The organism is Ramlibacter sp. 2FC (assembly GCF_005503345.1).
In the GTDB taxonomy this organism is placed as follows: Bacteria; Pseudomonadota; Gammaproteobacteria; order Burkholderiales; family Burkholderiaceae_C; genus SCMQ01.
Window position 1 is genome coordinate 1 of the sequence record NZ_SCMM01000032.1, and the last position, 55619, is coordinate 55619.

Sequence of the window (55619 nt, forward strand, 5' to 3'; positions counted from 1 at the left end):
CCCATGACGCAAACTCCCCTCTCCTACAAAGACGCCGGCGTAGACATCGACGCCGGCGACGCGCTGGTCGAGCGCATCAAGCCGCTGGCGAAGAAAACCCTGCGCGAAGGCGTGCTGGCCGGCATCGGCGGCTTCGGCGCGCTGTTCGAGGTGCCCAAGCGGTACAAGGAGCCCGTGCTGGTCTCGGGCACCGACGGCGTGGGCACCAAGCTCAAGCTGGCCTTCGAGTGGAACATGCACGACACGGTGGGCATAGACCTGGTCGCCATGAGCGTCAACGACGTGCTGGTGCAGGGCGCCGAGCCGCTGTTCTTCCTCGACTACTTCGCCTGCGGCAAGCTGGACGTGGACACGGCCGCTGCCGTGGTCGGCGGCATCGCGCGCGGCTGCGAGCTCTCGGGCTGCGCCCTGATCGGCGGCGAGACCGCCGAGATGCCCGGCATGTACCCGGCCGGCGAATACGACCTGGCCGGCTTTGCCGTCGGCGCGGTGGAGAAGTCCAAGATCCTGACCGGCCGGGACGTCCAGCCCGGCGACGTCGTGCTGGGCCTGGCCTCGGCCGGCGTGCACTCCAACGGCTTCTCGCTGGTGCGCAAGGTGATCGAGCGCGCGGGCAGCGACCTGCCGGCCCAGCTGGACGGCCAGCCCTTGCGCCAGGCCATCATGGCCCCCACCCGGCTGTACGTGAAGCCGGTGCTCGAAGCGCTGGCCAAGCACCCGATCAAGGCCCTGGCCCACATCACCGGCGGCGGCCTGCTGGAGAACATCCCGCGCGTGCTGCCCGAGGGCCAGGCGGCGCAGCTGCGCAAGGGCAGCTGGCCGCAGACCGAGCTGTTCGCCTGGCTGCAGAAAGTGGCCGGCATCGACGACATCGAGATGAACCGCACCTTCAACAACGGCATCGGCATGGTGGTGGTGATCGCCGCCGACCAGGCCGCGGCCTGCGCAGCGACGCTGCGCGCGGCCGGCGAGCAGGTCTACGAGATCGGCGAGATCGCGCCGCGCGGCGAAGGCGCCGCCGTCATCGTCGCCTGATCGCGGTAACGATCACGGGCGCTCAGCCGCCAGTGATCTTCCTCTGCAGTTCCAGGTAGCGCGGCAGGCGTGGCCCGCCCAGGGCCACGGCCCGCGCGATGGCCTGCGCGGCCTCGTCACGCCGGCCCTGCTCGAGCAGCACCTGGGCCAGGTTGTTCCAGGCCTCGGCGAAATCTGGGTGAGCCACCGTGGCCTCGCGGTAGGCAACGACGGCCCGCTCGCGCTCGCCCAGCGCGTAGGCGCTGTTGCCCGCGCCCAGCAGCAGGGTGCGCTGGCCCGGCCAGGCCTGCAGCGCCCTGGCGTAGGCCGCCTGGGCCGCACGCGGGTTCACGCGCTCGAGCGCGGCCACGGCGCCCGCATAGCCATCGGCCTCGGCCGTGGCCGGCAGCTGCGTGGGCGCCAGCGCCACCATGGCCCAGTGGCCGCCGCGCGCCCAGGTACGCTCGAAGGTGGCCAGGCTCATCTCCAGGCGCTCGGTGCGCCCCGAATGCAGGACCAGGCGGTTGCGCTCGCGCTCGTAGCCGACCACCACCGCGTAATGCCAGATCGGGGAGACCGGCAGCGACAGGTTCTGGAACACCACCACCGGATGGCCGGCCGCCACCTCGCGCAGCAGACTCTCCAGCGCGGGCTTGAGCTGGTAAGCGGGCAGGCCCTGGCGGCGGCTGGCGGCCAGCATCTCGGGCTGCAGCGCGCCCTGGCGGCCCGGTACGTAGACCTGGGACACCAGGTCCTCGGGCCGGCGCGGCACGCCGGCCGCGCTGGCCACCATGGCCAGGGCCGCCGGCCCGCATTCATAGTCCTCCTGGGGAAAGAACGGCACGTCGGCCAGGGCCGCGCTGGCCGGCAGGTCGGCCGGCCAGCGCTCGGCCAGCCGGCCCAGCTGCGGCGGCGTGGCGCAGCCGGCGAGCAGCGCACAAACGAAAACCCCCGCCAGGGCGGGGGCTCGCAGGCCGGACAGGCGCAGTCTCATCGGATCGAGCGGGTGAACGGGAACACCTTGGTGAAGCCCAGGATGTCGGTCACCAGCAGGACGATGAAGATCGTGAGGAGGATGCCCAGCGCATCGGCGCCGCCGGCCGGCAGCTGGTCGACGCGGCCGGCCAGCTGGGCCACCTCGGCGTCGGACATGGCCTTGACGCGCTCCAGCGCCGCGGCGGCGTCGACGCCCTGGGCCTCGAGCGCCTGGCGCACGTCGTCGCGCGCCAGGAAGCCATTGACCTTGTCACGGTTGCCCGCGGCAGCCTGGACCGAGACCACCTCTTCGGTGGTCACGATGCCGGCCTGGGCCGTCAGCGGCAAGCCCGCCGCCATCATGCCGGCGATCACGAGGGAAGAAACAAGGCGCTTGAACGAATTCATGGGGGTTCCTCGGTTGTTGTGGCCAGCTTGGCCGGCACGGTTGTCGAATGCGTTTTGAATGTAACCGAGGAATTTCGGCCTCGTCAACACGGCTTACAGCCATTACACGGCGACACAAACCCGGCCCGAACCCCCGGTTTTCAGCTCCTGGCGCGGCGCAATTCGGCCACGCGGTCGGCGATCGCGTCCACGTCCAGCCCCTCCTCGGCATGGGCCAGGTAGGTCTCCAGGTCCCGCACGGCCAGCGCGGTGTGGCCCTGCTCGGCATGGGCCAGGCCGCGGTCGCGCCACTCGCCCCAGGCCTGGGGCAGCAGCACGATCAGCCGGTCCTGGACCGCGATCAGGCGCATCCAGTCCTGCTGTGTGCGGTGGATTTCCTTGAGGTTGCGCAGCATGCGCGCGATGACCTCGCGCGGCGGGCTGGCCTGCAGGTACAGGCCCAGGGGCACGTCGAAGTCGTCGTCCAGGCCGCTGCGCCGCTTGAAGGGCTCGAGCCTCTCGGTCAGGTCCTCGCGGCTGAGCGACTGGCCGGTGAACGGGTCTATCACCACCTGGCCGCGCGGCAGGTTCACCTTGATCATGAAATGACCCGGAAAACCCACACCATGGGCCTTGAGGCCCAGGCCCTCGGCCAGCTCGGTCCAGAGCAAGGCCAGCGAGATCGGGATGCCGCGCCGCGTGCGCAGCACCGCGTTCAGGTAGCTGTTGTCGGGGTCGTAGTAGTCGTTGACGTTGCCGCCGAAACCCAGGTCCTGGAAGAAGAACTGGTTGAGCACGCGCAGACGCTGCAACGGCGCGGCATCGGGGGCGATGCGGCGCTTGACGCGCAGCAGCAGCTGGTCCACGTCGCCCAGCACCTGCTGCACGTCGAGCTCGGGGTACTCGTCCTGCGCCAGGCTGACCGCCGCCTCGAACAATGGGAAATCAGCATCGCTCTCCACCAGCGCGCGGAAATACGCCAGGGGCGTGGTCGGGGTGTCGAAGCTGAAGGTCATGGGATCTCCCTGCCTTTGTAAGCGCGGCCCGCGCGCGCGTCAAGCCGCGCCGCCCATGGCCCTGACGGGCTCAGCGGCGCAGCAGCTGGCGCAGCTTCAGGCCGGCGGCCCACAGAGCCACGAAGTAGATCGCGGCCGCCCCCCCCAGCACCAGCACCATCAGGCCCACGCGCCTGGCGCTGTCCTCGCGCAGCTGCACCCAGGGCACGCTGCTCGAGGCCCACATCAGGAACACCGCCAGCAGCGCCGTCGCCGCCAGCACCTGCAGGGCGAAGAGGGCCCAGCCCGGCTTAGGCCGGTAGCTGCCGCGGCGCAGCAGGCCGGCCAGCAGCCAGCCGGCGTTCACCATGGCGCCCAGGCCGATGGCCAGCGCCAGGCCCGCATGCTGTAGCAGCGGCACCAGCAGCAGGTTGAGCAGCTGGGTGATGGCCAGCACCACGATGGCGATGCGCACCGGCGTGCGTATGTCCTGGCTGGCGTAGAAGCCCGGGGCCAGCACCTTGATGGCCACGAGGCCGACCAGGCCCGCGCCATAGCCCATCAGGGCGACCGTGGTCTGCTGCACGTCGTGGTCGCTGAAGGCGCCGTAGTGGTAGAGCACGGCGACCAGGGGCCGCGAGAAGGTCAGCAGGGCCACGGCGCAGGGCACGGCCAGCAGCAGCACCAGGCGCAGACCCCAGTCCAGCATGGCCGAATAGGCCTCGGCATCCTGCGCCGCCTTGGCCGCGGCCAGCTGCGGCATCAACACCACGCCCAGGGCCACGCCGAGCAGGGCGGTGGGAAACTCCATCAGCCGGTCGGCATAGCTGAGCCAGCTGACGCTGCCCGGTGTCAGGTGCGAGGCGATCTGGGTGTTGATCAGCAGCGAGATCTGCGCCACGCTGACCCCCAGCAGCGCCGGCAGCATCAGGCGCGCGATGTTCCGGCTGGCCGGATCGGCCCAGGCCGCGCGCAGCGCGGCCCAGCGCAGCCCCAGGCGCGGCAGCAGGCCCAGGCGCGCCAGCGCCGGCAGCTGCACCCCCAGCTGCAGCGCGCCGCCGAGCATGACGCCCGCGGCCAGCGCGTAGACCGGCTCCAGCCCCAGGCGCGCGAACCAGGGCGCGCCCCAGCCCGCCGCGGCGATCATCGCCACGTTAAGCAGCACCGGCGTGGCGGCCGGCACGGCAAAGCGCTTCCAGGTGTTGAGGATGCCGGCCGACAGCGCCACCAGCGACATGAAGGCGATGTAGGGGAACATCCAGCGCGTCATGACCACGGCCGCCTCGAAACCGCTGGCCTGCTTGAGGCCGCTGGCCATCATCCACACCAGCACCGGCGCGGCCGCCACGCCGATCACGCAGGTCAGCATCAGCGCCCAGAACAGCAGCGTGGCCACGTCGTCGATCACGCGCCGGGTCGCCGCCTCGCCATGCTGGGCCTTGGAGGCGGCCAACACCGGCACGAAGGCCTGGCTGAACGCCCCTTCCGCGAACAGGCGGCGAAACAGGTTAGGAATGCGGAAGGCGACGTTGAAGGCGTCGGTCAGCGCGCTGGCACCGAAGGCAGAGGCGATCAGCAACTCGCGCGCCAGGCCGGTGATGCGCGAGGCCAGGGTCAGCAGGGAGACGGTTGAAGCGGCTTTGAAGAGACTCACCGGCGCGAGTGTAGCCTCAGCCCGGCTGGCTTTCCCGGTGCCAGCCCCCGACTGGACACGGACTGCTACAATAGGAGGCTTTGCTGACATCATCCTCAGACACGAAGGAAACTCAAAATGGCATCTGGAAAGCCGAAGAAAAAGAACCCGCGCCTGGCGTCGGGCCGTAAACGCGTCCGTCAGGACGTCAAGATCAACGCCGCGAACACCTCGCTGCGCTCCAAATACCGCACCGCCGTGAAGAACGTCGAGAAGGCCGTTGCCACCGGCGACAAGGCCAAGGCGACCGAACTGTTCGGCAAGATGCAGGCCGTGGTCGACACCATCGCCGACAAGGGCATCTTCCACAAGAACAAGGCTGCCCGCGACAAGAGCCGCCTGTCCGCCAAGGTGAAAGCCCTGGCCGTCGCCGCCTGACGATTTCAGGCAAACAGCCCGGACCGGCCCGCCCGGTCCGCCGTTTGTAACGGGTGCGCTGTCAGCAAAGCAAAAGAGCCGCTCATGCGGCTCTTTTTGTTTGGCGCGGGAAATCAGGTATCCGCCGGCGACATGGCCCCTTGCGCCGCAGCGCCTTACTTGCGGATCGGCTCGTCGGGCAGCAGGCAGGCTTCGACCAGCTGCAGGTCGTTGTCGCGCGCGAAGTTCAGCACAAAGTCCCAGGCCATGGGCTCGTGGCCCTGCAGCTCGCGCCGCACCACCACGCACTTGACGCCCCCCAGCGTGGTCGGGATGCACCAGGGCGAGTAGCTCAGGTGGCTGCCCGGCTGCGCGCCGCCGGGGCGAAACGGGCTCATCACCCCTGCCAGCCGCTCCGCCCAGTCGCTGGGACGAAAGGTCTTGCCCTCGCGGGTGATACCCTGGATGAAGACTTCTTTGGCGGAATCGGAGACCATCGGATAGAGGCTGTGGGGTGGTCGCGACAGAGGAGGATCGCTCTCCGTCGCATCGGGAAGAATTATATCTTATATAAGACTTACGCCGTCCGCCCCGACGCATCGCAGTGATGACAAATGCGCAAAAAAAGGCCCTGCGGCTGCGCCTAAAATTGCAGGTCGACGGCCCCACTTCGTTGGGCCGCTTTGTTTTCAGGAGCCCCGCATGACCGACTTCGTCGAAGCCGCCTCGCCGCACACCATGAACACCTACGGCCGCCTGCCGATCGCGCTCTCGCACGGCCAGGGCTGCCGCGTCTGGGATGTCAACGGGCGCAGCTATCTGGACGCGCTGGGCGGCATCGCGGTCAACACCTTGGGCCACAACCACCCCCGGCTGGTGCCGGCGCTGCAGGACCAGATCGCCAGGATCATCCACAGCAGCAACTACTACCACGTGCCCAACCAGGAGAAGCTGGCCGCCAAGCTGGCCGAACTGGCGGGCATGAGCAACGTGTTCTTCTGCTCCACGGGCCTCGAGGCCAACGAGGCCGCGCTCAAGCTGGCGCGCAAGTACGGCCATGACAAGGGCATAGACCGTCCGCAGATCGTGGTCTACGAGAAGGCGTTCCACGGCCGCTCCATCGCCACGCTGAGCGCCACCGGCAACGAGAAGATCCAGAAGGGCTTCGAACCGCTGGTCGAGGGCTTCATCCGCGTGCCGCTCAACGACATCGCGGCGCTCAAGCAGGCCACCGCGGGCAACCCCAACGTGGTCGCCGTGTTCTTCGAGACCATACAGGGCGAGGGTGGCATCAACCCGATGCGCGCCGAGTACCTGCGCGAGGTGCGCGAGCTGTGCACCCAGAATGACTGGCTGATGATGATCGACGAGGTGCAGTGCGGCATGGGCCGCACCGGCAAGTGGTTCGCCCACCAGTGGGCCGGCATCGTGCCCGACGTGATGCCGCTGGCCAAGGGCCTGGGCTCGGGCGTGCCGGTCGGCGCCGTGGTGGCGGGCCCCAAGGCCGCCAGCATCTTCCAGCCCGGCAACCACGGCACCACCTTCGGCGGCAACCCGCTGGCCATGCGCGCCGGCGTCGAGACGATTCGCATCATGGAAGAGGACGGCCTGCTGGAGAACGCGGCCCGCGTCGGCGCCCACCTCAAGGGGGCGCTTGAGCAGGCGCTGATCGGCCAGCGCGGCGTCAAGGAGATCCGTGGCCAGGGCCTGATGCTGGGCGTGGAGCTGGACCGACCCTGCGGCGTGCTGACCCAGCGCGCGGCCGACGCCGGCCTGCTGATCAGCGTCACGGCCGACAGCGTGGTCCGCCTGGTGCCGCCGCTGATCATGACCGCGGCCGAGGCCGACGAGGTGGTTGCCCTGCTGGTGCCGCTGGTGCTGCAGTTCCTCGCCGAATGAGGTGCGCGCCATGGCGATCCAGCATTACCTGCAGTTCACCGACCTCGGCGCCGACGAGTACGCCTACCTGTTCGAGCGTGCCGCGCTGATCAAGAAGAAGTTCAAGGCCTACGAGAAGCACCAGCCGCTGGCCGACCGCACGCTGGCCATGATCTTCGAGAAGGCCTCCACGCGCACGCGCGTGAGCTTCGAGGCCGGCATGTACCAGCTCGGCGGCAGCGTGGTGCACCTGACCACCGGCGACAGCCAGCTCGGCCGTGCCGAGCCGATCGAGGACAGCGCCAAGGTCATCAGCCGCATGGTCGACCTGGTGATGATCCGCACCTTCGGCCAGGACAAGATAGCGCGCTTCGCCGCGCACTCGCGCGTGCCGGTCATCAACGGCCTGACCAACGAGTTCCACCCCTGCCAGATCCTGGCCGACCTGTTCACCTTCATCGAGCACCGCGGCCAGGCCGGCCAGGCCAGCCCGCTCGACTGCCTCAAGGGCCGGGTCGTGGCCTGGGTCGGCGACGGCAACAACATGGCCAACACCTGGCTGCAGGCGGCCGAGCTGCTGGGCTTCACGGTGCACCTGAGCACGCCCAGCGGCTACGAGGTCGACCAGGCGGTGGCCGGCGTGCGCGCCAACCACAGCTACAAGGTGTTCAAGGACCCGATGGACGCCTGCCACGGCGCCGACCTCGTGACCACCGACGTCTGGACCAGCATGGGCTACGAGGCCGAGAACGAGGCGCGCCGCAAGGCCTTCGCCGACTGGTGCGTGGACGCCGAGATGATGCGCGCGGCCAAGCCCGACGCCCTGTTCATGCACTGCCTGCCTGCGCACCGCGGCGAGGAGGTCGAGGCCGAGGTCATCGACGGCCCCCAGTCGGTGGTCTGGGACGAGGCAGAAAACAGAATGCATGTGCAAAAGGCACTCATGGAGTACCTTTTGCTAGGTCGTCTTGAATGACATTCAAGACGAACATGCATTCTGTTTCGGCGCAGGCTAACTTCGCGCAGCGAAGTTAAGCGCAGCGGCCGTAGCCAAAACGCAACCCGAGCACCATGAACGAATGCACCAGCTGCGGCGCCTGCTGCGCCAGCTTTCGCGTCGACTTCGCGGTCTACGAGCTCGACGAGATGGGCGGCAGCGTGCCCGCGGGCCTGGCGGTCGAAGTCAACGGCAGCACCTGCCGCATGCGCGGCACCGACCATGTGCCGATCCGCTGCGCCGCCCTGAGCGGCCGGGTCGGCGAGAAGGTCGCTTGCGGCATCTACGAATGGCGCCCCTCGCCCTGCCGCGAGTTCGCCGAGGGCGACTACGCCTGCGACAAGGCGCGCGCGCGCCACGGCCTGCCGCCCTTGTAGCGGCGTTCGGCGGCCCCGCCCCGGACCGCTTGCCGGCGCCGCAGGCCGCCTCATTTCGGGATCGGGAGGCCGCCCAGCGTGCCCTTGAATTCCTGCAGCGAAAAATAGGTCCGCACCTGCTTGACCCCCGGCAGGCGCTGCAGCTTGCGCTGCAGCAGCTCCGAGTACGCATCCAGGTCGCGCGCGATCACCACCAGCAGGAAATCCTCCGGCCCCGCGATGCCGTGGAACATCACCACCTCGGGAATCGCGCAGACGGCCTGCTCGAAGTCCAGCGAGCGGGCCTCGTTCTGGTGGTCTATGCCGATCATGACGAAAGCCATCACGCCGTAGCCCAGGGCGCGGCGGTCCAGGCGCGCGTGGTAGCCACCGATCAGCCCCGCCTCCTCCATGCGCTTGATGCGGCGCCAGCACGGCGACTGCGACAGGTGCGCCATCTGCGCGAGCTCGCCCGAGGTCAGCCGGGCATTGTCCTGCAGCGCCTGCAGCAGCTGGCGGTCGATGGCATCGATCTCTGTTGGCATAATAAATTCCAAAATTTAAGTTTTATTGGATTGATTATCCAATTTTTGCCATGTTAAGGGTTGACTATTAGACATACAAGCATACCTGTGCATATCATCACCTCAAATCAACAGGCCACACGGTGTCCGTTCGCCGCGCCAGCCACTGCGGCAGCGGCGTGGACGACGCACGCCCGGCCATCGACCTACTGAGGAAAAACAAGCCATGAGTCAATTCCAGGACATCGTGCGGCGCGAGCAGGGCCTGCAGCGCCGCCTCAACGCCAGCCAGATGGCCATGATCGCCATCGGCGGCGCCATAGGCACCGGCCTGTTTCTAGGCAGCGGCTTTGCCATCAGCTTCGCCGGCCCCAGCGTGCTGATCAGCTACGCGGTCGGCGCCCTGATCTCCCTGCTGCTGATGGGCTGCCTGGCCGAGATGACGGTGGCCCACCCGACCTCGGGCTCCTTCGGCGCCTACGCCGAGCACTACATAGGCCCCTGGGCCGGCTACCTGGTGCGCTATGCCTACTGGTCCTGCATCGTGCTCGCCGTGGGCACCGAGGTCACGGCCGTGGGCGTGTACATGAGCTACTGGTTCCCCGAGGCGCCGCGCTGGCTCTGGGTCATCCTGTTCTCGGCGGCGCTGATCGGCGTCAATGCGCTCAGCGTCAAGGCCTTCGGCGTGGTCGAGTACTGGTTCTCGACGATCAAGATCGCGGCCATCGCCGGCTTCATCCTGATCGGCGCCTACGTGGTGTTCGGCTCGCGCCCGGAGGGCATAGGCTTTGCGAACTACACGGCCCACGGCGGCTTCTTCCCCCAGGGCGGCTGGGGCACCTGGGTGGCGGTCATCATCGCCATCTTCAGCTACCTCAGCATAGAGATGATCGCGGTGGCGGCCGGCGAGGCCGAGCATCCCGAGCAGGCGATCACGCGCGCCTTCCGCGCCACCCTGGTGCGGCTGGTGGTGTTCTACCTGCTGAGCATCGCGCTGATGCTGGCCATCGTGCCCTGGCAGGCCGCGGGCACCGACAAGAGCCCCTTCGTCAAGGTCATGGAGATCATCGGCATCCCCGGCGCGGCCGGCATCATCAACTTCGTGATCCTGGTCGCCGCGCTGTCGGCCATGAACAGCCAGCTCTACATCACCACGCGCATGATGTTCAGCCTGGCCCGCGCCGGCCATGCGAGCGAGCGCTTCGGCCGCCTGAACGCGCGCGGCGTGCCGGTCGCGGCGCTGACCCTCTCCTGCCTGGGCATCGCCATCGCCACCGCGTTGAACTGGTGGCGGCCCGAGCAGTCCTTCTCGCTGATGATGGCGGTCTCGATGTTCGGCGCCATGTTCACCTGGCTCATGATCTTCGTCACCCACCTGTGTTTCCGCCGCCGCTGGCAGGCGCAGGGCCAGGCACCGCTGGCCTTCCGCATGTGGGGCTTCCCCTGGCTGACGCTGCTGGGCGCCGGCCTGATGCTGGCGGCCCTGGTCTCGACCCTGTTCACCGAGGTGTTCCGCCTCACCCTGCTGACCGGCCTGCCCTCGCTGGCGCTGCTGGCCATCGTCTACGCGCTGCGCTATCGTCAGCGCAGCCGGCTGGCCGCCGCCGCCACCTCCGCCTGAATCCCCTGCCCACTTTCGTTTTCGGAGCCACTGCCATGAGCACCAACACCCCCTTGTTCGCCCATGTCCCGCCCTATGGCGGCGACCCCATCCTCTCGCTGATGGAGGACTTCCAGAAGGACCCGCGCCCCGGCAAGGTCAGCCTCAGCATAGGCATCTATTTCGACGAGAACGGCCGCCTGCCGGTGATGCAGGCCGTGCGCCAGGCCGAGACCACGCTGCTGCAGGAGATCGTTCCCTGCCCCTACCTGCCCATGGAGGGCGCCGCCGCCTACCGCGAGACGGTGCAGGCCCTGGTGTTCGGCGCCGGCCACCCGGCCCTGGCCGAGGGCCGCATTGCCACCCTGCAGACCCTGGGCGGCTCGGGCGCGCTCAAGGTGGGCGGCGATTTCATCAAGCGCTACTTCCCCGAGTCCGAGGTCTGGGTCAGCGACCCGAGCTGGGAGAACCACCAGGCCCTGTTCGAGGGCGCGGGCCTCAAGGTGCACGGCTATCCCTACTACGACCCGGCCACCGGCGGCCTGCGCTTCGACGAGATGCTGGCCACCCTGAACCGCCTGCCGGCCCGCAGCATCGTGCTGCTGCACGCCAGTTGCCACAACCCCACCGGCGTGGACCTCACGCGCGCGCAATGGCAGGCGCTGATCCCGGTGCTGCAGGCGCGCGGGCTGATCCCCTTCGTCGACATGGCCTACCAGGGCTTCGGCGACGGCATAGCGGAGGACGCCTTCGCGGTGCGCGCCCTGGCTGAGGCGGGCCTGCCCTGCTTCGTCGCCAACTCGTTCTCCAAGAATTTTTCGCTCTACGGCGAGCGCTGCGGGGGCCTGAGCGTGGTCTGCAGCAGCCGCGCCGAAGCCGACAGCGTGCTGGGCCAGCTCAAGGCCACGGTGCGCCGCAACTACTCCAGCCCGCCCACGCACGGCAGCCGCATCATCACGCGTGTGCTGCAAAGCCCCGAGCTGCACGGGCTGTGGACCGACGAGCTGGCCGCCATGCGCTCGCGCATCAAGGCCATGCGCGAGCGCCTGCATGCGGCGCTGAACGAGCGCTTCCAGGGGGCGCGCAACTTCGACTTCTTTCTGACCCAGCGCGGCATGTTCAGCTACACCGGCCTCACCGAAGCGCAGGTCGGGCGCCTGCGCGAGGAGCATGGCGTCTACCTGGTGCGCTCGGGCCGCATGTGCATGACGGGCCTGGCACCGCAGAACGTGGACCGCGTGGCCCAGGCCGTGGCGGCCGTGCTGGCGTGAGGCGAGCGCGATGAAGCAGGTCATCGATTGCGGCTTGCCGCCGCTCAAGCAGCCCTTTTCCTGGGCCGTGAAATCGGCCGGCATGCTGTTCACGGCCCAAGGCCCGGTGCGCGCGGACGGCAGCATAGACACCGGCCCCATCGAGGAGCAGGCGCGTCTGACCTTCGCCAACCTGCGGCGCGCGGTCGAGGCCGCCGGCGGCGGCATGGCGGACGTGACCCAGGTGCTGATCTACATGACAGACGTGCAGGACATGGCCGCCATCGACGCCGTCTACCGCGAGTTCTTCGAAGCGCCCTACCCCAACCGCTCGAGCATGGGCGTGGCGGCCCTGGTCGTGCCGGGCATGAAGCTCGAGATCGTCGCCTATGCGATGATCCCGTAACGCTGTTTAGCGCTGGAGGCACAGGCCCGCCATGCCAAGCCAAGCCCGCCAACTCTGGGACATCTCGCCGCCGGTCCATGCCGGCAGCCCGGTGTTTCCCGGCGACACGCCCTACCAGCAGCAGTGGAGCGCCCGCATAGCGCCCGGCTGCCCGGTCAACGTCAGCGCGCTGACCCTGTCGCCCCATGTGGGCGCGCACGCCGACGCGCCCCTGCACTACGACCCCAGCGGCCAGGCGATAGGCGCACTCGACCTGTCGCCCTACCTCGGCCTCTGCCGCGTGATCCACGCCATCGCCTGCGGGCCGCTGATCGAGTGGCGCCACCTGGCCCATGCCGCGGCCGACCTGCCGCCGCGCGTGCTGGTGCGCACCTACCAACGCGCGCCGGAGCATTGGGACCCCGGGCTGGCCGCCTTCGCGCCCGAGACGGTGGAGCGCCTGGCCGCTTTAGGCGTGCGCCTGATCGGCATAGACACTGCCAGCATCGACCCGGCCGCCAGCAAGCAGCTGCCCAGCCACCAGCAGATCCGCCGCCTGGACCTGCGCGTGCTCGAGAACCTGGTGCTCGACGCCGTGCCCGAGGGCGACTACGAACTGATCGCGCTGCCGCTCAAGCTGGTGACGGCCGACGCGAGCCCGGTGCGCGCGGTGCTGCGCGCGCTGGCCTGACCCATCAACCGCCGACCAAGACCCGACCATGTGCCCCCACCACCCCAACCCCAGCGAAGGCGAACGCATCGTCAGCGAGGAAAAGGCCCAGCTCGACTTCAGCCGGGACATGAGCTACGGCGACTACCTGCAGCTCGACGCCATCCTGAACGCGCAGCACCCGCGCTCGCCCGCGCACGACGAGATGCTGTTCATCGTGCAGCACCAGACCAGCGAGCTGTGGATGAAGCTGATGCTGCACGAGCTGCGCGCCGCCATCGCCTGCGTGGCGCGCGACGAGCTGCCCAGCGCCTTCAAGATGCTGGCGCGCGTCTCGCGCATCATGGAGCAACTGGTCCACGCCTGGGACGTGCTGGCCACCATGACGCCGCCCGAGTACAGCGCCATGCGGCCCTACCTCGGCCATTCGAGCGGCTTCCAGAGCTACCAGTACCGCTGCATCGAGTTCGCGCTGGGCAACAAGAACGCCGCCATGCTCAAGCCGCACGAACATAGGCCGGACCTGCTGGCCCTGGTCCAGGCCGCCTACGAGGCGCCCTCGCTGTACGACGAGGCGCTGCGCCTGCTGGCGCGGCGCGGCCTGCCGGTGCCGGCCTCGCACACCGAGCGCGACTGGACCCAGGCCTACGCGGCCAGCGACGCGGTCGAGCAGGCCTGGCTGACCGTGTACCGCAATCCCAAAGCGCATTGGGACCTGTACCAGCTGGGCGAGGAATTGACGGATCTGGAGGACGCCTTCCGCCTCTGGCGCTTCCGCCACGTGACCACGGTGGAGCGCGTGATCGGCTTCAAGCGCGGCACGGGCGGCACCAGCGGCGTGGGCTACCTGCGCCAGATGCTGGACGTGGTGCTGTTCCCGGAGATCTGGAAGCTGCGCACCGACCTTTAAGCCCCCACGCTCGGCACTGCGTGTCCTCGCTGCCCCCCGAGGGGGCCCAGTCCGGCTTGGGGCGGCCCGGCGCCGGTCTGATCCTGCGGCCAGCCTCAGCGGCTGCGCTCGTTGCGCTCCTGGGCGAACATTTCGCGGCGCGGACGGTTCATCCACAGCTGCAAATGGCTCACTTCCAGCTCGTCGGCCGAGCGCGGCGCGGCCTTGCGGCCGTCGCGCCGGGCGGTTTCCCGCCAGCAGCCGCGGTCCAGCAAGTCCTTCTTGGCTTTGTCGTCGGTATCGAATCGATCGCTCATCGCTGTCGTCTTTCGGTCAGGAATCGGGCACCGCCGGCCTGCGGACCTTGGGTACTTTTGCGTTTCTTAACGCAGCCGAAACCGATTCGGCTGACAGCGCTTGACAAATGTTTGCAATTGGGCCGGCGCCCGGCCGCCGGCTCAGGCGCCCCGGTACAGCCAGGGCAGGTCCAGCAGGCGCTCGCCGAGCAGGCGCAGCGAGGCGTCGCGGCCCCAGCGGACCAGGCCCGTGGAATGGAAGATCAGGCCGTTGCGGATCGAATGCGCCTGCACCCGGGCACAGCGCTGCCAGCGGTTGAGCGCGTAGCGGCGCAGCCGCAGCGGCACCTCCAGCTCGTCCAGGCCCAAGGCACGGCCCAGCTCGTCGGCGTCCTCGATCGCCATGCAGGCGCCCTGGGCCAGGTAGGGCCGCATCGGGTGGGCCGCGTCGCCAAGCAGGGCCACCCGGCCGCGCGCCTGCTGGTCGGCCCCGGTCATGGGCGCGCGGTCGCACAGCGCCCACAGCCGCCACTCGGGCACGGCATGGATCATGTCCTGCAGCGGCAGGCAGGTGCCGGCCAGGGCCGCGCGCAGCTCGGCCGCGTTGGTGCTGTGGTCCCAGCCCTGCAGGTCCGTCACGGCGCGCCCGTGGACGATGGCCACCACGTTGAGCCCCTCGCCACCGCGCACCGGGTAATGGACCACGTGCAGCTGCGGGCCCAGCCAGACCGTCACCTGCTGGCTGCGCAGGCGCTCGGGCAGCTCGGCCTGAGGCAGCAGGGCGCGGTAGGCCAGGTGGCCGGTCACGCGCGGCGGGCCATCGGCCAGCAGCAGCTCGCGCACCCGGCTCCACAGGCCGTCGGCGCCGACCAGGGCGTCGCCCTCGACCTCCAGGCCGGCCGCGGTGCGCAGGCTCACAGCGTGCTCGCTCTCGCGGAAGCTGGCCAGGCCGCTGCCCGGGTTCAGCCAGACGCCGGCCTGGGCCTGCAGCGCCTCGAGCAGCAGCCCGTGCAGGTCGGCCCGGTGCACCGTGGCATAGGGCGCGCCGTACTTGAGCAGGGCGCGCTCGCCCAGCGGCAGCACGCCGAGCTCGCGCGCGGTCATGGCATTGCGCACCGAGAGGCGCTGCGGAAAAGCCGCCACGCGCGCCAGCGCCGCCTCCAGGCCCCAGGCGTGCAGGATCTTCACCACATTGGGCCCGATCTGTATGCCGGCGCCAACCTCGCTGAACACGGGTGCGCGCTCGAACAGCCGCACCTCCCAGCCCACGCGCGCGCCGGCCAGCGCCGCGGCCAGGCCACCGATGCCGCCCCCCGCCACCAATAGCTGCTTCGTCATGCGACCGATTTTGCCGCCAAACGACCGGCGTTCCAGGCACCGGTCGTTGACGCAGGACAAGGCCCCGCGCCGGCTTGGCTCACGCTGCCAGCAGATGCCGCAGCACGAAAGGCAGGATGCCGCCCGCGCGGTAGTAGTCGACCTCGATCGGCGTGTCTATGCGCAGGGTGACGGCGACTTCCTGCGTCGAACCGTCGGCACGCGTGATCACGAGTCGCGCCTCGCTCTGCGGCTTGAGCTCGGGATGGGGCAGCACATCGACCCGCTCGTCGCCCTTCAGACCCAGCGTCTCCCAGGAGGTGCCGGCGGCGAACTGCAGCGGCAGCACGCCCATGCCGACCAGGTTGGAGCGGTGTATGCGCTCGAAGCTGCGCGCCACCACGGCCTTGATGCCCAGCAGCTGCGTGCCCTTGGCAGCCCAGTCGCGCGAGGAGCCGGTGCCGTACTCCTCGCCGGCAAAGATGACCGTAGCCACGCCCTCGGCCTGGTAGCGCATGGCCGCGTCGTAGATGGACTGCTTCTCGCCCGAGGGCTGGTGCAGCGTCAGGCCGCCCTCCTCGCGCGAGCCGTCGGCCTTGGGCGGGATCATCAGGTTCTTGATGCGCACGTTGGCGAAGGTGCCGCGCATCATCACGTCGTGGTTGCCGCGCCGCGCGCCGTAGCTGTTGAAGTCGGCCTTTTGCACGCCATGCTGCAGCAGCCACTGGCCGGCCGGCGAGCTCTCCTTGATCGAGCCGGCCGGCGAGATGTGGTCGGTGGTGATGGAGTCGCCGAACAGCGCCATGATGCGCGCCTGCCGCACGGCCGGATCGGCCCCCGTCGCCGGGCCGTCCAGCCTGAAGTCGCCGAAGAACGGCGGCTCGGCGATGTAGGTGCTCTTGGGCCAGGTGTAGGTGTCGCCGGCCACGCCCTGGATCTTGCCCCAGAGCTTGCCGGGCTTGGTCTTGACCTTGGCGTAGTTCTCGCGGAAGGCCTTACCCTTCATCGCGAACTTCATCAGCTGGTAGATCTCCTCGCTGCTGGGCCAGATGTCGCCGAGGTAGACGTCCTTGGGCTTGCCGTTCTTGCCCTTGCCCTGGCCCACCGGCTCGGTCATCAGGTCGCGCATCACGTTGCCGGCGATCGCGTAGGCCACCACCAGCGGCGGGCTGGCCAGGAAGTTGGCCTTGAGGTTGGGATGGATGCGCGCCTCGAAATTGCGGTTGCCAGACAGCACGGCGGCGCAGACCAGGTCGTTCTGCGTGATCACCTCGTTGAGCTCGGGCGTGAGGTCGCCCGAGTTGCCGATGCAGGTGGTGCAGCCGTAGCCGGCCAGCGCGAAGCCCAGCTTTTCCAGGTAGGGCAGCAGGCCGGTCTCGGTCAGGTACTCGGTGACGATGCGCGAGCCGGGCGCCAGCGAGGTCTTGATGTGCGGCTGCACCCTGAGCCCGGCCTTGACCGCCTTCTTGGCCAGCAGGCCGGCGGCCAGCAGCACACTGGGGTTGGAGGTGTTGGTGCAGCTGGTGATGGCGGCGATCAGCACGTCGCCATGGCCCACCATCAGCTCGGGGCCGCCGATCTCGCACACCGAGGCCGGCTGGCCCGCCGCGGCCTGGGCCGCGGCCAGGGTGGGACGGTTGCCCACCATCTCGACCAGGTCGCGCGCCGCGCCGGGCTGCGGCGAGGGCGCGTCGGCCGCCCCCGTGCCGCTGCCGCAGGCCACGCGGTGGCGCTGGCCCAGGCGCTCGGCCGGCTGGTTGAAGCCGTTCTCGGCGTTCGGCTTGCTGAACAGCTCGGCGAAGCGCTGCGCCACCTGGCCGATCTCGATGCGGTCCTGCGGGCGCTTGGGGCCGGCCAGGCTGGGCGCGACCTGGCCCAGGTCCAGCTTCACCACCTGCGAGTAGTCGATCGCCCCGGCGTCCGGCACGCCGAACAGGCCCTGGGCCCGGAAATAGGCCTCGAAGGCCTCGATCTCGCTGCGCGTGCGCCCCGTGCCCTTGAAGTAGTCCAGGGTCTTCTCGTCGACCGGGAAGAAGCCCATGGTCGCGCCGTATTCGGGCGCCATGTTGGCGATGGTCGCGCGGTCCGGCACGCTCAGCGTGCGCGTGCCCTCGCCGAAGAACTCGACGAACTTGCCCACCACCTTGTGGCGGCGCAGGATCTCGGTCACGGTGAGCACCAGGTCGGTCGCCGTCACGCCCTCGCGCAGGCGGCCGCTGAGCTCGAAACCGACCACGTCGGGCGTGAGGAAGTAGACCGGCTGGCCCAGCATGGCGGCCTCGGCCTCGATGCCGCCCACGCCCCAGCCGACCACGCCTATGCCGTTGATCATGGTGGTGTGGCTGTCGGTGCCGACCAGGGTGTCGGGGTAGTAGAGCCCGCCCTGTTTGTGCACGCCACGCGCCAGGTACTCCAGGTTCACCTGGTGAACGATGCCGAAGCCCGGCGGCACCACGCCGAAGGTCTCGAAGGCCTGCATGCCCCATTTCATGAACTCGTAGCGCTCGCGGTTGCGCTGGAACTCGAGTTTCATGTTGAGGTCCAGCGCGTCCCTGGTGCCGTAGTGGTCGACCATCACCGAGTGGTCGACCACCAGGTCCACCGGCACCAGCGGCTCGACCTGGCGCGGGTCGCGGCCCAGGCGCTGCGCCACGCTGCGCATGGCGGCCAGGTCGGCCAGCAGCGGCACGCCGGTGAAGTCCTGCAGCACCACGCGCGCCACGGTGAACGGGATCTCCTCGCTGCGCGGCGCTTCGGGCCGCCAGTTGGCCAGCTGTTCCACATGCTCGGCCGTGACCTTCTTGCCGTCGCAATGGCGCAGCACCGACTCGAGCACGATGCGCAGCGACACCGGCAGGCGCCCGACATTGGGGAACCGCTTGGCCAGCGCCGGCAGCGAGTACAGGCGCCCGCTCTTGCCCGAGGCGGTCTCGAAGGTCTTGAGGGTCGAAGCGAAGGCGTGGGCGGGGTTGCCCTTGTCTTTGGCCATGGAGGACTCCTTGACTGGGTTGGCTGCCTGGAGGGTGGCGGCCCGCGCGGCCACCGCGCAAAGCCAATCCTAGCGAGAAACGGCGCGACAAGACAGGGGTTCGGTGCGGGCAGGTGATCCCGCGCCTTGACGCTCAGACCACGTTCAGGCCCTCAGGCGGCCGCGCGCGCCGCGGCGTCGGGGCGGCGCGCCAGCGCCAGCAAGTCCTGCAGCAGGGCGCTCCCGCCGGCCTGCGGATAGGCCACGCCCAGCGGCGCCAGCGGGGCCGAGAACGCCACGTCGAGCCGGCACACCCGGCCGCCGGCCAGCAGGTTGGCGCACATGCTGCGCGGCAGCAGGGTCACGGCGCCCGGCTGATGCAGCAGGCCCTCGAGCACCGGCAGCGACAATGTGGACACGGGAAACCAGGAGGCCTGGGGCAGCGCAGCCAGCACCACGGTCTCGAACACCTCGCGCAACTGGATGCTGGCGGTGGGCAGCACCCAGCGCGCGCCGGCCAGCGCGGCCATGGGCAACGCGGACCGGCCCGCCAGCGCATGGCCGGCCGCGGCCACCACCACGCCCTCGTCCGCCAGCAGCGGCTCGAACCCGAAACCGGCCGGCAAGCGCTGCGGGGCGCGGCAGAACACGGCGTCGAGGCTGCCGGCGGTCAGCATGGGCAGCAGGCGCGCGCCGCTGTCCTCGAGCAACTCCAGGTGCACCTCGGGGTGCGCGCCGTAGAAGGCGCCGAGCAGGGGCGAAATCAGGGCGCAGGCGGCGGCCGGTATGGCGCCCAGGCGCAGCGTGGCCGTGGCCCCCTGACGCAGCGCAGCCAGGGATTCCGCCGCGTCGAGCAGCCCCGCCATCGCCCCGCGCGCGGCCGACATCAGGGCTCGCCCAGCCGGCGTGGCGCGCACGCCGCGCGCATGGCGCTCGAACAGCGTCATGCCCACGACGCGCTCGAGCTCGGCCAGCGCCTGCGTGGCGGCCGACTGGCTCATGGGAATCTGCTCGGCCGCACGGGCGATGCTGCCGCAGTCCTCCAGCGCCACCAGCAGCTGCAGCTGGCGCAGGCGGCCGTGCGCAGCCAGGCGCGCGTGCAGGACCTTGGCCAGGCCCGAGATGTCGGCCTCCATGGCCGGAGAGGAATTCGTCGGAACGGAACGAGCCATTGATGCCGCCGATAGCTGGGGGTCGAAAACGACTGGTGGTCGCCGCAGTCAGTTTCTACAGTGAGACCCGTATTGTGGTGCCCCGGCCCGCCCGGTGCACCGGTTCAACCCCCTGCCCTTTGGAGTCCGTCCATGTCCCTGCTCCCGCGCCGCCTCACCCGCCGGCTCTCGCTGCTGACCCTGTGCCTGCTGTCGCTGCCCACGCTGGCCCAGCCGGCCTTCCCGAGCAAGCCGATCAAGCTGATCGTGCCGTTTGCCGCGGGCGGCTCGACCGACCTGGTGGCGCGCGTGTTGGCCGAGCGCATGCGCCAGGAACTGGGCCAGGCCGTGGTGGTCGACAACCGCAGCGGCGCCGGCGGCATGATGGGCACCGAGGCCGTGGCCCAGGCCGCCCCCGACGGCTACACCATCGGCATGGCGACCGTCAGCACGCTGGCGGTGAACCCCATCTTCTACGACAAGGCCGCGGCCACCAACCGCCAGCTGCTGCCCCTGGCCAAGCTGGTCAGCATGCCCTCGGTGTACTCGGTCCACCCCAGCCTGCCGGCCAAGGACTTCGCCGGCTTCGTCGCCGAACTCAGGCGCAAACCCGGCGGCTACAGCGCCGGCGTGCCCGGCGTCGGCAGCATAGGCCATCTGATGCTGGAGGCCTTCAACGACACCCTGGGCGTCAAGGTGGTCAACGTGCCCTACCGCGGCATGGGCGCGGCCCTGAGCGACGCCCTGGCCGGCACCATCCAGCTGCTGCCCGACCAGCTGCCCTCGGCGCTGCCGCAGATCAGGGCCGGCAAGCTGGTGCCGGTGGCGGTGGCCGCTCCCAAGCGCCTGCCCGAGCTGCCCCAGGTGCCCACCCTCAAGGAACTGGGCTACGCCGAGCTCAACGAGCTGGGCATCACCTGGTTCGGCCTGGTGGTTCCGGCCAAGACGCCGCCCGCCGTCGCCGAGCGGCTGCGCGCGGCCGCGCTCAAGGCCGTGCAGTCGCCCGAGGCCCAGGCCCGCCTGCAGCAGATGGGCGCCAGCGTCGACGCCGGCAGCAGCGACGGGGGCAGCTTCCAGGCCCTGATAGACACCCAGCTCAGGCGCAACCGCGCCATCGTCCAGAAGGCCGACATCAAGGTCGAGTGAGGCACCACCCATGCATGCCATCGAACAACTGCAGCCCTTTTTCGAACAGCAGGCGCCGCGCCTGATCGCGTTGAGCGACCGCATCTGGTCGCTGGCCGAGCTGCGCTATGCCGAGCAGGAGTCGGCCCGGCTGCACGCCGAAGGCCTGGACGAGGCGGGTTTCCGCGTGCAGCAGGCGCTGGCCGGCATCCCGACCGCCTTCGCCGCCGAGTACGGCGAAGGCGGGCCGGTGATCGCCCTGCTCGGCGAGTACGACGCGCTGTCGGGCCTGAACCAGGAAAGCGGCGCACTGCAATGCCGGCCCTCGGTCGACAGCCCGGGCCTCAACGGCCACGGCTGCGGCCACCACCTGCTGGGCGCGGCGGCGCACCTGGCGGCGCTGGCGGTGCAGCAGCACCTGCGCGCGCGCGGCCTGCCCGGGCGCATCCGCTTCTACGGCTGCCCGGCCGAGGAAGGCGGCTCGGGCAAGACCTTCATGGCGCGCGCCGGCGCCTTCGACGACCTGGCCGCGGCGCTGACGTGGCACCCGGCCAGCCACAGCGGCGTGTTCGACCAGTCCACGCTGGCCAACATCCAGGCCAGCTTCCGGTTCCACGGCCGCGCCGCGCACGCTGCCAATGCCCCGCACCTGGGGCGCAGCGCGCTCGACGCGGTGGAGCTGATGAACGTGGGCGTCAACTACCTGCGCGAGCACATGCCGCCCGACGCGCGCGTGCACTACGCCATCACCGACAGCGGCGGCCTCTCGCCCAACGTGGTGCAGGCGCGCGCCGAGGTGCTGTACCTGATCCGCGCCGCGCGCAACCACGAGGCGGCCGAACTCTACGAGCGCGTGCAGAACGTGGCGCGCGGCGCCGCGCTGATGACCGGCTGCGAGCTCGAGGTCCGCTTCGACAAGGCCTGCTCCAACCTGCTGCTCAACGGCACGCTGAACCAGGTGCTGTACGAGGAGATGCGCCGGCTCGGCCCGTTGCCCGTGGGCGAGGGCGAGCGCACGCAGGCCAGCCGGCACCACGCCACGCTGAGCGAGAACGACGTGGCCGAGGCCAGCCGCTCGCTGGGCAGCGCCCTGCGCGGCCAGGTGCCGGCCCTGTTCGACGGCGTGAGCGACTACGATCCCGCGCGCACCGGGCTGTTGTACGGTTCGACCGACGTGGCCGACGTCAGCTGGATCACGCCCACGGCGCAGTGCTGGATGGCCTGCTACGCCTTCGGCACGCCATTTCACTCCTGGCAGATGGTGTCGCAGGGCAAGTCCGCCCTGGCCCATGTCGGCATGGTGCAGGCCGCCAAGGCCCTGGCCGCCACCGCGATCCGGCTGTTCGAGCAGCCGCAGCTGCTGGACGCGGCGCGCCAGGAACTGAACCAGCGGCGTGGCGGCAAGCCCTATGTCTGCCCCATCCCGCCCGAGGTGCCGCTGCCGCTGCGGCGCGGCTGAGGACGCTCAGCCCCCTGGCCTGACGGCATTGAACCGTTCCTCGGCCTGCCGGAACAGGGTCTTGACCTTGTCCACGTTCCAGGGCTCCTCGGTCAAGGTCTCGTGGTCCCACTGGCTGCGGGGCCGCGGCGGCTGGAAGAAGTCGCCGCCATAGACATGGATGGCGCAAGTCATCTTGGCTATCGGATTGAGGACGGAATGGATGATGTCGCGCCCCAGCGTGGCGACATCGCCTACGCCCAGCGACTGGGCACCGGCCGCCTCTATGCTGGATTCCGTCCTGCGCCAGAACACATTGTCTTCCCGGCCGGCATAGATGCCGACCACCGAGAACATCTGGTGGTTGTGCGGCATCAGGCTCATGCAGGGCGCCCAGACGAAATGGATGATGGTCAGCTCGGGCGAGCTGTGCAAAGGCCGGATGCCTGCATGCTCGGGCTCGCCCAGCTCCGACATCATCCCCGCGGGATCGGAGACCGCCTGCTTCACCAGCTCGCGAATGGCGCCCTGCCCCTCGGCCACACCCTTGATGCAGTCCTGGATGAAACGGTCCTTGTCAAACATGCTTGCTTCCTCCTCGCCACATCGCATCGGCCATGGCGCAACCTACGCCCCGCCACGCCTTGGCTTCAATTCAATATAGGCGCTGCCGCGGCAAAGCGTGGTCCAGGCGGCGGGCAGGGCGATGGCGCGCCCAAGCGGGCGCATCGATAAGCCATCTGTAAGCCAAGCGTCACCGCTCTCTCAGCGGCCCGGCGCCACGATGCGGTACAGGCAATCCCGCCTGTGTCGCATCGACTGGAGAAACTCATGAACACCCGGAAAATCCTCACACTGGTGCTGGCCGGCGCGAGCGCCGCGCTCGCCGGCTGCGTGGCCGTCCCTGCGGGACCGAACGGGTCCTACGTCTACTACCCGCTGCCCCCGCTGGGGCCCGCCGGCCCCTCGGCCGGCGAGGTCACGGCGCCGCCGGCGGCCCGGACCCAGTGGCCAGCCGTACTGCAGGCGCGCCTGTACCCGTCCAACGAGATGGCCGCCCAGACCGGCGTGGTCAGCGGGACGGTCACCAACATGATGAACGGCAAGGGCCGCTTCCAGCTTCAATACGCTGGCGAGACCCTGGTCGGCGAGGCGACTTCGGTCGACGGCAACGCCAAACGCGGCGTGGCCAGCGCCTACGGAAGCAACGGCGGCTTCATGAGCTGCGAGTACCAGCTGAACACGCCGCGCCAGGGCGCCGGCAACTGCAGCTTTTCCAACGGGGCGCAGTACAAGCTGCACATCGGACTCTGAGCCGGTCCCGCCTTCCTTCTGAGAGGGACTTGGCACCCCGAGCCAGGCGTGGCAGCATTCATCGAGGAGGACGACCATGGCTGAGACCCACGCCAGCACGCAGGCTGCCGGCCCGCTCGCGCCGCATCCCGCGCCGGAGCCGGCTGACAGCCGCAGCGTCGCCTTCGCCAAGACCACGCGCCCGCAACTGGGCGCGGTTCTTGCGCGCGAGCGCCTGTTCCAGCGCATGGACGGCGCGCCGGGGCGCAGCCTGGTCTGGATCTCGGGCCCCCCCGGCGCCGGCAAGACCTCGCTGGCCGCCAGCTATGTGCAGGCGCGCGAGCATCGCTGCCTCTGGTACGAGATGGACGCCGACGACGTCGACGTCGCCAACTTCTTCCACTATTTCGGCCATGCGGCCCTGAGGCTGGACGCGGCGCGCATCGGCAGCCTGCCCAGCTTCGGCCCTGAGTTCGGCAGCCGGCTGCCCTCCTTCGCGCGCAAGTTCTTCCGCCAGGCGCTCACGCGCGTGAAGGCGCCGCTGACCGTGGTGCTCGACGGCGTCGGCCCCCTGTCGCCGGAGAGCCCGCTGCTGGCGGTGCTGGAGGCCGCGGTCACGCAGGTGCCGGCCGGCGGCTGCGTGGTGGTGACCAGCCGCTTCGACGCGCCGCCGGCCTTCGCGCGGCTGCAGGCCACCGGCGAGATGAGCTGCATCAACGCCGCCATGCTGACCATGGAGCCCGACGAACTGGCCCAGATGGCCCAGCTGCGCGGGCAGCCCCTGTCGCAGGAAACCTTGCTGCAGCTGCACCAGCGCACCGGCGGCTGGGCCGCAGGCCTGGTGCTGATGCTCGAGCATGCCAAGCTGTCCGGCGAGCTGCCGAACTGGCCGCTGGAATCCACGCCCAGGGTCGTGTTCGACTTCCTCGCGGGCGAGATCTTCGACCGCTTCGACCGCAAGATGCAGCGCTTCCTGCTGAAGCTGGCCTGCCTGCCGCGGGTCACGGCCGAGATCGCGCAGCGGCTCACCGGCGAGGACAAGGCCGCCCGCCTGCTGCTCAACCTCGCGCTCAACAACTATTTCGTCAGCGAAACCCGTTGGCGCGACGGCCACGGCTTTCAGCTGCATCCGCTGATGCGCGACTTCCTGCTGAGCCGCGCCGCGCTGGACCTGCCCCAGGTGCTCGAGCAGCCCCACCTGCGCATGGCGGCCGGCCTGCTGCGCGAGGCCGGCCATGTGGAGGACGCGGTGTCGCTGCTGATGCCGTGCCGGGACTGGGCGGCGCTGGCCGAGATCGCCGAGGCCGAGGCCCTGACCATGGTCGCCCAGGGCCGCGGCGACACCCTGGCCCGTTGGCTGGAAGCGCTGCCGGCCGCCGAACTCGACGCCCGGCCCAGCCTGCTGCAGGCCTGGGGCGCCAGCTGCCTCGCGGCCAGCCCGCGCGCCGCCCGGCGCCATTTCGAGCGCGCCCACGAGGGCTACGCCGTTCACGACGATGTCGCGGCCCAGCTGCGTTGCGCGGTCGGCGTGGTGCGCGCCCTGGTCAGCGAGTTCGACGACCTGGCCGCACTCGACCCCTGGGGCCGGCGCCTGGCCGAACTGCTGCCGCAAGCCGGTCCGGCGCTGGACAGGGAGCAGCGCGCTGCGGCCCAGCAGGCCCTGGCCCTGGCCTGGCTGCTGAGACCGGCGCAGGGACTGCCCGCACCCGAGCCCAGCGCATGGCCCCTGCCCGACTGGTTGCGCGCCGCGCTCGCACTGTGGCGCGGCGACACCAGCCTCGCCGCGGCGCTGCCCGAAGCGCCCGGCGCGGAGCCGGCAGCGGGCCCCGCCGCGCCGCAGGCCCACCTGGTGTCTGGGCTGGCGGCCCTGCTGTCGGGGCAGTTCGCGCTGGCGCGCGCGCGGGCCGAGAGCGGCCTGAGACTCACCGAGCAGGAAGGCATCGCCGGCTACGACGCCTGGCTGCGCGGGCTGGCGGCCGCCGCCGCGCTGGGCGAGGAGGACGCCGACGGCGCGCGCGCGCTGCTGCAATGGTTCGAGTCGGATCAGGCGCGCCTGCGCCGCGGCGACCGCGCCGTGCTGCATTTCCTGCGCTGCTGGCTCGCGCGGCTCGACGACGACGCGGTGATGGCCCAGCGCGAGGCCAGGACGGCGGCCGCCCTGGCCTCCGAGCTGGGCCTGGGCTGGCTCGAAGGCCTGGCGCGCTGCACGCAGGCGCTGCTGCTGGCGGGCGCCCATGACCTGCGCGGCAGCGAGGCGCAGCTGCGCAGCGCCGAGCCGCTGCTGGCAGACGCGTCGAGCCCGCTGCCCGACTATGCGCTGCAGCTGGCGACGGCGGGCGTGGCCTGCCAGCAGCAGGACCAGCCCGTGCCGCAGGCCCTGGAAAAGGCCTTGCGCGCGGGCCGGGAGCACGGCATTGCCTTGATGCCGGGATGGTGTGCGCGCGATGCGGCGCAGCTGTGCGCGCTGGCCTTGCAGCAAGGCATAGAGACCGAGCACGCGCGCCGGCTGGTGCGCGAGCGCAGGCTCAGCCCTGCGCTGCCGCCGCTGCGCGTGAAGGCCTGGCCCTGGCCGATCCGAATCCAGACCCTGGGACGCTTCGAGATCGCCGCGAACGCGGCACCGGTGACTTTTTCCGGCAAGGGGCCCGGACGGCCGGCGGAGTTGCTCAAGCTGCTGATCTCGCTGGGCGGCGATGCGGTCCGCATCTACCAGCTGTCCGACGCCCTGTGGCCGCAGGCGGATGCCGACTACGCGCACAAGTCCTTCACCGCCGCACTGCACCGGCTGCGCCGCCTGCTGGACGACGACGAGGCCCTGGTGCTGCGCGACGGCCGCCTGTCGCTGAACCCGGCCACCGTCTGGACCGACACCGCCGCGCTGGACCAAGTGCTGTCGCACATCGAGGGCGCGGCCCGGCTGCCGTCGACGCTGGCCTCCCCGCAGCGGCCCGAACCCGGCTTGCAGGCCTGCCTGCAGGAAGCGCTGGACCTGTACCGGGGCCCGTTCCTGCCCGACGAATCCGAGCAGCCGGGCTACATCGCGTTTCGCGAGCAGCTGCGCGCCCGGCTGCTGCGCTGCGTGGCGCGCGTGGCCCGGCACAGCGAGGAGGCGGGCGATGTCGACACCGCGGCCGACTTCTACCTGCAGCTGCTGCGAGCCGACAGCCTGTTCGAAGCGCCCTACCGCAACCTCATGCTGTGCTACCAGCGCCAGGGCGACCTGCATGCCGCGCGCGAGACCTACGAGCGGCTGCGCACCACCTTGGCCATGCGCCTCAAGACCATGCCCTCGGCGCAGACCCAGGCGGTCTACGCCGCGCTGGACGGCGCGGCGCCGCCGAGTCGATAGTGCGCGATCGCTTCAGGGCAGCTTGCGCGCGGCGCGCAGCTCCTGCTCGAACTGGCGCCAGATCTTGTCCAGCGCGAGGCGGACTGCCGTGGGCGGCGGGTATTCGCGGCGCGGCATGTTGGTCCTGGGCGGCGCGGTCTCGCGCATGCGCGTGGTCAGCGATACCTCGCTGCTGCCGCCGCCGGCGTCGAGCACGGTGGCGTAAATGACGATCTCCAGCCCCTCGGGCTCGAAGCGGATCAGCTCGGCCAGCATGCCGACATGGGGACGCGCGATCTCGCGCATGCGCGGCAGGTCCGCGTCGGCGGTCTGCCGCCATTCCTGCGCATTCAGCGGGCGCGGCGCCGGGGCCTCGGCAGCAAGGGTGCCGATGTCCGGATCCTGGTCCGCGATGCGCATGCCGAGCTTGCCCAAGGCCGCATGCAGCGCGACGAAGGCGTCCGTGCGCCGCACCTTGTAGGTCCGCACGCCCTTGTCGGCCAGCATGCTTTCGTAATCCGCCTGGAAGGCCCGGTTGACCGCAGCTACCGCCGCACTCTTGTCCTGGTCGCTGGCGCAAGCGGCCAGGGCGATGGACAGCGCGCAGACCCAGCGCCGCCGGCCAGGGGAAAGTCTTGTTGTGCTCATGTCGGGCTACTCCGCGCGCTTGCCGAAATCTTTGCCCAGCTGTTCGATCTGGCGGTCCGCCTGCCGCCGCTCGGCCGGCTGCAGGCGTTCGGCGACCTGGGCCTGCCGCACCCGCGCCCCGCCGTGACCGGACAGCCCGGCCAGCCCATACCAGAGGTAGGCCTGGTTCAGGTTCTGCGTCACGCCCCGGCCCTGGGCGTACATCTCTCCCAGGCGGAATCGGGCGTCGGCGTCGCCCTTGAGCGCGCGGGCGCGGTAGAAGGCAAATGCCTCCTTCTCGTCGCTCGGGACCGGCGGCTCGGGCGCCCTCGGCGCGGCGGCCACCCTGGCCTCCTCCCGCGCTGCGGGGGCGGGCGCCGCGGGGGCGGCTGGCGGCGCAGCCTGGGGAGCGGCCGCAACCGCCGGCGCAGGCATCGGCGCCGCGACCGGCGCTGGCGCAGGCCTGGTCAAGGCGGCCGGCGCCGCCGCCGTCGCCACCACGGGTTTGGGCGGCGTGCGTGGCACCGCCTTGGGCGCCACGGGCTTGAGCGGCTCGGCCGGCGCGGGCTCGCGCGCCGCCGGCAACGCCGCCGGAGGCTGGGGAGCCGCGAGCAGGGCGGACGGCACCGCCGCTGGGGGCGCCGCTTCCACCGACGCCGGCAGCACCAGCCCGCCGCCCGCGCTGCCCGCGGCGCCTGGGCCGCCCTTTTCGCTCACCGCGCTCAGCTGGCGCTCGATCTGCGCCAGGCGCTCGGCCTCGGGCGTCGGCGAGCGCGGCCACAGCAGGAAGGCCAGCCCCGTCAGCGCCGCCCCCAGGCCGGCCCAGGCAAACAGCTCCCGGCTGCTGGGCCCTTGTCGCGCGACGGGCGCCCCGGCGGCGGCAGCGGACGCCCTGCCCGCGACGGCGCCCGCCGTATCACCACCCCCCGTGAGCTCGCCTCGCCACTGGTCCAGCGTCTGCGGTCGGTCGCGCTCGGCAAAGGCCAGGGCATGGTCGACGGCTTGCAGGAACTGCGGCGAATAGCGGCGCGCGCCGCGCTCGATCGCCGGCGCCAGCATTTCGCGCGTGCTGCCCAGCACGCCCTTGCTGCGCGTGATGGCGTCCATCGGCGGCTCGCCGGTGATGGCGCGGTAGCAGGTGGCGCCCAGGCTGTAGATGTCGGTCCAGGGCCCCTGGCTGTCGGCGCTGGCGTAGTACTGCTCGTAGGGCGCATAGCCGGGCGCCACCAGGATGGTGAGCGTGCGCGAGGGGCCCATGGCGGCGCGCGCCGAGCCGAAGTCCAGCAGCACCGGGCTGCCGTCCTTGCGCACCAGGATGTTCTCGGGCTTGATGTCGCGGTGGATGAAGCCGGCCGCGTGCACCAGCGCCAGCCCGTCCAGCACCGGCAGCACCACGTTCAGCAACTCGCGCTCGGACAGCGTCTGGCGCCGCTCCAGCAGGGCCGCCAGCGTCTCGCCCTCCTCGAACTCCATCACCATGTAGGCCGTGTTGTTGTGCTGGAACACGGAGTGCACGCGCACGATGTTGGGGTGGTTGAAGCGGGCCAGGGTGCGGGCCTCGCGAATGAAGCTTTCCAGCCCGGCGTTGTAGCGCTCGCTCTGCGTCTGGGCGCGCGGACTGACGGTGGCGTCGGCCCTGCGCGTGGCCGTGTCGGTCGGCAGGTATTCCTTGATCGCGACCAGCTTGTCCAGGTTGCTGTCGCGTGCCTGGTAGGTGATGCCGAAACCGCCCTGCCCCAGCACACGCTCCAGCACGTACCAGTGCAGCTGGTACTGCGCGGGAAGCGCCTCCGGAAAAGACGAGTCGTTCATTTTGGCTCCGGGTGGACTGGCGCGCTGCGCCTGGGCCCTCCAGCCGACCCTCGTTCGGCCTGCGGCTGCGAAGAATGATAAGGCCATCAACGCCGAAAAACCATGGCCGGGCCGGGCCCGCGGCCCGCCGTAAGCCATCTGTCGCCAGCCCGTGAGTCGCCTGCAAGCGGGCCGGCAGGAACATGGTTGCACCACCCGAAGTGGCCCAGGTTCAACCACAGGAGATCGCCATGAAAGCGAAAGCACGCCTGAAAATCCTCGTCCCCGCCCTGCTGGCGGCCGCCGCGCTGTCCGGCTGCTACGTGATGCCGCTCGGCTCCGAGGGCTACCCCTTGCCGCCCTACCCTGGCGCCGTGCCGCCCCCGGTCGCACCGCCTGCGCCCCCCGCGGCACAGGTGCTCGCCGTGCGCCTGTATCCGGCCAACGACAAGGCGACCCAATCCGGCGTGCTGAGCGGCACGCTGACCAGCACGGCCGCCGGCAAGGGGCGCTTTCAGCTCAGCTACCGCGGCGAGACGCTGACCGGCGAGGCCACCCGCGTCGACGGCGACAGCCGGCGCGGCATGGCCAGCGCCTACGGCAGCAGCGGCGCCTTCATGAGCTGCGAATACCAGATGCAGTCGCCGCGCCAGGGCGCGGGCAGCTGCACGCTCTCGGACGGCGCCAAGTACCAGGTGCACATCGGGATGTGAGGGGCGGAGCGGGTCGGTGGCTGTCGCCCGTGTGACCGACAGCGCCACGCGCTGCCGCTTCAATGCAGCGCAGCACAGGAGTCCCGCATGAACACCGATGCACCGCACACCGTACACCACCGCATCTGCCCGCTGTGCGAGGCCTGCTGCGGCCTCGAGCTCAAGCTCAGCGACGGGCGGGTCATCGGCATCCGCGGCCATGAGGCCGACGTCTTCAGCGCCGGCTACATCTGCCCCAAGGGCGTGGCGCTGAAAGACCTGCACGAAGACCCCGACCGCCTGCGCCAGCCGCTGATCAAGCGCCAGGGCCGGTTCGAGCCGGCGAGCTGGGACGATGCCTTCGCCGAGATCGAACGCCGCCTGCCGCCGCTGCTGGCCGCGCGCGGGCCCCAGTCGACGGGGCTGGTCGTAGGCAACCCCTCGGCGCACAAGATCGGCCTGCTGCTGTACTTCACGCGGCTGGTCAAGGCGCTGGGCACGCGCAACGTCTTCACCGCGGCCACGCTGGACCAGATGCCGCGCCACCTGGCCAGCGGCCTGCTGTTCGGCCACTGGATGAGCGTGCCGGTGCCCGACATAGCGCGCTGCGACTTCCTGCTCATGCTGGGCGCCAACCCGGTCGCGAGCAACGGCAGCATGTGGACCGTGCCCGATTTTCGCGGCAAGGCCAAGGCGCTGCGCGCACGCGGCGGCCGGCTGGTGGTGATCGACCCGCGCCGCACCGAAACCGCAGCGCTGGCCGACGAGCACCACTTCATCCGCCCCGGCGCCGACGCCTTCCTGCTGCTGGGCATGCTGCACACGCTGTTCGACGAGCAGTTGGTCAAGCTCGGCCGCCTCGGGCCTTTCGTGAACGGCGTGGACCAGGTGCGCGCCGCGGTGCAGTCCTTCAGCGCCGATGCGGTGGCCGCGCGCTGCGGCCTGCACGCGGACGCCATCCGGCGCCTGGCGCGCCAGCTGGCCGGCACCGAACGCGCCGCGGTCTACGGCCGCATCGGCACCTGCACCCAGGCCTACGGCAGCCTAGCCACCTGGCTGATCGACCTGCTCAACATCCTGACCGGCCACCTCGACGAACCCGGCGGCGCCATGTTCCCCAAGGCCGCTGCGTTTGCCGCCAACACCAGCGGCCAGCCCGGCTCGGGGCGCGGCGTGGTCACCGGCCGCCATGCCAGCCGCGTGGGCGGCGCGCCGGAAATCATGGGCGAGCTGCCCATCACCTGCCTGGCCGAAGAGATAGAGACCGCAGGCGAGGGCCAGATTAGGGCCCTGGTCACCGTCGCCACCAACCCGGTGCTGTCTTCGCCCAACGGCGAACGGCTGGCGCGCGCGCTCGATGGGCTGGACTTCATGCTCAGCCTGGACATCTACCTCAACGAAACCACGCGCCATGCCGACGTGATCCTGCCCGCCCCCTCGCCGCTAGAGGACATGCATTACGACGTGGCCTTCCCCCAGCTCTCCTGGCGCAACCACGCGCGCTACAGCGCGCCCGTGCTGCCACGCGCCGAGGGCCAGCCGCAGGAATGGGAGACGCTGCTCAGGCTGGCGGCCATCGCGTCCGGCCTGGGCGCGCAGGCGGACCCGCAGGCCCTCGACGACGCCCAGTTCGCGCAGGATGCGCGCAGGCTGTTCGGCGACGATGTGGGCGCGGTGCTGGCCGCCACCGAAGGCCTGCGCGGCCCCGACCGCCTGCTCGAGGTGGCGCTGCGCAGCGGGCCTTACGGCGACCAGTTCGGCCGCCGGCCCCAAGGGCTCACGCTCGCGAAAGTGAAAGCGGCCGAAGGCGGCATAGACCTCGGCCCGCTGGCGCCGCGCATCCCCGAGCTGCTGCGCACGCCGTCCGGACGCATCGAGCTCGCGCCCCCTGCCCTACTGCAGGACCTGCAGCGCGCCGTCGCCGACCTGGGCCAGCCGGTGCCCGAGATGGTGATCGTCGGGCGGCGTGACCCGCGCTCCAACAACAGCTGGATGCACAACCTGCCGCTGCTGGCCAAGGGCCCGATGCGCTGCACCGCGCTGGTGAACCCAGAGGACGCGCAGCGCCTGGGCCTGGCCGACGGCGCGCTCGCGCGCATCAGCAGCCAGGGCCGCAGCATCGAAGCCCAGGTGCAAGTAAGCGACGAGATGATGCCCGGCGTGGTGAGCCTGCCGCATGGCTGGGGGCACGACCTCGAGGGCACGCGCCTGGGCGTTGCCGCCCAGCGTCCGGGCGCCAACCTCAACGCCCTGCTGGACGAGAACGCGCGCGACCCGCTGTCGGGCAACGCGGTGCTGAGCGGCGTGGCGGTGCAGTTGACGGCTACCTGAAGCAGGATTTGTAAATTTTCTCAAGGAAAATCTACTTCAACCCTTTGCCTTTATTTTGCAGTCAGCTATCAACCTGATAGCGTATTGCCCGCGAGAGAGAGTTGATCCCAAAATGGGAGCATGCTAGAGTGCAGGCATGCGAATCGTCGCCCTGGGCACTCTGCGGGATTTCTGGGTCAGGCACCCCGACGCGCTGGAGCCGCTGAGCGCCTGGTATGCGATCGCCAGCCGGGCCCGCTGGGCGGCACCCGCGAACGTGAAAGCCGCCTACCGCAATGCCAGCTTTGTGGCGGGCAATCGGGTCGTGTTCAACATCAAGGGCAACGATTACCGGCTAGTGGTGGCGATGCACTACAACCGGCAGATCGCGTACATCCGCTTCGTTGGAACGCATCGCCAATATGACCAGATTGATGCCACAACCGTGTGAGGCCGCCATGAACATCAAACCCATCCGCACCAAGGCCGACCACCGCGCCGCACTGCAACGTATCGAGGCGCTATGGGACGCGCCGGCCAAGTCGCCCGAAGCCGACGAACTGGAAGTGCTCAGCCTGCTGGTGGAGGAGTACGAGAAGACCCACATCGCCGTGCCCGAGGTGGACCCGGTAAACCTGCTGCTGCACGTCATGGAAGCGCGGCAACTGACCCGCAAGGACCTGGAGCCTTACATCGGCTCGCGCGCCCGTGTGGCCGAGATACTCAACCGCATGCGCCCCTTGTCGCTGGAAATGATCCGGCGCCTGTCCACCGGACTGGCTTTGCCAGCCGATCTTCTGATTGCGGGGTATGAGTTGAAGCAGGCGGCGTGATGACGATCAGGAGTCAAGTTTTGAATGTGACCGTTGGCGAGCCCTTGCGCGCCGCTGGCGCCCGCGCGGCCGCCACCATGCGCGCGATTGCGCGCGGCGAAAAGGTGCAACCCCGCTTCGGCGTGAACTTCGAACAAATCGGCCAGATGCTGGCCGCCTTCACGCCCAAACGCTGGGAACTGATCGCCGCCCTGCGCCAAGCCGGCCCGCTGTCTGTGGCCGAACTCGCGCGCCGGCTCGGACGCGACTACAAGAACGTGCATACCGACGTAACCCAGCTCATCGAATGGATGGCCGTCGAGCGCATGGACGACGGCCGCGTGCACGTACCTTGGTCGGAGATCGTGGTGGACATGAAACTGACCGTGCCCAGCTCATCCAGCGCCTTGCCTGGCTGTATAGGATCGAGAGCGACGCCAGGCCATTGAGTGCCGAGCAACGGCTGCTCGTGCGACACGAGCGATCCAAGCCTCTGTGGGAGGAGTTGCATGTGTGGCTGCAGCACGAGCGCAAGCGTGTGCCCGACGGCAGCGCCATCGCCAAAACCATCGACTACAGCTTGAACCACTGGGAGGCGCTGTCGCGATTCCTGCTCGACGGCGAGGCGCCGATCGACAACAATCACCTCGAAAGTCGACATGCCGTCATGCCTTCTTGACACGATTCCATGACGCGGATTATCCTAATCGTGTCATGAGCACGACCACGTACGAGAGCCCGCTCCGCGCAGAACAGATGGAGCAGACCCGCCTTCGGATACTGGAGGCGACGGCAGATGTGCTGGCGGACGAGGAGGTCAACGAGGTCACGGTTCCGCTTGTCGCCATGCGCGCCCGCGTGTCGGTCCGTACCGTCTACCGGCACTTCCCGACCAAGGAGGCGCTCTTCGACGAGTTCGGTGAGTGGGCGGAGGAGCACCTCCGGGTCGTCCTCCTTTCCTACCCGGACACGCTCGAGGGCGTCCGCGAGATGGCGCCTGCGCTCTATCGCATGTACGACGAGCGAGCGCCGCTGATGCGCGCCCTCCTATCGAAGCGCGGACAGGAGATCCGGGCCCGCACGCGGCGCCGGCGACTGGCGACGTTCGAGAAGGCGATGCGGGAGGTCACCGGCGGGCTCGGCCCGGCCGAGCGCCGACGCGCCCTTGCGGTGATCTACCTGCTCGTGAGCGCGCCCGCTTGGCAGGCGATGCGCGACCAGTGGGACCTCGAGGGCCAGGAGGCCGGCAAGGCCGCCGCCTGGGCCGTACGCGTTCTGACGGACGAACTTCGCCGCAATCCGGCAAGCATGAAGGAGGTTGGTAACGATGACACTCGTCGCTGAGCAGACCTTCACCCCACCCGGTCCGGGATCGTGGTTCCTCGACCCGACTCACTGGACGCGGCCGGTGACCCGCTTCCACGTGGAGATCTTTCCCGACGCGTTCCAGCGCGGCTTCGGCGAGAGCCTCCGCCGCTACGGATCGTTGCTCGAGTACCTGGAGGCGGGCTTCGTCAACGGGTTTCCGTACTACTGCGCACGTCCCGTCGGCGCGCCGAGGGAGGCGGTCGGTCACCCTCCGAAAGAGGTGTGGGACGAGCTCGCGCGCAGTCACCCAATGATTCGGCGCCGGCTCGAGACGAGCGCGACCGTGTTCGAGCGCAAGCTCTGGCGTGAGGACCTCGAGCGCTGGGACCGGGAGGTGAAGCCCGCGGCGATCCGAGCTCACCTCGCGCTGCTCGCGGTTGACCCGGCGGCGCTCGACACGCCTGCGCTCCTCGCATACATCGATCGCTGCCGCGAGAACCAGATCCATGGCGCGTACATCCATCACCTCTTCAACGTGCCGGCGCTCCTGCCTGTGGGCGACTTCCTCGTGCACGCGCAAGAGTGGACAGGCCGCTCGCCGGCCCAGTTACTCGGTCTCCTCCAGGGCGCGAACCCCGACCCGCTCGGTGCAGACGAGGAGCTCGAGCGACTGGTCGGCGCTCTCCGACTGGATACGGCGGCGACGGCCTTGCTCACGTCGGCCGGAGAGCCGGGCGAGGTGGTCGCCGCGCTTCGCTCGCTGTCCGGCGACACGGGCCGGCTCGCTTCGGCATACGTCGATCGTGTCGCCCACCGGCCGGTAAACGGCGAGGACGTGGGCGACCCGTCGGTGCACGAGCTTCCCGAGCTGATCGTCGGAGCGATCCGCACAGCATTCGATCGCCTCGAGACTCCACCGGCGAAGGACCTGGACCGGAAGACCTCTGAGTTGCGCGACGCAGTGCCCGCTCGGCATCGCGATGCCTTCGACGCGCTGCTCGAGGAGGCTCGGGCGACCTACCGGCTACGCGACGAGCGGGGCACCTACGCCGACCTCTGGGCGATCGGGATTATGCGGCGCGCGATCCTGGCGGCCGGCCGCCGGCTTACGGCGGCGGGGCGGCTCGCCGATCCGCGCCATCTCGTCGAGGCTGGCTACGCGGAGCTGCGAAGCCTCGTCGAGTCCGGCGACGGCCCATCGGGCGAGGAACTGGCCGAGCGTGCGCGCTACCGGCTCAAGGCGCGCTACGCGGATGCGCCGGCGTTTCTCGGCGGCGAGCCGGGCGATCCGCTGCCGCCCGAGTGGCTGCCGCCCGCGGCGGCAAGGCTGGAGCGCGCGATCGGTGCAGCCGTGCAGGCGATCTTCGCCGCGCCGAAGCCACGCACCGAGGAGCGAAAGGTTCACGGTCTCGGCGTCAGCCCGGGCGTGTACGAGGGCACCGCACGGGTGATTCGCGGCACCGAGGAGTTTGGTCGCATCGAGCGGGGCGACGTCCTCGTCACGAACTCCACGACGACGGCATTCAACATCGTGCTGCCTCTCCTCGGCGCGATCGTGACCGACCGGGGCGGGCTGCTCTCGCACGCCGCGATCGTCGCGCGCGAGTACGGGCTGCCAGCAGTCGTCGGGTGCACCGATGCGACCTCCGTGCTCCTGGACGGTGCGAGGGTGATCGTCGATGGCACCGCGGGCGAGGCCGAGGTCGTCGCATGACCGAAGCAGCCGCACCGACCGAACGGGTACGGCCGGATCAGGCGCTGCCCATCACTCCTGCGCGGGCGGCCGTCCTTCAAGAGGCATGCGCGGTAGCCGCCGCCATCCACTCGGCGCTCGACCTCGGCGTGGTCGCGCGCGTCACCGAGGCGCCGGCAGAACCCGCAGCCGTGGCCGCCGACTGCGGCTTGACGCAGCAGGGCGCCCAGGCGCTCTTCTCGGCGCTCGCCGGTCTAGATCTCCTCGAGCTCGGCGATGACGACCGCTTTCGGCCTGCGTCTTCGAATCTCGCCGAGCTCGCCGAGCTATTCAGGCCGTGGGCGTCCCTCCAGCCGGTACTGCGTGGCGAAAGTCGGCCGGCGGACGCAGCGACGACCGCGGGAGCGGAGTCTCTCTATCCGAGACTCGTGGCGCAGCTCGGGGCGCTCTTCCGCCAGAGCGCCGTGCACGCAGCCGGCCTTCTCGTGCAGCCCAGGCTTCAGGTGCTCGACGTCGGCGCGGGGGCCGCTCCCTGGAGCCTTGCCCTCGCAGGCCGCGATCCGAGCTGCAGGATCACGGCCGTGGAGCTGCCGGGCGTGATCGCGAGCACGCGCGCCGCTGTTCGGCGAGCCGGACTCGACGATCAGTACGAGTTTGTCGAGGGAAACGCCTTCGACGTCGACTGGGGCGAGCCCGCAAGCTACGACCTCGCGCTCGTCGCGAACCTCTGCCACCTCTTCGACGGTGAAGCGAACCTCCGGCTCGTGCGGCGCGTCGCCGAGGCCCTGCGACCGGGCGGCAGGGTCGCGATCGTCGACATCCTCCCCACCGAGCGCGGCGACGGACCGCGGCCGGCCGTCCTCTACGCCCTCGGGCTCGTGCTGCGCACCGGCAGCGGACGGATCTACCCCTACTCGACCTTCCGACACTGGCTCGGCGAAGGAGGCTTCGAGGACACCCGCCGTCACAACCTCCCGGGCCCGTATCCGTTCACCCTGATTACGGGCAGGCGACGATGAAACCGGCAGCGCTTACCGAGGAGCTCGAGGACAGCCTGTTCGGCGGCAAGGCCGCGCAGCTAGCCGCCGCCACGCGTGCGGGCCTGCCCGTTCCCGCGGGTGTCGCGCTTCCGTACGGGTTCGTGGATGCAGTCGTTGCTGACGAACGCGACGCAAGGCAGCGGCTGGCTGCAGTCTTTCGCACGCTCGCCGCCCCGCTCGTGGCGCGCTCGTCCGCAGTGGGTGAGGACTCCGAGCAGGCGAGCTTCGCAGGACAGCACCTGACGCAGCTGAACCTGCGCTCCGAGCCCGAGCTCGTTGATGCCGTGTCCGCCATCTGGCTCTCGGCGCGCTCGCCTTCAGCGTTCGCGTACCGCGAGCGCCTCCGGCTGCCCCGCGAGCCGAGAATGGCCGTCGTCGTACAGGAGCTCGTCGACGCGGACTCCGCCGGCGTGCTCTTCAGCCGTAACCCCGTCAACGGGTCGGACGAGCTCGTGGTCGAGGCGGCCTGGGGGCTCGGGGAGTCGGTCGTTGCGGGTCTCGTCATCCCAGATCGGTTCCGCTTGAGGCGTGACGGTGCCGTCGTCGAGCGAATCGCGGGACTGAAGGACGTCGCCATACGCACCGACCCGGAAGGCGGCACAAGCCGCACACACGTTCCCGAGGGGCTCTCCCGCGTGCTCTGCCTCGACGATGCACAGCTCGCCGCGCTTCATGCGCTCGCGCTCCGCTGCGACGAGGTGTTCGGCGGGAGCCACGACCTCGAGTGGGCGTTCGCCGGCGGCCGGCTCTACCTCCTGCAGCGGCGAGCGCTCACAGCGATCCCAAGTCCAGCTGCAGGCGACCACACGGACGAGCACGTGCGCCTGCCGAACCAGCAGACCCGCAGCAACCGGCACGCCCCGCAGGCGCCTCGTGATCCGGCCGAGCACAGCTACGCGAAGGACGACCCTTAACGCCTGTCCAGGGTGCTGGGGCTGGAGCTACGTCATCGGCGCTCTCGTCGGTGAGTCGGACTGCGCAAAAACGCAGGAATTCTCGCTGTGCCTGACATCGAAGCGGCCTTGCGGCTATGGCATGGCACCATAGCGCTCGGTTCTACCGGAAGAGACTCGAAGACTATGGCGCCCATCGAATCCGCTCGAAGGTTTTACGCCGACTTCATCGTCCGTAGCGCCGGCTCTACCGACGAGCGCCTGATCGCAGCTTTTGCTTCGGTCCATCGTGAGGCCTACGTAGGGCCAGGCCCGTGGCCCATATTCGTGGGGTCTGGATACATCTCAACGGTGGACGACGATCCTCGCACGATCTATCACGACATTCTCGTCGGCTTGGACACCGAACGGGGCATCAACAATGGTCAGCCGACCCTGCACGCCAAGTGCATCGCCGCAGCAGCGCCTCAGGAGGGCGAGACCGCGGTCCACGTTGGCGCGGGCACGGGTACTACACAGCTGTACTCGCAACACTTGTCGGCGCCGCGGGCCAGGTGTTGGCTTATGAGGTGGAGCCGGACATCGCCGAGCGTGCCGAAAGCAACCTGCGACATCTGCCGAATGTGCAGGTACGGGCTGCCTCGGCAAACGGCGTTCACTTGCCGATGTGTGACGTGATCTACGTGAACGAAGGCGCAACGCATCCGCCCGCGGCGTGGCTGGATGCACTAAACGTCGGCGGTCGGCTGATCTTCCCGCTAACGCCAAACGAGGGCTTCGGGGTGATGCTCAAGGTCACCCGCACAGGGACTGGCTCGTATGCAGCTAGTGGAATCACGCGAGTGGCGTTCATACCATGCATCGGCGCCCGAGATGACGCAGCCTCGGAGTCGCTGGCCGCCGCGATGGGGAGTGATGCGTTCAGGCAGATTCGATCCCTGCACAGGGACTCTGTTCCAGATGGCTCTGCCTGGTACGTCGGGCAAGGATGGTGGCTATCCACCCAATAGGCCGCTCGGGTGCCTGGGGCCCAGCAAGCTGAAGGATGGGATGACCGGACGCTTACCCCAGAATTGACAAACCCCTACGAAGAGGGGTCTGCAAGCAATCAGGTTAGCCCAATTTTCTCAACACGTTTTCAGAGGGTCTTGCCCGAAGGCCGCTTTTCCAGTTGAGCAAGCCCCCCGCTCAGACCACCACTTCCTTGGCCGTCTGCGCGTACTCCTCGATCTGGTCGAAGTTCATGTAGCGGTAGACCTTGTCGGCGTCCTTGTTGATGACGCCCATGTCCGCGTGGTACTCCTCCACCGTCGGGATGCGGCCGAGCTTGGAGGCGATGGACGCCAGTTCGGCCGAGGCCAGGAACACGTTGGTGTTCTTTCCCAGGCGGTTGGGGAAGTTGCGGGTGCTGGTGGACACCACGGTGGCGCCTTCGCGCACCTGGGCCTGGTTGCCCATGCACAGGCTGCAGCCGGGCATCTCGGTGCGGGCGCCGGCGGCGCCGAACACGCCGTAGTGGCCTTCCTTGGTCAGCTCGGCGGCGTCCATCTTGGTGGGTGGGGCCACCCAGAGCTTGACCGGGATGTCGCGCTTGCCTTCGAGCAGCTTGGAGGCTGCACGGAAGTGGCCGATGTTGGTCATGCACGAGCCGATGAAGACCTCGTCGATCTTGGTGTTCTGCACGGCCGACAGCGGCTTGGCGTCATCGGGGTCGTTCGGGCAGCAGAGGATGGGCTCCTTGATGTCGGCCAGGTCGATCTCGATCACGGCGGCGTATTCGGCGTCCTGGTCGGCTTCCAGCAGCTCGGGCTTGGCCAGCCAGGCCTCGACGGCCTTGATGCGGCGCTCCAGCGCGCGCTTGTCGGCGTAGCCGTCGGCGATCATGTTCTTCATCAGCACGATGTTGCTGGTGAGGTATTCCTTGATCGGCTCGGGGTTGAGCTTGACCGTGCAGCCGGCGGCCGAGCGCTCGGCGGAGGCATCGCTGAGCTCGAAGGCTTGCTCGACCTTGAGGTCGGGCAGGCCCTCGATCTCCAGGATGCGGCCGGAGAACTCGTTCTTCTTGCCCTGCTTGGCCACGGTCAACAGGCCTTGCTTGATGGCGTACAGCGGGATCGCGTGCACCAGGTCGCGCAGCGTGATGCCGGGCTGCATCTGGCCCTTGAAGCGCACCAGGATCGACTCGGGCATGTCCAGCGGCATGACGCCGGTGGCGGCGCCAAAGGCCACCAGGCCGGAACCCGCCGGGAAGCTGATGCCGATCGGGAAGCGCGTGTGGCTGTCGCCGCCGGTGCCCACGGTGTCGGGCAGCAGCAGGCGGTTCAGCCAGCTGTGGATCACGCCATCGCCGGGGCGCAGGGCCACGCCGCCGCGGTTGCTGATGAAGGCGGGCAGCTCGCGGTGGGTCTTCACGTCCACCGGCTTGGGGTAGGCGGCGGTGTGGCAGAAGGACTGCATCACCATGTCGGCCGAGAAGCCCAGGCAGGCCAGGTCCTTGAGCTCGTCGCGGGTCATGGGGCCGGTGGTGTCCTGGCTGCCCACGGTGGTCATCTTGGGCTCGCAGTAGGTGCCCGGGCGGATGCCCTGCTGGTTGCCGTCGACGACCGGCAGGCCGCAGGCGCGGCCGACCATCTTCTGCGCCAGGGTGAAGCCGGCCTTCGTGGCGACGGGAGCCGTGGGCAGGCGGAACACGGTGCTGGCGGGCAGGCCCAGGAACTCGCGCGCCTTGGCCGTCAGGCTGCGGCCGATGATCAGGTTGATGCGGCCGCCGGCGCGCACTTCATCGAACAGCACCTCGCTCTTGAGCTGGAACTCGGCCACGGTCGCGCCGTTCTTGACAATCTTGCCCTCGTAGGGGCGCACCTCGACCACGTCGCCCATCTCGAGCTTGGACACGTCGACTTCGATCGGCAGCGCGCCGGAGTCTTCCTGGGTGTTGAAGAAGATCGGTGCGATCTTGCCGCCCAGGGTGATGCCGCCGAAGCGCTTGTTGGGCACGAAGGGGATGTCTTCGCCGAAGCCCCAGATGATGCTGTTGGTGGCGCTCTTGCGGCTGGAGCCGGTGCCCACCACGTCGCCCACGTAGGCCACCAGGTGGCCCTTGTTCTTCAGCTCTTCGATGAACTGCATGGGGCCGCGCTTGCCATCTTCCTCGGGCTTGAAGGCCGCGCCTTCGCGGGTGTTCTTCAGCATCGCCAGGTAGTGCAGCGGGATGTCCGGGCGGCTCCAGGCGTCGGGTGCGGGCGAGAGGTCGTCGGTGTTGGTTTCACCGGGCACCTTGAACACGGTGACGGTGGTCGACTGCGCGACCTCGGGGCGTGAGGTGAACCACTCGGCGTCGGCCCAGCTCTGGACGACTTCCTTGGCGTGGGCGTTGCCGGCCTTGGCCTTCTCGGCCACGTCGTGGAAGAAGTCGAACATCAGCAGGGTCTTCTTCAGGCCCGCGGCGGCCACGGCGGCCACTTCCTGGTCGTCCAGCAGGTCGATCAGCGGCTTGACGTTGTAGCCGCCCACCATGGTGCCCAGCAGCTCGGTGGCCTTGGAGCGGGAGATCAGGCCGACGGCGAAATCACCGTGGGCCACGGCGGCCAGGAAGCTGGCCTTGACCTTGGCCGCATCGTCCACGCCCGGGGGCACGCGGTGCGTCAGCAGGTCCAGCAGGAAGGCGTCCTCGCCGGCGGGCGGGGCCTTGATCAGCTCGATCAGCTCGGCGGTCTGCTGGGCCGACAGCGGCAGCGGGGGAATGCCGAGCGCGGCGCGTTCGGCCACATGGGCCCGGTAGGCTTGCAACATGTCTTCTTCTCCTGTCAATCGGTAATCGTGGGGGATGGTGTCTGCCGGCTCAGGGGCGCGCGCCGGCCGGGGTGTCGATCAGGCTGGGCGCCGGGTTCTTCTTGAGGGCCTCGGCCACGGTCACCTGGGCCGGGCTCTGGCATTCGTCGGCCAGGCGCCGGCCCTGCTTCTGGTCCATCAGCATGGACTTGTTGGCCAACTGCAGCCAGACGGCGCCGGCCTTCGGGTCCTCGAGGCGGATCGCGCCGGTGCTGGTGGCCACCGGGTGCATGCGGTAGCGGAAGCCCTTGCCGTGCAGGTTGAAGTAGCCGGGCGACTTGGCGTCGCCCTCCACGGTGACGGAGGCGCCGAGCTCGCAGGGCAGCTGGCCGACATGCACGCGCTCGGCGATCTCGAGTTCGGCCGGGGTCAGCGCGGCCTCGGCCGCCACGATGCCGGCGGCGACCTGGTTGGTGGCGGTCTTGAGCTGCTGGCGGCTCGATGTCTGCTTGGCCGGCGCGGCGGACTTGGCCTTGGGGGCTGCCGCGGCCTTGCCGGCGGGCTTGTCGGCGGTCTGGGCCAGCGACAGCGCCGGCAGCACCAGCAGCAGGGCTGAGACGATCAGGGTCTTCATGAGGGACTCCGTTCGGCGGGAAAGGGTGGGGGCTGGAAATACGCCTGCGCCTCGTCGGGCAGGGCGCGGCCGGTCTGGTGGGCGCGCTCCAGCACCTGCCAGAAATAGCGGTAGCTGGCGCGGTCGTGCAGCTGGCCCTGGAACGAGATCGGCGCCCAGTCGGCGCGCTCGGCGGCGACGATGATCTTCGACGCCGTTTCGACTTCCTTGGCGCTGGGCGCCATGGCTTCGAGGATGGGGCGGATCTGCGCCGGGTGGATGCTCCACATGCGCGTGTAGCCGAACTCGCGCGCGGCGCGCGAGGCCGCGGCCTGCATGGCGGCGGTGTCGTTGAACTCGGTCACCACGCAGTGCGAGGGCACCTTGCCGTGGGCGTGGCAGGCCGAGGCGATCTCGAGCTTGGCGCGCACCACCAGCGGATGGCTGAACTGCCCGGCCGAGGACATGCCGTCCGACGGGATGGCGCCGCCATGGGCCGAGACGAAGTCCATCAGGCCGAAGCTCAGCGACTGCACGCGCGGGTGGGCCGCGATCTCGAAGGCGCGGTGCACCGCGGCGGGCGACTCGATCAGCACGTGCAGCGGCAGATGGTCGGCAGCGGCGGCCTTGAGCGCGTTCTCGGCGCGCAGCACGTCGTCGACCGACTCCACCTTGGGCACCATGATGTGGCTGAGCTTGTGCCCGACGTTGCCGGCGATGGTCGCGATGTCCTGCTCGAAGGCCGGATGGTCGACCGGGTGCACGCGCACCGCGACGCGGGCCTTGTCGGGCGCCAGCGTGGCCAGCGCCACCACCAGCGCCGCGTGCTCGGCCTCGCCGCCGACCGGCGCGCCGTCCTCGCAGTCCAGCGTGACGTCGAACATGCAGGCGCCGAACTCCTCGGTCATCTCGGCCTGCAGCTGCAGGCTCTTGCGCATGCGCGCCTCGACCCCGCTGTAGTGGTCGCAGACCGGGATCAGGCCCGCGCTGGCTTGGGCCCCCAGCAGGATCTCGCGCGGATGCGTCATGCGGCGGTTACCAGGCGGTTACAGCAGGTGCTTGACGCCGTCCTGCTCGCCCTGCAGCTCGGCCAGGGTCTTGTCGATGCACTGCTGGCTGAACGCGTCGATCGGCAGGCCCTCGACGAGCTTGTACTCGCCGTTCTCGGTGGTGACGGGGAAGCCGAACATCACGTCCTTGGGGATGCCGTAGTGTCCGTCCGACGGGATGCCCATGGTGACCCACTTGCCCTGGGTGCCGAGCGCCCAGTCGCGCATGTGGTCGATCGCGGCGTTGGCGGCCGAGGCGGCCGAGGACAGGCCGCGCGCGTCGATGATGGCGGCGCCGCGCTTGCCCACGGTGGGCAGGAACACGTCGGCGTTCCAGACCTGGTCGTTGATCAGGTCCTTGACGTTCTTGCCGTTTACGGTGGCGAAGCGGTAGTCGGCGTACATGGTCGGCGAGTGGTTGCCCCACACGGTCAGCTTCTCGATGTCGCCCACGGCGGTGCCGGTCTTGGCGGCGATCTGCGACAGCGCGCGGTTGTGGTCCAGGCGCAGCATGGCGGTGAAGTTCTTGCGCGGCAGGTCCGGCGCGCTCTTCATGGCGATGTAGGCGTTGGTGTTGGCGGGGTTGCCGACCACCAGCACCTTGACGTTGCGGCTGGCGACGGCGTTCAGCGCCTTGCCCTGGGCCGTGAAGATCTGGGCGTTGGCGGCCAGCAGGTCGGCGCGCTCCATGCCGGGGCCGCGCGGACGGGCACCCACGAGCAGGGCATAGTCGGCGTCCTTGAAGGCCACCATGGGGTCGCCGGCGGGAATCACGCCGGCCAGCAGCGGGAAGGCGCAGTCCTCGAGCTCCATGATCACGCCCTTGAGCGCCTTCTGGGCCTTCTCGTCGGGGATTTCGAGCAACTGCAGGATGACGGGCTGGTCCTTGCCCAGCATCTCGCCGGAGGCGATGCGGAACAGCAAGGCGTAACCGATTTGGCCAGCGGCGCCGGTGACGGCAACACGGACGGGCTTTTTGCTCATGGTGAGAACTCCAGAAGTTGGGAAAACGGGTGTCGCGGGCAGGCCCTGCGCGCACAGACGCTCGCGCCTGAAAGACAGCGCAGAAGTTTACTCGCGAAAACCCTGAACCGTCAATTTGTCTTATGTCTTATATAAGATATGATTCGCTTTGTTTCCGGTTTTTACGCCGGACTGCCCCACCATGTCCCAGACCCCGCCCTCCGCCGCTGAAAACCTGCCCGGCGGCACCGATCCCACGGTGCCCACGCCGGCCTTCAGCCCGCTGTACCAGCAGATCAAGGGGCTGATCCTGCAGAGCCTGGAGGCCGGCGAGTGGAAGCCCGGCGAGACCATCCCTAGCGAGATCGAGCTGGCGGCGCGCTTTCGCGTCAGCCAGGGCACGGTGCGCAAGGCGATCGACGAGCTGGCCGCAGAGAACCTGCTGGTGCGCCGCCAGGGCAAGGGCACCTTCGTCGCCACCCATGCCGAGCACCATGTGCAGTACCGCTTCCTCAAGCTGGTGCCGGACAACGGCGACGTCAACAGCGAAGGCCCGGCCCAGCGCGACATCGTCGACTGCAAGCGCCTGCGCGCCTCGGCCGATGTGGCGCGCGCGCTGGCGCTGCGTACCGGCGACCCGGTGCTCCAGGTGCGGCGCGTGCTGTCCTTCGCCGGCGTGCCGACCATCCTGGACGACATGTGGCTGCCCGGCGGCCCGTTCAAGGGCCTCACGGCCGAGCGCCTGGCCGACTACCACGGCCCCATGTACGCGCTGTTCGAGACCGAGTTCGGCGTGCGCATGGTGCGTGCCGAGGAGAAGATCCGCGCCGTGCTGCCCGACGCCACGCAAAGCCGCCTGCTGGCGGTGACGCCCACCACGCCCCTTTTGAGCGTGGAGCGCGTCGCCTACACCTACAACGACGTGCCGATGGAACTGCGCCGCGGCCTGTACCGCACCGACAGCCACCACTACCGCAATGCGCTCAGCTGACCTCGTCGTGCCCCGCAGCGCCTGCGGCCCGCCGAACAGGCGTCCCTTTGCTGCATTGCAATAGAATTTGCCCCGCCCTCATCCGAAAATTACCAAGCAGTTACATCCACGAAAGACCTCCAACATGACCGATCTCGCCAGGAAGCGGCCCGAATTCCGCAACATCAACGCCCTGAAGGATCTGCCCACCTACCGCCTGCCGGCGGCCGGCTGGGTGTCGATCCTGCACCGCGTGAGCGGCGCGCTCATGTTCCTGCTGATGCCCTTCATCATCTGGATGTTCGACACTTCGGTGTCCTCGGAAATCTCGTTCGCCCGCTTCAGCGCGGCCTTCAACGTCGGCCTGGGCTTCGTGCCCGGCTGGTTCGTCAAGCTGGTGGCCCTGGCCCTGATCTGGGCCTACCTGCAGCACTTCATCGCCGGCCTGCGCCACCTCTGGATGGACGTGAACCACGCGGTGAGCAAGGAATTCGGCAAGTCGTCCGCGGTCGTGACCCTGGCCCTGAGCCTGGGCCTCACGGTGGTGCTGGGCGCCAAGCTGTTCGGTCTCTACTAATTTCAAGCAGGAGCAAAGCAAATGTCCGTGAATTACGGCTCCAAGCGCACCGTCGTGGGCGCGCACTATGGCCTGCGCGACTGGCTGAGCCAGCGCGTGACCGGCGGCCTGATGGCCCTGTTCACCCTGGTCGTGCTGGCCCAGGTGATCTTCACCGCGGGCCCGATCGGCTACGACAAATGGGCCGGCATCTTCGCCGCCCAGTGGATGAAGGTGCTGACCTTCTCGATGATCGTGGCCCTGCTCTGGCACGCCTGGGTCGGCGTGCGCGACATCTGGATGGACTACGTCAAGCCCGTGGGCCTGCGCCTGGCGCTCGACATCTTCACCATCGTCTGGCTCGTCGGCTGCGCGGGTTGGGCCATTCAAGTCCTGTGGCGCCTGTGAACTGAAGGCCACCTCCCTTCGCAAGACTGACAACACCATGACCTACACCAAAGACAAGATCAGCCAGCGCAAGTTCGACGTCGTGATCATCGGCGCCGGCGGCTCCGGCATGCGCGCCTCCCTGCAACTGGCGCGCGCCGGCCTGAACGTGGCCGTGCTCTCCAAAGTGTTCCCCACCCGCTCGCACACCGTCGCGGCCCAGGGCGGCATTGGCGCCTCGCTCGGCAATATGTCGGAAGACAACTGGCACTTCCATTTCTACGACACCGTCAAGGGCTCCGACTGGCTCGGCGACCAGGACGCGATCGAATTCATGTGCCGCGAAGCGCCCAAGGTGGTCTACGAGCTCGAGCATTTCGGCATGCCGTTCGACCGCAACCCGGACGGCACGATCTACCAGCGCCCGTTCGGCGGCCACACCGCCAACTACGGCGAGAAGCCCGTGCAGCGCGCCTGCGCCGCGGCCGACCGCACCGGCCACGCCATGCTGCACACGCTCTACCAGAAGAACGTGGAAGCCAAGACCAGCTTCTTCGTCGAGTGGATGGCGCTGGACCTGATCCGCGACGCCGAAGGCGACGTGGTCGGCGTGACCGCGCTCGAGATGGAGACCGGCGACCTGCACATCCTGCAGGCCAAGACCGTGCTGCTGGCCACCGGCGGCGCGGGCCGCATCTTCGCCGCCTCGACCAACGCCTTCATCAACACCGGCGACGGCCTGGGCATGGCGGCACGCGCCGACATCCCGCTGCAGGACATGGAGTTCTGGCAGTTCCACCCCACCGGCGTGGCCGGCGCCGGCGTGCTGCTGACCGAAGGCTGCCGCGGCGAGGGCGCGATCCTGCTCAACAGCAACGGCGAGCGCTTCATGGAGCGCTACGCGCCCACGCTCAAGGACCTGGCGCCGCGCGACTTCGTCTCGCGCTCCATGGACCAGGAGATCAAGGAAGGCCGCGGCTGCGGCCCGAACAAGGACTACGTGCTGCTCAAGCTCGACCACCTGGGCGCCGAGACCATCCACAAGCGCCTGCCCTCGGTGTACGAGATCGGCGTCAACTTCGCCAACGTCGACATCACCAAGGAACCCATCCCCGTGGTGCCAACCATCCACTACCAGATGGGCGGCATCCCGACCAACATCAACGGCCAGGTGGTGGTGCAGACCGCCGGCAGCCACGCCGAGGTGGTGAACGGCCTCTATGCCGTCGGCGAATGCTCCTGCGTCAGCGTGCACGGCGCCAACCGCCTGGGCACCAACTCGCTGCTCGACCTGCTGGTGTTCGGCAAGTCGGCCGGCAACCACATCGTCGAGTTCCACAACAAGAACAAGGAGCACAAGCCGCTGCCGGCCGACGCCGCCGACCGCACCCTGGAGCGCCTGAACCGCCTGGAGTCCGCGCGCAGCGGCGAATACGCCCAGGACGTGGCGGGCGACATCCGCGCCGCGATGCAAATGCACGCCGGCGTGTTCCGCACCCAGGCCGGCATGGACGAGGGCGTGGCCAAGATCAACGCCATCCGCGCGCGCGTGGACGGCATCGGCCTCAAGGACACCTCCAAGGTGTTCAACACGGCCCGCATCGAGGCGCTGGAAGTCGAGAACCTGATCGAGGTGGCGCAGGCCACCATGGTCTCGGCTGCCGCGCGCAGGGAATGCCGCGGCGCCCACACGGTGTACGACTACGAGCGTCCGGCCGACGATCCGGTGGCGCCGCTGGGCCGCGACGACGCCAACTGGATGAAGCACACGCTGTGGCACAGCGCCAGCAACAGCCTGACCTACAAGCCCGTCAACCTCAAGCCGCTGACCGTCGAGTCGGTGCCGCCCAAGGTCCGCACCTTCTGAGCCGTCACGCAAGAGAACCCATCATGCAAAAACGCACTTTCCAGATCTACCGCTACGATCCCGACAAGGACGCCAAGCCCTACATGCAGACCATCGAGATCGAGCTCGACGGCCACGAGCGCATGCTGCTGGACGCGCTGATCAAGCTCAAGGAGCAGGACCCCAGCATCTCGTTCCGCCGCTCTTGCCGCGAAGGCGTGTGCGGCTCCGACGCGATGAACATCAACGGCAAGAACGGCCTGGCGTGCCTCACCAACATGAACACGCTCAAGGGCACCATCGTGCTCAAGCCGCTGCCCGGCCTGCCCGTGATTCGCGACCTGATCGTGGACATGACGCAGTTCTTCAAGCAGTACCACTCGATCAAGCCCTACCTGATCAACGACAACATTCCGCCCGAGAAGGAGCGCCTGCAGTCCCCCGAGGAGCGCGAGGAGCTCGACGGCCTGTACGAGTGCATCCTGTGCGCCAGCTGCTCGACCAGCTGCCCCAGCTTCTGGTGGAACCCCGACAAGTTCGTCGGTCCGGCCGGTCTGCTGCAGGCCTACCGCTTCATCGCCGACAGCCGCGACGAGGCCACCGGCGAGCGCCTGGACAACCTCGAGGACCCGTACCGCCTGTTCCGCTGCCACACCATCATGAACTGCGTGGACGTGTGCCCCAAGGGCTTGAATCCGACCAAGGCCATCGGCAAGATCAAGGAACTGATGGTGCGTCGCGCCGTCTGAGGACGCTCGCATGAACCAAGAACGCCTCGATGAACGCAGCTTGAGCAAGCTCAGGTGGCGCTGCCGCCGCGGCCTGCTCGAGAACGACCTGTTCATCGAGCGCTTCTTTGCCCGCCACGAGAGCGGTCTGACCGTGGGCCATGCCCAGGGCCTCACCGTGCTGATGGACCTGGCGGACAACGACCTGCTGGACCTGCTGCTCAGGCGCAAGGAGCCAGCGGCGGAGATCGACACAGAAGAAGTACGTGAAGTGCTGGCAATGCTCAGGAATTGACGCCTTCGGGCGCCCTCCGCAGCATCCCGCCGGAATTGTTGGGTCAACTTTTCAGGAAATCGCGAAATGAAACTTGCTGACAATAAAGCCACCCTGTCGTTCAGCAACGGCAGCCCCAGCGTCGACCTGCCGGTCTATCACGGCAGCATCGGCCCGGATGTGATCGACATCCGCAAGCTCTACGCCCAGACCGGCATGTTCACCTACGACCCGGGCTTCCTGTCCACGGCCTCCTGCCAGTCGTCCATCACCTACATCGACGGCGACAAGGGCGAGCTGCTGTACCGCGGCTACCCGATCGAGCAGATCGCCTCGCAGTGCGACTACCTCGACACCTGCTACCTGCTGCTCAAGGGCGACCTGCCCGACGCGACCCAGCGCGCCGACTTCCACAAGCTCGTGATCAACCATACCATGGTCAACGAGCAGCTGCAGTTCTTCCTGCGCGGCTTCCGCCGCGACGCCCACCCCATGGCCGTGCTGACCGGCCTGGTCGGCGCGATGTCGGCCTTCTACCACGACAGCACCGACATCAACAACCCGCAGCACCGCGACATCTCGGCCATCCGCCTGATCGCCAAGATGCCCACGCTGGTCGCCATGGCCTACAAGTACGGCATCGGCCAGCCCTACATGTACCCGCGCAACGACCTGTCCTACTCCGGCAACTTCCTGCGCATGATGTTCGGCGTGCCCTGCGAGGACTACAAGGTCAACCCGGTGCTCGAGCGCGCGCTGGACCGCATCTTCATCCTGCACGCCGACCACGAGCAGAACGCCTCCACCTCCACCGTGCGCCTGTGCGGCTCCTCTGGCACCAACCCGTTCGCGGCCATCGCGGCCGGCGTGGCCTGCCTCTGGGGCCCGGCCCACGGCGGCGCCAACGAGGCCTGCCTGAACATGCTGGAAGACATCCAGAAGATGGGCGGCGTGGCCAAGGTCGGCGAGTTCATGAACCAGGTCAAGGACAAGAACTCCGGCGTCAAGCTGATGGGCTTCGGCCACCGCGTGTACAAGAACTACGACCCGCGCGCCAAGCTGATGCAGGAGACCTGCAACGAGGTGCTGGCCGAGCTGGGCCTGGAGAAGGACCCGCTGTTCGCGCTGGCCAAGCAGCTCGAGAAGATCGCCCTGGAGGACGACTACTTCGTGCAGCGCAAGCTCTACCCGAACGTGGACTTCTACTCCGGCATCGTGCAGCGCGCCATCGGCATCCCGGTCAACCTGTTCACCGGCATCTTCGCGCTGGCCCGCACCGTGGGCTGGATCGCCCAGCTCAACGAGATGATCAGCGACCCCGAGTACAAGATCGGCCGCCCGCGCCAGCTGTTCACCGGCTCGCCGCGCCGCGACGTGCCGACCATGGCCAAGGCCTGACGGCACCCCGCCCCTCCCAGCCCGCCCGCGCCCTGCGCCGGCGGGCTTTTTTTGATCGGTCGGCGCGAAGACAGCCATCTTGCTTCACGATGGCGAAGTTATGAATTAAGGCTCAAAATACGAAGTCTTCTCCATTCGAGAAGACTTTTTATGCAGATGAAGCCCTCCGAGCGCAACTTCGCCCGCCGTATCGACCTGACCTCGCTGCAGCTGTTCGTGGCCGTCTGCGAGCTCGGCAGCATAGGCCGCGCGGCCGAGCGCGAGTTCATCGCCGCCTCGGCCGTGAGCAAGCGGCTGTCGGACCTCGAGGCCACGCTGGGCGCGCCGTTGCTGTACCGCCACACGCGCGGCGTGGACCTCACGCCGGCCGGCGAGAGCCTGCTGCACCACGCCCGCAGCGTGCTGTTCAGCCTGGAGAAGATGCAGGGCGAGCTCAGCGAGTACGCCGACGGCGTGCGCGGCCATGTGCGCGTGCACGCCAGCATCTCGGCCATCGTGCAGTTCCTGCCCGAGGACCTGGGCGCCTTCATCCGCCAGCACGGCGAGGTCAAGATCGACCTCGAGGAGCACCTGAGCAGCGAGGTGGTGCGCGCCGTACAGGAAGGCGCGGCCGATCTGGGCATCTGCAACGCCAGCGCGCAAGCCACGCCGGCCTCGGGCAATCTGCAGGCCCGCCCCTACCGCCAGGACCGCCTGGTACTGATCGTGCCGCGCGGCCACGCGCTGGCGGCCCAGGGCCCCATCCCCTTCGAGGCCAGCCTGGACTACGACCAGGTCGGCCTGCACGCCAACAGCTCGATCTACCTGGCCATGCGCCAGGCCGCCGCCCAGCAAGGGCGCACGATCAGGCTGCGCATCCACGTCACCGGCCTGGACGCCATGTGCCGCATGATCCACAACGGCCTGGGCCTGGGCGTCATGCCCCAGCGCGCCTTCGAGCTCATGCACGGCGTCGGCGACCTGGAGGCCGTGACGCTGACCGACGACTGGGCCCGGCGCCAGCTGCAGCTGGTGGCACGCGACTTCTCCAGCCTGCCCGTGACGGCGCGCCTGCTGGTCGACCACCTCGCCACCAATACCACCCCCGCATAAAATCATCGATCTGCCAAGGAAAGACCATGGGACGCACCCTCTACGACAAGATCTGGGACGAGCATGTCGTCCACACCGAGGAGGACGGCACGGCCATCCTCTACATCGACCGCCACCTGGTGCACGAGGTCACCAGCCCGCAGGCCTTCGAGGGCCTGCGCCAGGCGCACCGCAAGGTCTGGCGCGTGAGCTCGGTGGTCGCCACGGCCGACCACAACACCCCGACCACCGGCTGGGAACGCGGCTACGACGGCATCGCCGACCCGATCAGCAAGGAGCAGGTCACGACGCTGGACAAGAACATCGGCGAGTTCGGCTCGGCCGCCTACTTCCCCTTCCTGTCCAAGCGCCAGGGCATCGTGCACGTGATCGGCCCCGAGAGCGGCGCAACCCTGCCCGGCATGACCGTGGTCTGCGGCGACTCGCACACCTCGACCCACGGCGCCTTCGGCGCGCTGGCGCACGGCATAGGCACCAGCGAGGTCGAGCATGTGCTGGCCACCCAGACCCTGCTGGCCAAGAAGGCCAGGAACATGCTCGTCAAGGTGGAAGGCCAGCTGGCCCGCGGCGTGACCGCCAAGGACATCGTGCTGGCCATCATCGGCAAGATAGGCACGGCCGGCGGCACCGGCTACACCATCGAGTTCGCCGGCTCGGCGATCCGCGCCCTCAGCGTGGAAGGCCGCATGACGGTCTGCAACATGGCCATCGAGGCCGGTGCGCGCGCCGGCCTGGTCGCGGTCGACGACAAGACCATCGAGTACGTCAAGGGCCGCCCGCTCTCGCCCACCGGCGTGGAGTGGGAGCAGGCCGTGGCCTACTGGCGCGGCCTGCACTCGGATACCGATGCGAAATTCGACACCGTGGTCGAGCTGGACGCGGCGCAGATCCTCCCTCAGGTCACCTGGGGCACCTCGCCCGAGATGGTGCTGGGCATAGACGCGCGCGTGCCCGATCCCGACAAGGAAAAGGACGCCAACAAGCGCGGCGCCATGGAGCGCGCCCTGAGCTACATGGGCCTGACGCCCGGCAAGCCGCTCGCCGACATCCATGTCGACAAGGTCTTCATCGGCTCCTGCACCAACAGCCGCATCGAGGACATGCGCGAGGCCGCCGCCGTGGTCAAGAAGCTGGGCCAGAAGGTGGCCAGGAACGTCAAGCTGGCCATGGTCGTGCCCGGTTCGGGCGTGGTCAAGGAGCAGGCCGAGCGCGAGGGCCTGGACCAGATCTTCAAGGCCGCCGGCTTCGAGTGGCGCGAGCCCGGCTGCTCGATGTGCCTGGCCATGAACGCCGACCGGCTGGAGCCGGGCGAACGCTGCGCCTCGACCAGCAACCGCAACTTCGAGGGCCGTCAGGGCGCGGGTGGCCGCACCCACCTGGTGAGCCCGGCCATGGCCGCCGCGGCCGCCGTGCACGGCCATTTCGTCGATGTCCGTCAATTCGCCTGAAAGCAAGCACCATGAAGAAAGTCATCACGCTGATCACCCTCACCTTCCTGCTCGCGCTGACCGGCTGCAACACGGTGCGCGGCATCGGCCAGGACATCGGCAGCGCCGGCTCGGCCATTGAAAACGCCGCCAAGAAATAAAGCCATGAACAAGTTCACCGTGCACAAGGGCCTGGTGGCCCCGATGGACCGCGAGAACGTCGACACCGACGCCATCATCCCCAAGCAATTCCTCAAGTCGATCAAGAAGACCGGCTTCGGCCCCAACCTGTTCGACGAGTGGCGCTACCTCGACCATGGCGAACCGGGCCAGGACCCGGCCGGCCGCAAGCCCAACCCCGACTTCGTGCTCAACCAGCCGCGCTACGCCGGCGCCTCCGTCCTGCTGGCGCGCAAGAACTTCGGCTGCGGCTCCTCGCGCGAGCATGCGCCCTGGGCCATCGACCAGTACGGCTTTCGCGCCATCATCGCGCCCAGCTTCGCCGACATCTTCTTCAACAACTGCTTCAAGAACGGCCTGCTGCCCATCGTTCTGCCCGAGTCCCAGGTGGACCGGCTGTTCAACGAGGTGGCGGCCTTCCCCGGCTTCCAGCTGACCGTCGACCTGGAGCGCCAGGTGGTCATCGAGCCCCAGGGCCAGGAGATCCCCTTCGAGGTCCAGCCCTTCCGCAAGTACTGCCTGCTCAACGGCTTCGACGACATCGGCCTGACCCTGCGCCAGGCCGACAAGATCAAGGCCTATGAAGCCGAGCGCCTGGCCACCAAGCCCTGGCTGGCCCACACCATGGCGCCCTGAGCCGCCCCTCTACAACGGAACCCCTCATGAAAATCGCAGTTCTCCCCGGTGACGGCATAGGCACCGAGATCGTCGCCGAAGCGGTCAAGGTCCTCCAGGTGCTGGACCTCCAGTTCGAAATGGAGCAGGCCCTGGTCGGCGGAGCCGCCTACGAGGCGCATGGCCACCCCCTGCCCGATTCCACGCTCAAGCTCGCCAAGGAGGCCGACGCCGTGCTGTTCGGCGCCGTCGGCGACTGGAAGTACGACAAGCTCGACCGTCCGCTGCGCCCCGAACAGGCCATCCTGGGCCTGCGCAAGAACCTGGGCCTGTTCGCCAACTTCCGCCCGGCCATCTGCTACGAGCAGCTGGTCGGCGCCTCCAGCCTCAAGCCCGAGCTGATCGCCGGCCTGGACATCCTGATCATCCGCGAGCTCACCGGCGACATCTACTTCGGCCAGCCGCGCGGCCGCCGCACCGCGGTGGACGGCCATTTCCCCGGCGCCGAGGAAGCCTTCGACACCATGCGCTACAGCCGGCCCGAGATCGAGCGCATCGCCCATGTCGCCTTCCAGGCCGCGCGCAAGCGCGGCAAGAAGCTCACCAGCGTGGACAAGGCCAACGTGCTCGAGACCTTCCAGTTCTGGAAGGACGTGGTGACCGAGGTGCACAAGGACTACCCCGACGTAGCGCTCGAGCACATGTACGTGGACAACGCGGCCATGCAACTGGTCAAGGCGCCCAAGAAGTTCGACGTGGTGGTCACCGGCAACATGTTCGGCGACATCCTCTCGGACGAGGCCGCCATGCTCACGGGATCGATCGGCATGCTGCCCTCGGCCTCGCTCAATTCGGCCAGCCAGGGCCTGTACGAGCCCAGCCACGGCAGCGCGCCCGACATCGCGGGCAAGGGAGTGGCCAACCCGCTGGCGACGATACTGTCCGCCGCCATGATGCTCCGCTTCTCCCTCAACCAGCCCGAAGCCGCCGACCGCATTGAAACCGCGGTCAAGCAGGTGCTCGCCTCGGGCCTGCGCACGGCGGACATCTGGTCGGAAGGCGCTACCCGGGTCGGCACCCGCGAAATGGGCGATGCCGTGGTCAAGGCGCTGGGCTGACCCGGCTCAGGCCCTTGCCCAAGACAAGAAGGCAGCCCGAAGGGCTGCCTTCTTGTTTGAACCTGTCCCAACCAACGCCTCAGCAGTTGCCCTTCTTCGCTTGTCCAGGGGGGCAGAACTGTCCGTGCCCGCCGGGTACGCCCACGCGCACGGGATCGATGACAACCGACCCGGAGGGCGTGTACACGGCGCAGCCGCTCAGGGCCATGGCGAGCAGGAGGGAAGCGAAGGTGACTCTCATGAGAGGGGAACTCGTCTTGTGGAGAAGCGCGATTCTAGAGGAGGGTGGACCGCTAGCGGCCACCTGCCGCATCGAGGCTACCGTGCAGAAGGTGACTGATCGGCCGCCGGCCCTTGCCAAGAACGCGAAGGCAGCCAGAGACAGTACGCGGGGCCACTTCCGCTACAATTCCAGCCCATGTTTGCCGCCCGCCCGTTCACCCTGAACATGACGCCTGCCACCCCGGCAGGCGTGGCCGTGCGCGCGATCACCATCAAAACCACGACCATTAAGGGCTGATCCAGCCTGGTTCGTCGTGCGCCCTCCCCGGCCAGACGAGCCGGGAAACAGCTTGGTCTG

At 69.0% G+C, this 55619-nt stretch carries 54 protein-coding genes; 37 read left to right on the forward strand and 17 right to left on the reverse strand.

Annotated elements, in window-relative coordinates; translation table 11 throughout:
• Positions 1-3: 3 nt before the first annotated feature.
• The gene (gene purM / locus FFS10_RS14375; protein ID WP_137895211.1) at positions 4-1035 is read left to right on the forward strand and encodes a phosphoribosylformylglycinamidine cyclo-ligase; all 1032 of its coding nucleotides are present in this window, start codon (positions 4-6) and stop codon (positions 1033-1035) included.
• Positions 1036-1057: 22 nt separating this feature from the next.
• Here purM and FFS10_RS14380 read toward each other — a convergent pair whose 3' ends face one another.
• The 4 genes from FFS10_RS14380 to murJ all read right to left on the reverse strand — a co-directional run bounded on the left by FFS10_RS14380 (position 1058) and on the right by murJ (position 5025).
• Entirely contained in the window at positions 1058-2008 is a 951-nt protein-coding gene (locus FFS10_RS14380; protein ID WP_137895159.1) for a PA2778 family cysteine peptidase, read from the reverse strand.
• Complete coding sequence (locus FFS10_RS14385; RefSeq protein ID WP_137895160.1) at positions 2005-2397, reverse strand: PA2779 family protein; 393 nt, start codon at positions 2395-2397, stop codon at positions 2005-2007. Before FFS10_RS14385 ends, FFS10_RS14380 begins: the two co-directional genes overlap by 4 nt.
• A gap of 140 nt (positions 2398-2537) precedes the next feature.
• A complete protein-coding gene (locus FFS10_RS14390) occupies positions 2538-3392 on the reverse strand; it encodes a SirB1 family protein (RefSeq protein ID WP_137895161.1) in 855 nt (284 codons plus the stop codon).
• A gap of 70 nt (positions 3393-3462) precedes the next feature.
• Entirely contained in the window at positions 3463-5025 is a 1563-nt protein-coding gene (murJ, locus tag FFS10_RS14395) for a murein biosynthesis integral membrane protein MurJ (RefSeq protein WP_137895162.1), read from the reverse strand.
• Between the two features lie 117 nt (positions 5026-5142).
• Here murJ and rpsT point away from each other — a divergent pair, with 117 nt between their 5' ends.
• Positions 5143-5442, forward strand: a complete 300-nt coding sequence (gene rpsT, locus FFS10_RS14400; protein ID WP_137895163.1) for a 30S ribosomal protein S20 — start codon at positions 5143-5145, stop codon at positions 5440-5442.
• 155 nt (positions 5443-5597) lie between these two features.
• Here the strand turns inward: rpsT and FFS10_RS14405 are convergent, their stop codons facing one another.
• Positions 5598-5918: a DUF3579 domain-containing protein gene (locus tag FFS10_RS14405; protein ID WP_137895164.1), complete on the reverse strand. Its 321-nt coding sequence runs from the start codon at positions 5916-5918 to the stop codon at positions 5598-5600.
• Between the two features lie 205 nt (positions 5919-6123).
• Between FFS10_RS14405 and FFS10_RS14410 the strand changes: the two genes are divergently transcribed.
• The 3 genes from FFS10_RS14410 to FFS10_RS14420 all read left to right on the forward strand — a co-directional run bounded on the left by FFS10_RS14410 (position 6124) and on the right by FFS10_RS14420 (position 8673).
• Positions 6124-7320, forward strand: a complete 1197-nt coding sequence (locus tag FFS10_RS14410) for an aspartate aminotransferase family protein (protein ID WP_137895165.1) — start codon at positions 6124-6126, stop codon at positions 7318-7320.
• Between the two features lie 10 nt (positions 7321-7330).
• Positions 7331-8275 (forward strand): ornithine carbamoyltransferase, encoded by a 945-nt coding sequence (argF, locus tag FFS10_RS14415; protein ID WP_137895166.1) that lies wholly within the window; start codon positions 7331-7333, stop codon positions 8273-8275.
• A gap of 95 nt (positions 8276-8370) precedes the next feature.
• Positions 8371-8673 carry a YkgJ family cysteine cluster protein gene (locus tag FFS10_RS14420; protein WP_137895167.1) on the forward strand — a complete coding sequence of 101 codons (303 nt, stop codon included), beginning with the start codon at positions 8371-8373 and terminating at the stop codon, positions 8671-8673.
• A gap of 50 nt (positions 8674-8723) precedes the next feature.
• On the opposite strand, the gene FFS10_RS14425 is transcribed toward FFS10_RS14420, so the two are convergent.
• The gene (locus tag FFS10_RS14425) at positions 8724-9197 is read right to left on the reverse strand and encodes an Lrp/AsnC family transcriptional regulator (RefSeq protein WP_137895168.1); all 474 of its coding nucleotides are present in this window, start codon (positions 9195-9197) and stop codon (positions 8724-8726) included.
• Positions 9198-9402: 205 nt separating this feature from the next.
• Here FFS10_RS14425 and FFS10_RS14430 point away from each other — a divergent pair, with 205 nt between their 5' ends.
• The 5 genes from FFS10_RS14430 to kynA are packed head-to-tail and all read left to right on the forward strand — an operon-like array spanning position 9403 to position 13991.
• Entirely contained in the window at positions 9403-10797 is a 1395-nt protein-coding gene (locus FFS10_RS14430) for an amino acid permease (RefSeq protein ID WP_137895169.1), read from the forward strand.
• A gap of 53 nt (positions 10798-10850) precedes the next feature.
• A complete protein-coding gene (locus FFS10_RS14435) occupies positions 10851-12047 on the forward strand; it encodes an amino acid aminotransferase (RefSeq protein WP_283957664.1) in 1197 nt (398 codons plus the stop codon).
• Positions 12048-12057: 10 nt separating this feature from the next.
• Positions 12058-12432, forward strand: a complete 375-nt coding sequence (locus FFS10_RS14440; protein ID WP_137895171.1) for a RidA family protein — start codon at positions 12058-12060, stop codon at positions 12430-12432.
• Positions 12433-12463: 31 nt separating this feature from the next.
• On the forward strand, positions 12464-13102 hold the full coding sequence (gene kynB / locus FFS10_RS14445; RefSeq protein WP_137895172.1) for an arylformamidase: 639 nt from the start codon (positions 12464-12466) through the stop codon (positions 13100-13102).
• A gap of 28 nt (positions 13103-13130) precedes the next feature.
• On the forward strand, positions 13131-13991 hold the full coding sequence (gene kynA, locus FFS10_RS14450) for a tryptophan 2,3-dioxygenase (protein WP_137895173.1): 861 nt from the start codon (positions 13131-13133) through the stop codon (positions 13989-13991).
• Between the two features lie 95 nt (positions 13992-14086).
• Here kynA and FFS10_RS14455 read toward each other — a convergent pair whose 3' ends face one another.
• From FFS10_RS14455 to FFS10_RS14470, 4 genes are all read right to left on the reverse strand, one after another.
• Positions 14087-14287, reverse strand: coding sequence for a hypothetical protein (locus FFS10_RS14455; protein ID WP_137895174.1), 201 nt, complete (start codon positions 14285-14287; stop codon positions 14087-14089).
• Between the two features lie 141 nt (positions 14288-14428).
• On the reverse strand, positions 14429-15604 hold the full coding sequence (locus FFS10_RS14460; protein ID WP_137895175.1) for an FAD-dependent monooxygenase: 1176 nt from the start codon (positions 15602-15604) through the stop codon (positions 14429-14431).
• Positions 15605-15683: 79 nt separating this feature from the next.
• Positions 15684-18572, reverse strand: a complete 2889-nt coding sequence (locus FFS10_RS14465; RefSeq protein ID WP_137895176.1) for an aconitate hydratase — start codon at positions 18570-18572, stop codon at positions 15684-15686.
• 152 nt (positions 18573-18724) lie between these two features.
• Positions 18725-19723 carry a LysR family transcriptional regulator gene (locus FFS10_RS14470; RefSeq protein ID WP_502702875.1) on the reverse strand — a complete coding sequence of 333 codons (999 nt, stop codon included), beginning with the start codon at positions 19721-19723 and terminating at the stop codon, positions 18725-18727.
• A gap of 132 nt (positions 19724-19855) precedes the next feature.
• On the opposite strand from FFS10_RS14470, the gene FFS10_RS14475 reads away from it, so the two are divergent.
• Both FFS10_RS14475 and FFS10_RS14480 read left to right on the forward strand, forming a co-directional pair.
• A complete protein-coding gene (locus tag FFS10_RS14475) occupies positions 19856-20848 on the forward strand; it encodes a tripartite tricarboxylate transporter substrate-binding protein (protein WP_137895177.1) in 993 nt (330 codons plus the stop codon).
• Between the two features lie 10 nt (positions 20849-20858).
• Positions 20859-22286 carry an amidohydrolase gene (locus FFS10_RS14480; RefSeq protein ID WP_137895178.1) on the forward strand — a complete coding sequence of 476 codons (1428 nt, stop codon included), beginning with the start codon at positions 20859-20861 and terminating at the stop codon, positions 22284-22286.
• Between the two features lie 6 nt (positions 22287-22292).
• On the opposite strand, the gene FFS10_RS14485 is transcribed toward FFS10_RS14480, so the two are convergent.
• Positions 22293-22850, reverse strand: coding sequence for a hypothetical protein (locus FFS10_RS14485; RefSeq protein WP_137895179.1), 558 nt, complete (start codon positions 22848-22850; stop codon positions 22293-22295).
• Between the two features lie 246 nt (positions 22851-23096).
• Here FFS10_RS14485 and FFS10_RS14490 point away from each other — a divergent pair, with 246 nt between their 5' ends.
• A complete protein-coding gene (locus FFS10_RS14490; protein WP_137895180.1) occupies positions 23097-23579 on the forward strand; it encodes a hypothetical protein in 483 nt (160 codons plus the stop codon).
• 76 nt (positions 23580-23655) lie between these two features.
• Positions 23656-26907 (forward strand): AfsR/SARP family transcriptional regulator, encoded by a 3252-nt coding sequence (locus tag FFS10_RS14495; protein ID WP_137895181.1) that lies wholly within the window; start codon positions 23656-23658, stop codon positions 26905-26907.
• A 12-nt stretch (positions 26908-26919) separates the two neighbouring features.
• On the opposite strand, the gene FFS10_RS14500 is transcribed toward FFS10_RS14495, so the two are convergent.
• Positions 26920-27534, reverse strand: a complete 615-nt coding sequence (locus FFS10_RS14500; RefSeq protein ID WP_137895182.1) for a hypothetical protein — start codon at positions 27532-27534, stop codon at positions 26920-26922.
• A 6-nt stretch (positions 27535-27540) separates the two neighbouring features.
• Entirely contained in the window at positions 27541-29325 is a 1785-nt protein-coding gene (locus FFS10_RS14505) for a serine/threonine-protein kinase (RefSeq protein WP_171016159.1), read from the reverse strand.
• 230 nt (positions 29326-29555) lie between these two features.
• Between FFS10_RS14505 and FFS10_RS14510 the strand changes: the two genes are divergently transcribed.
• The 11 genes from FFS10_RS14510 (at position 29556) to FFS10_RS23860 (ending at position 39062) form a co-directional block, all read left to right on the forward strand.
• Positions 29556-30017 carry a hypothetical protein gene (locus FFS10_RS14510; RefSeq protein ID WP_137895184.1) on the forward strand — a complete coding sequence of 154 codons (462 nt, stop codon included), beginning with the start codon at positions 29556-29558 and terminating at the stop codon, positions 30015-30017.
• An 87-nt stretch (positions 30018-30104) separates the two neighbouring features.
• Complete coding sequence (locus tag FFS10_RS14515; protein ID WP_137895185.1) at positions 30105-32327, forward strand: molybdopterin-dependent oxidoreductase; 2223 nt, start codon at positions 30105-30107, stop codon at positions 32325-32327.
• 136 nt (positions 32328-32463) lie between these two features.
• The gene (locus FFS10_RS14520) at positions 32464-32757 is read left to right on the forward strand and encodes a type II toxin-antitoxin system HigB family toxin (protein ID WP_137895186.1); all 294 of its coding nucleotides are present in this window, start codon (positions 32464-32466) and stop codon (positions 32755-32757) included.
• 7 nt (positions 32758-32764) lie between these two features.
• Positions 32765-33139 carry a helix-turn-helix domain-containing protein gene (locus FFS10_RS14525; protein WP_137895187.1) on the forward strand — a complete coding sequence of 125 codons (375 nt, stop codon included), beginning with the start codon at positions 32765-32767 and terminating at the stop codon, positions 33137-33139.
• Entirely contained in the window at positions 33139-33567 is a 429-nt protein-coding gene (locus FFS10_RS14530) for an HVO_A0114 family putative DNA-binding protein (RefSeq protein WP_212744137.1), read from the forward strand. Before FFS10_RS14525 ends, FFS10_RS14530 begins: the two co-directional genes overlap by 1 nt.
• Entirely contained in the window at positions 33471-33797 is a 327-nt protein-coding gene (locus FFS10_RS14535; protein WP_171016158.1) for an IS66 family transposase, read from the forward strand. Before FFS10_RS14530 ends, FFS10_RS14535 begins: the two co-directional genes overlap by 97 nt.
• 35 nt (positions 33798-33832) lie before the next feature.
• Positions 33833-34462, forward strand: coding sequence for a TetR/AcrR family transcriptional regulator (locus tag FFS10_RS14540; protein ID WP_137895189.1), 630 nt, complete (start codon positions 33833-33835; stop codon positions 34460-34462).
• Complete coding sequence (locus tag FFS10_RS14545; protein ID WP_137895190.1) at positions 34446-36140, forward strand: PEP-utilizing enzyme; 1695 nt, start codon at positions 34446-34448, stop codon at positions 36138-36140. Before FFS10_RS14540 ends, FFS10_RS14545 begins: the two co-directional genes overlap by 17 nt.
• Positions 36137-37138: a class I SAM-dependent methyltransferase gene (locus FFS10_RS14550; RefSeq protein WP_137895191.1), complete on the forward strand. Its 1002-nt coding sequence runs from the start codon at positions 36137-36139 to the stop codon at positions 37136-37138. Before FFS10_RS14545 ends, FFS10_RS14550 begins: the two co-directional genes overlap by 4 nt.
• Positions 37135-38073, forward strand: a complete 939-nt coding sequence (locus FFS10_RS14555) for a PEP/pyruvate-binding domain-containing protein (protein ID WP_137895192.1) — start codon at positions 37135-37137, stop codon at positions 38071-38073. The genes FFS10_RS14550 and FFS10_RS14555 overlap by 4 nt, the downstream gene beginning before the upstream one ends.
• Before the next feature lie 533 nt (positions 38074-38606).
• Complete coding sequence (locus FFS10_RS23860) at positions 38607-39062, forward strand: hypothetical protein (protein WP_502702876.1); 456 nt, start codon at positions 38607-38609, stop codon at positions 39060-39062.
• A gap of 178 nt (positions 39063-39240) precedes the next feature.
• On the opposite strand, the gene acnB is transcribed toward FFS10_RS23860, so the two are convergent.
• From acnB to FFS10_RS14580, 4 genes are read right to left on the reverse strand one after another with little or no spacing between them, the layout of a single operon-like run.
• Complete coding sequence (acnB, locus tag FFS10_RS14565) at positions 39241-41844, reverse strand: bifunctional aconitate hydratase 2/2-methylisocitrate dehydratase (protein ID WP_137895194.1); 2604 nt, start codon at positions 41842-41844, stop codon at positions 39241-39243.
• Positions 41845-41893: 49 nt separating this feature from the next.
• Positions 41894-42457, reverse strand: a complete 564-nt coding sequence (locus FFS10_RS14570) for a hypothetical protein (protein WP_137895195.1) — start codon at positions 42455-42457, stop codon at positions 41894-41896.
• A complete protein-coding gene (locus FFS10_RS14575; protein ID WP_137895196.1) occupies positions 42454-43464 on the reverse strand; it encodes an HpcH/HpaI aldolase/citrate lyase family protein in 1011 nt (336 codons plus the stop codon). Before FFS10_RS14575 ends, FFS10_RS14570 begins: the two co-directional genes overlap by 4 nt.
• 18 nt (positions 43465-43482) lie before the next feature.
• A complete protein-coding gene (locus FFS10_RS14580) occupies positions 43483-44469 on the reverse strand; it encodes a malate dehydrogenase (RefSeq protein ID WP_137895197.1) in 987 nt (328 codons plus the stop codon).
• Between the two features lie 181 nt (positions 44470-44650).
• Between FFS10_RS14580 and FFS10_RS14585 the strand changes: the two genes are divergently transcribed.
• From FFS10_RS14585 to leuB, 12 genes are all read left to right on the forward strand, one after another.
• On the forward strand, positions 44651-45439 hold the full coding sequence (locus tag FFS10_RS14585; RefSeq protein ID WP_137895198.1) for a GntR family transcriptional regulator: 789 nt from the start codon (positions 44651-44653) through the stop codon (positions 45437-45439).
• A gap of 124 nt (positions 45440-45563) precedes the next feature.
• Positions 45564-45995, forward strand: a complete 432-nt coding sequence (sdhC, locus tag FFS10_RS14590; protein WP_137895199.1) for a succinate dehydrogenase, cytochrome b556 subunit — start codon at positions 45564-45566, stop codon at positions 45993-45995.
• Between the two features lie 21 nt (positions 45996-46016).
• Complete coding sequence (gene sdhD, locus FFS10_RS14595; RefSeq protein ID WP_137895200.1) at positions 46017-46382, forward strand: succinate dehydrogenase, hydrophobic membrane anchor protein; 366 nt, start codon at positions 46017-46019, stop codon at positions 46380-46382.
• A gap of 37 nt (positions 46383-46419) precedes the next feature.
• On the forward strand, positions 46420-48228 hold the full coding sequence (gene sdhA / locus FFS10_RS14600) for a succinate dehydrogenase flavoprotein subunit (protein ID WP_137895201.1): 1809 nt from the start codon (positions 46420-46422) through the stop codon (positions 48226-48228).
• Between the two features lie 23 nt (positions 48229-48251).
• Positions 48252-48956 (forward strand): succinate dehydrogenase iron-sulfur subunit, encoded by a 705-nt coding sequence (locus tag FFS10_RS14605; protein ID WP_137895202.1) that lies wholly within the window; start codon positions 48252-48254, stop codon positions 48954-48956.
• 10 nt (positions 48957-48966) lie between these two features.
• Positions 48967-49230: an FAD assembly factor SdhE gene (locus tag FFS10_RS14610; RefSeq protein ID WP_137895203.1), complete on the forward strand. Its 264-nt coding sequence runs from the start codon at positions 48967-48969 to the stop codon at positions 49228-49230.
• A 66-nt stretch (positions 49231-49296) separates the two neighbouring features.
• Entirely contained in the window at positions 49297-50607 is a 1311-nt protein-coding gene (locus tag FFS10_RS14615; RefSeq protein ID WP_137895204.1) for a citrate synthase, read from the forward strand.
• A 156-nt stretch (positions 50608-50763) separates the two neighbouring features.
• Positions 50764-51699, forward strand: coding sequence for a LysR family transcriptional regulator (locus FFS10_RS14620; RefSeq protein WP_137895213.1), 936 nt, complete (start codon positions 50764-50766; stop codon positions 51697-51699).
• A 26-nt stretch (positions 51700-51725) separates the two neighbouring features.
• Positions 51726-53147 (forward strand): 3-isopropylmalate dehydratase large subunit, encoded by a 1422-nt coding sequence (gene leuC, locus FFS10_RS14625; protein ID WP_137895205.1) that lies wholly within the window; start codon positions 51726-51728, stop codon positions 53145-53147.
• Positions 53148-53158: 11 nt separating this feature from the next.
• A complete protein-coding gene (locus FFS10_RS14630) occupies positions 53159-53287 on the forward strand; it encodes an entericidin A/B family lipoprotein (protein WP_137895206.1) in 129 nt (42 codons plus the stop codon).
• Between the two features lie 4 nt (positions 53288-53291).
• On the forward strand, positions 53292-53942 hold the full coding sequence (leuD, locus tag FFS10_RS14635; RefSeq protein WP_137895207.1) for a 3-isopropylmalate dehydratase small subunit: 651 nt from the start codon (positions 53292-53294) through the stop codon (positions 53940-53942).
• A gap of 26 nt (positions 53943-53968) precedes the next feature.
• Positions 53969-55039: a 3-isopropylmalate dehydrogenase gene (gene leuB / locus FFS10_RS14640; protein WP_137895208.1), complete on the forward strand. Its 1071-nt coding sequence runs from the start codon at positions 53969-53971 to the stop codon at positions 55037-55039.
• Positions 55040-55619: the final 580 nt, after the last annotated feature.

Coding starts and splice junctions, on each gene's coding strand:
- purM (WP_137895211.1), top strand. CDS start 4: ATGACGCAAACTCCCCTCTCCTACAAAGACGCCGGCGTAGACATCGAC.
- FFS10_RS14380 (WP_137895159.1), bottom strand. CDS start 2,008: ATGAGACTGCGCCTGTCCGGCCTGCGAGCCCCCGCCCTGGCGGGGGTT.
- FFS10_RS14385 (WP_137895160.1), bottom strand. CDS start 2,397: ATGAATTCGTTCAAGCGCCTTGTTTCTTCCCTCGTGATCGCCGGCATG.
- FFS10_RS14390 (WP_137895161.1), bottom strand. CDS start 3,392: ATGACCTTCAGCTTCGACACCCCGACCACGCCCCTGGCGTATTTCCGC.
- rpsT (WP_137895163.1), top strand. CDS start 5,143: ATGGCATCTGGAAAGCCGAAGAAAAAGAACCCGCGCCTGGCGTCGGGC.
- FFS10_RS14405 (WP_137895164.1), bottom strand. CDS start 5,918: ATGGTCTCCGATTCCGCCAAAGAAGTCTTCATCCAGGGTATCACCCGC.
- FFS10_RS14410 (WP_137895165.1), top strand. CDS start 6,124: ATGACCGACTTCGTCGAAGCCGCCTCGCCGCACACCATGAACACCTAC.
- argF (WP_137895166.1), top strand. CDS start 7,331: ATGGCGATCCAGCATTACCTGCAGTTCACCGACCTCGGCGCCGACGAG.
- FFS10_RS14420 (WP_137895167.1), top strand. CDS start 8,371: ATGAACGAATGCACCAGCTGCGGCGCCTGCTGCGCCAGCTTTCGCGTC.
- FFS10_RS14425 (WP_137895168.1), bottom strand. CDS start 9,197: ATGCCAACAGAGATCGATGCCATCGACCGCCAGCTGCTGCAGGCGCTG.
- FFS10_RS14430 (WP_137895169.1), top strand. CDS start 9,403: ATGAGTCAATTCCAGGACATCGTGCGGCGCGAGCAGGGCCTGCAGCGC.
- FFS10_RS14440 (WP_137895171.1), top strand. CDS start 12,058: ATGAAGCAGGTCATCGATTGCGGCTTGCCGCCGCTCAAGCAGCCCTTT.
- kynB (WP_137895172.1), top strand. CDS start 12,464: ATGCCAAGCCAAGCCCGCCAACTCTGGGACATCTCGCCGCCGGTCCAT.
- kynA (WP_137895173.1), top strand. CDS start 13,131: ATGTGCCCCCACCACCCCAACCCCAGCGAAGGCGAACGCATCGTCAGC.
- FFS10_RS14455 (WP_137895174.1), bottom strand. CDS start 14,287: ATGAGCGATCGATTCGATACCGACGACAAAGCCAAGAAGGACTTGCTG.
- FFS10_RS14460 (WP_137895175.1), bottom strand. CDS start 15,604: ATGACGAAGCAGCTATTGGTGGCGGGGGGCGGCATCGGTGGCCTGGCC.
- FFS10_RS14465 (WP_137895176.1), bottom strand. CDS start 18,572: ATGGCCAAAGACAAGGGCAACCCCGCCCACGCCTTCGCTTCGACCCTC.
- FFS10_RS14470 (WP_502702875.1), bottom strand. CDS start 19,723: ATGGCTCGTTCCGTTCCGACGAATTCCTCTCCGGCCATGGAGGCCGAC.
- FFS10_RS14475 (WP_137895177.1), top strand. CDS start 19,856: ATGTCCCTGCTCCCGCGCCGCCTCACCCGCCGGCTCTCGCTGCTGACC.
- FFS10_RS14480 (WP_137895178.1), top strand. CDS start 20,859: ATGCATGCCATCGAACAACTGCAGCCCTTTTTCGAACAGCAGGCGCCG.
- FFS10_RS14485 (WP_137895179.1), bottom strand. CDS start 22,850: ATGTTTGACAAGGACCGTTTCATCCAGGACTGCATCAAGGGTGTGGCC.
- FFS10_RS14490 (WP_137895180.1), top strand. CDS start 23,097: ATGAACACCCGGAAAATCCTCACACTGGTGCTGGCCGGCGCGAGCGCC.
- FFS10_RS14495 (WP_137895181.1), top strand. CDS start 23,656: ATGGCTGAGACCCACGCCAGCACGCAGGCTGCCGGCCCGCTCGCGCCG.
- FFS10_RS14500 (WP_137895182.1), bottom strand. CDS start 27,534: ATGAGCACAACAAGACTTTCCCCTGGCCGGCGGCGCTGGGTCTGCGCG.
- FFS10_RS14505 (WP_171016159.1), bottom strand. CDS start 29,325: ATGAACGACTCGTCTTTTCCGGAGGCGCTTCCCGCGCAGTACCAGCTG.
- FFS10_RS14510 (WP_137895184.1), top strand. CDS start 29,556: ATGAAAGCGAAAGCACGCCTGAAAATCCTCGTCCCCGCCCTGCTGGCG.
- FFS10_RS14515 (WP_137895185.1), top strand. CDS start 30,105: ATGAACACCGATGCACCGCACACCGTACACCACCGCATCTGCCCGCTG.
- FFS10_RS14520 (WP_137895186.1), top strand. CDS start 32,464: ATGCGAATCGTCGCCCTGGGCACTCTGCGGGATTTCTGGGTCAGGCAC.
- FFS10_RS14525 (WP_137895187.1), top strand. CDS start 32,765: ATGAACATCAAACCCATCCGCACCAAGGCCGACCACCGCGCCGCACTG.
- FFS10_RS14530 (WP_212744137.1), top strand. CDS start 33,139: ATGACGATCAGGAGTCAAGTTTTGAATGTGACCGTTGGCGAGCCCTTG.
- FFS10_RS14540 (WP_137895189.1), top strand. CDS start 33,833: ATGAGCACGACCACGTACGAGAGCCCGCTCCGCGCAGAACAGATGGAG.
- FFS10_RS14545 (WP_137895190.1), top strand. CDS start 34,446: ATGACACTCGTCGCTGAGCAGACCTTCACCCCACCCGGTCCGGGATCG.
- FFS10_RS14550 (WP_137895191.1), top strand. CDS start 36,137: ATGACCGAAGCAGCCGCACCGACCGAACGGGTACGGCCGGATCAGGCG.
- FFS10_RS14555 (WP_137895192.1), top strand. CDS start 37,135: ATGAAACCGGCAGCGCTTACCGAGGAGCTCGAGGACAGCCTGTTCGGC.
- acnB (WP_137895194.1), bottom strand. CDS start 41,844: ATGTTGCAAGCCTACCGGGCCCATGTGGCCGAACGCGCCGCGCTCGGC.
- FFS10_RS14570 (WP_137895195.1), bottom strand. CDS start 42,457: ATGAAGACCCTGATCGTCTCAGCCCTGCTGCTGGTGCTGCCGGCGCTG.
- FFS10_RS14575 (WP_137895196.1), bottom strand. CDS start 43,464: ATGACGCATCCGCGCGAGATCCTGCTGGGGGCCCAAGCCAGCGCGGGC.
- FFS10_RS14580 (WP_137895197.1), bottom strand. CDS start 44,469: ATGAGCAAAAAGCCCGTCCGTGTTGCCGTCACCGGCGCCGCTGGCCAA.
- FFS10_RS14585 (WP_137895198.1), top strand. CDS start 44,651: ATGTCCCAGACCCCGCCCTCCGCCGCTGAAAACCTGCCCGGCGGCACC.
- sdhC (WP_137895199.1), top strand. CDS start 45,564: ATGACCGATCTCGCCAGGAAGCGGCCCGAATTCCGCAACATCAACGCC.
- sdhD (WP_137895200.1), top strand. CDS start 46,017: ATGTCCGTGAATTACGGCTCCAAGCGCACCGTCGTGGGCGCGCACTAT.
- sdhA (WP_137895201.1), top strand. CDS start 46,420: ATGACCTACACCAAAGACAAGATCAGCCAGCGCAAGTTCGACGTCGTG.
- FFS10_RS14605 (WP_137895202.1), top strand. CDS start 48,252: ATGCAAAAACGCACTTTCCAGATCTACCGCTACGATCCCGACAAGGAC.
- FFS10_RS14610 (WP_137895203.1), top strand. CDS start 48,967: ATGAACCAAGAACGCCTCGATGAACGCAGCTTGAGCAAGCTCAGGTGG.
- FFS10_RS14615 (WP_137895204.1), top strand. CDS start 49,297: ATGAAACTTGCTGACAATAAAGCCACCCTGTCGTTCAGCAACGGCAGC.
- FFS10_RS14620 (WP_137895213.1), top strand. CDS start 50,764: ATGAAGCCCTCCGAGCGCAACTTCGCCCGCCGTATCGACCTGACCTCG.
- leuC (WP_137895205.1), top strand. CDS start 51,726: ATGGGACGCACCCTCTACGACAAGATCTGGGACGAGCATGTCGTCCAC.
- FFS10_RS14630 (WP_137895206.1), top strand. CDS start 53,159: ATGAAGAAAGTCATCACGCTGATCACCCTCACCTTCCTGCTCGCGCTG.
- leuD (WP_137895207.1), top strand. CDS start 53,292: ATGAACAAGTTCACCGTGCACAAGGGCCTGGTGGCCCCGATGGACCGC.
- leuB (WP_137895208.1), top strand. CDS start 53,969: ATGAAAATCGCAGTTCTCCCCGGTGACGGCATAGGCACCGAGATCGTC.